The organism is Achromobacter sp. KK8, from assembly GCF_054188005.1.
In genome coordinates this window covers 2,246,823-2,302,801 of the sequence record NZ_CM135178.1, presented here as the reverse complement: position 1 = coordinate 2,302,801, position 55,979 = coordinate 2,246,823, and the positions used below count along the sequence as shown (strand labels likewise).

51 protein-coding genes and 1 tRNA gene (1 of these 52 only partly in view) are annotated in these 55,979 nt (G+C 67.2%); 22 read left to right on the top strand and 30 right to left on the bottom strand.

Features of this window, described 5'->3' with window-relative positions; genetic code table 11:
• The 3 genes in view from sctD to ACVN9Z_RS10630 are tightly spaced (at most 26 nt apart) and all read left to right on the top strand, a layout consistent with a single transcriptional unit that may run on beyond the window.
• Positions 1-1,039 carry the 3' portion of a type III secretion system inner membrane ring subunit SctD gene (gene sctD, locus ACVN9Z_RS10640; protein ID WP_053496905.1) on the top strand. It extends 323 nt beyond the left edge of the window, so only the last 1,039 of its 1,362 coding nucleotides appear in the window; its start codon lies beyond the left edge, outside the window; the stop codon is at positions 1,037-1,039.
• 26 nt (positions 1,040-1,065) lie between these two features.
• Entirely contained in the window at positions 1,066-1,338 is a 273-nt protein-coding gene (locus ACVN9Z_RS10635) for an EscE/YscE/SsaE family type III secretion system needle protein co-chaperone (RefSeq protein ID WP_020925230.1), read from the top strand.
• A 10-nt stretch (positions 1,339-1,348) separates the two neighbouring features.
• Complete coding sequence (locus tag ACVN9Z_RS10630) at positions 1,349-1,615, top strand: EscF/YscF/HrpA family type III secretion system needle major subunit (protein WP_020925231.1); 267 nt, start codon at positions 1,349-1,351, stop codon at positions 1,613-1,615.
• Between the two features lie 32 nt (positions 1,616-1,647).
• On the opposite strand, the gene ACVN9Z_RS10625 is transcribed toward ACVN9Z_RS10630, so the two are convergent.
• Complete coding sequence (locus ACVN9Z_RS10625; RefSeq protein WP_020925232.1) at positions 1,648-2,154, bottom strand: CesT family type III secretion system chaperone; 507 nt, start codon at positions 2,152-2,154, stop codon at positions 1,648-1,650.
• Positions 2,155-2,249: 95 nt separating this feature from the next.
• Here ACVN9Z_RS10625 and ACVN9Z_RS10620 point away from each other — a divergent pair, with 95 nt between their 5' ends.
• Together ACVN9Z_RS10620 and ACVN9Z_RS10615 are read left to right on the top strand one after the other, a co-directional pair.
• Positions 2,250-3,167, top strand: a complete 918-nt coding sequence (locus ACVN9Z_RS10620) for a hypothetical protein (RefSeq protein ID WP_458213379.1) — start codon at positions 2,250-2,252, stop codon at positions 3,165-3,167.
• Positions 3,164-4,951: a patatin-like phospholipase family protein gene (locus tag ACVN9Z_RS10615; protein ID WP_458213378.1), complete on the top strand. Its 1,788-nt coding sequence runs from the start codon at positions 3,164-3,166 to the stop codon at positions 4,949-4,951. Before ACVN9Z_RS10620 ends, ACVN9Z_RS10615 begins: the two co-directional genes overlap by 4 nt.
• A gap of 70 nt (positions 4,952-5,021) precedes the next feature.
• Here ACVN9Z_RS10615 and ACVN9Z_RS10610 read toward each other — a convergent pair whose 3' ends face one another.
• Both ACVN9Z_RS10610 and ACVN9Z_RS10605 read right to left on the bottom strand, forming a co-directional pair.
• Positions 5,022-6,500, bottom strand: a complete 1,479-nt coding sequence (locus ACVN9Z_RS10610) for a glutamate-cysteine ligase family protein (protein ID WP_054472456.1) — start codon at positions 6,498-6,500, stop codon at positions 5,022-5,024.
• Positions 6,501-6,644: 144 nt separating this feature from the next.
• Complete coding sequence (locus ACVN9Z_RS10605) at positions 6,645-7,550, bottom strand: LysR substrate-binding domain-containing protein (protein WP_020925236.1); 906 nt, start codon at positions 7,548-7,550, stop codon at positions 6,645-6,647.
• Positions 7,551-7,692: 142 nt separating this feature from the next.
• Between ACVN9Z_RS10605 and ACVN9Z_RS10600 the strand changes: the two genes are divergently transcribed.
• Positions 7,693-8,685 carry a Bug family tripartite tricarboxylate transporter substrate binding protein gene (locus tag ACVN9Z_RS10600; RefSeq protein ID WP_020925237.1) on the top strand — a complete coding sequence of 331 codons (993 nt, stop codon included), beginning with the start codon at positions 7,693-7,695 and terminating at the stop codon, positions 8,683-8,685.
• A 17-nt stretch (positions 8,686-8,702) separates the two neighbouring features.
• Entirely contained in the window at positions 8,703-9,974 is a 1,272-nt protein-coding gene (locus ACVN9Z_RS10595) for a hypothetical protein (RefSeq protein ID WP_053496912.1), read from the top strand.
• Positions 9,975-10,022: 48 nt separating this feature from the next.
• Here the strand turns inward: ACVN9Z_RS10595 and ACVN9Z_RS10590 are convergent, their stop codons facing one another.
• The 3 genes from ACVN9Z_RS10590 to ACVN9Z_RS10580 all read right to left on the bottom strand — a co-directional run bounded on the left by ACVN9Z_RS10590 (position 10,023) and on the right by ACVN9Z_RS10580 (position 12,295).
• Positions 10,023-10,673 (bottom strand): DsbA family oxidoreductase, encoded by a 651-nt coding sequence (locus ACVN9Z_RS10590; RefSeq protein ID WP_054448746.1) that lies wholly within the window; start codon positions 10,671-10,673, stop codon positions 10,023-10,025.
• 169 nt (positions 10,674-10,842) lie between these two features.
• Positions 10,843-11,601, bottom strand: a complete 759-nt coding sequence (locus ACVN9Z_RS10585) for a putative nucleotide-diphospho-sugar transferase (protein WP_458213377.1) — start codon at positions 11,599-11,601, stop codon at positions 10,843-10,845.
• Between the two features lie 313 nt (positions 11,602-11,914).
• Positions 11,915-12,295, bottom strand: a complete 381-nt coding sequence (locus ACVN9Z_RS10580; RefSeq protein WP_026382496.1) for a tautomerase family protein — start codon at positions 12,293-12,295, stop codon at positions 11,915-11,917.
• Between the two features lie 83 nt (positions 12,296-12,378).
• On the opposite strand from ACVN9Z_RS10580, the gene ACVN9Z_RS10575 reads away from it, so the two are divergent.
• A complete protein-coding gene (locus tag ACVN9Z_RS10575) occupies positions 12,379-13,236 on the top strand; it encodes a LysR family transcriptional regulator (protein ID WP_006388666.1) in 858 nt (285 codons plus the stop codon).
• A gap of 99 nt (positions 13,237-13,335) precedes the next feature.
• Here ACVN9Z_RS10575 and ACVN9Z_RS10570 read toward each other — a convergent pair.
• The 4 genes from ACVN9Z_RS10570 to ACVN9Z_RS10555 all read right to left on the bottom strand — a co-directional run bounded on the left by ACVN9Z_RS10570 (position 13,336) and on the right by ACVN9Z_RS10555 (position 18,340).
• Positions 13,336-13,426, bottom strand: a tRNA-Ser gene (locus ACVN9Z_RS10570).
• A gap of 178 nt (positions 13,427-13,604) precedes the next feature.
• A complete protein-coding gene (locus ACVN9Z_RS10565; protein ID WP_020925243.1) occupies positions 13,605-15,155 on the bottom strand; it encodes a SpoVR family protein in 1,551 nt (516 codons plus the stop codon).
• Positions 15,152-16,411, bottom strand: a complete 1,260-nt coding sequence (locus ACVN9Z_RS10560; RefSeq protein ID WP_006388664.1) for a YeaH/YhbH family protein — start codon at positions 16,409-16,411, stop codon at positions 15,152-15,154. Before ACVN9Z_RS10560 ends, ACVN9Z_RS10565 begins: the two co-directional genes overlap by 4 nt.
• Positions 16,412-16,423: 12 nt before the next feature.
• On the bottom strand, positions 16,424-18,340 hold the full coding sequence (locus tag ACVN9Z_RS10555; protein WP_370445607.1) for a PrkA family serine protein kinase: 1,917 nt from the start codon (positions 18,338-18,340) through the stop codon (positions 16,424-16,426).
• Positions 18,341-19,214: 874 nt separating this feature from the next.
• Here ACVN9Z_RS10555 and ACVN9Z_RS10550 point away from each other — a divergent pair.
• Complete coding sequence (locus ACVN9Z_RS10550) at positions 19,215-20,411, top strand: DUF3142 domain-containing protein (RefSeq protein ID WP_458213376.1); 1,197 nt, start codon at positions 19,215-19,217, stop codon at positions 20,409-20,411.
• The gene (locus ACVN9Z_RS10545; RefSeq protein ID WP_458213375.1) at positions 20,398-22,854 is read left to right on the top strand and encodes a hypothetical protein; all 2,457 of its coding nucleotides are present in this window, start codon (positions 20,398-20,400) and stop codon (positions 22,852-22,854) included. The genes ACVN9Z_RS10550 and ACVN9Z_RS10545 overlap by 14 nt, the downstream gene beginning before the upstream one ends.
• On the opposite strand, the gene ribD is transcribed toward ACVN9Z_RS10545, so the two are convergent.
• Positions 22,851-23,972: a bifunctional diaminohydroxyphosphoribosylaminopyrimidine deaminase/5-amino-6-(5-phosphoribosylamino)uracil reductase RibD gene (gene ribD, locus ACVN9Z_RS10540; RefSeq protein WP_458213511.1), complete on the bottom strand. Its 1,122-nt coding sequence runs from the start codon at positions 23,970-23,972 to the stop codon at positions 22,851-22,853. The genes ACVN9Z_RS10545 and ribD overlap by 4 nt on opposite strands.
• A 240-nt stretch (positions 23,973-24,212) precedes the next feature.
• Between ribD and ACVN9Z_RS10535 the strand changes: the two genes are divergently transcribed.
• Together ACVN9Z_RS10535 and ACVN9Z_RS10530 are read left to right on the top strand one after the other, a co-directional pair.
• Entirely contained in the window at positions 24,213-24,782 is a 570-nt protein-coding gene (locus ACVN9Z_RS10535) for a cysteine hydrolase family protein (RefSeq protein ID WP_458213374.1), read from the top strand.
• 12 nt (positions 24,783-24,794) lie between these two features.
• On the top strand, positions 24,795-25,754 hold the full coding sequence (locus ACVN9Z_RS10530) for a GlxA family transcriptional regulator (RefSeq protein WP_024067703.1): 960 nt from the start codon (positions 24,795-24,797) through the stop codon (positions 25,752-25,754).
• A gap of 47 nt (positions 25,755-25,801) precedes the next feature.
• Here ACVN9Z_RS10530 and nrdR read toward each other — a convergent pair whose 3' ends face one another.
• Positions 25,802-26,281, bottom strand: a complete 480-nt coding sequence (gene nrdR / locus ACVN9Z_RS10525) for a transcriptional regulator NrdR (RefSeq protein WP_006388651.1) — start codon at positions 26,279-26,281, stop codon at positions 25,802-25,804.
• Positions 26,282-26,487: 206 nt separating this feature from the next.
• The gene (gene glyA / locus ACVN9Z_RS10520; protein ID WP_006388650.1) at positions 26,488-27,738 is read right to left on the bottom strand and encodes a serine hydroxymethyltransferase; all 1,251 of its coding nucleotides are present in this window, start codon (positions 27,736-27,738) and stop codon (positions 26,488-26,490) included.
• Between the two features lie 205 nt (positions 27,739-27,943).
• Here glyA and ACVN9Z_RS10515 point away from each other — a divergent pair, with 205 nt between their 5' ends.
• On the top strand, positions 27,944-28,582 hold the full coding sequence (locus ACVN9Z_RS10515; protein WP_054514724.1) for a LysE family translocator: 639 nt from the start codon (positions 27,944-27,946) through the stop codon (positions 28,580-28,582).
• Between the two features lie 79 nt (positions 28,583-28,661).
• Here the strand turns inward: ACVN9Z_RS10515 and ACVN9Z_RS10510 are convergent, their stop codons facing one another.
• Both ACVN9Z_RS10510 and tyrS read right to left on the bottom strand, forming a co-directional pair.
• Positions 28,662-29,318, bottom strand: a complete 657-nt coding sequence (locus tag ACVN9Z_RS10510) for a YbhB/YbcL family Raf kinase inhibitor-like protein (protein ID WP_006388648.1) — start codon at positions 29,316-29,318, stop codon at positions 28,662-28,664.
• A gap of 72 nt (positions 29,319-29,390) precedes the next feature.
• On the bottom strand, positions 29,391-30,620 hold the full coding sequence (gene tyrS, locus ACVN9Z_RS10505) for a tyrosine--tRNA ligase (protein ID WP_458213373.1): 1,230 nt from the start codon (positions 30,618-30,620) through the stop codon (positions 29,391-29,393).
• Between the two features lie 257 nt (positions 30,621-30,877).
• Here tyrS and ACVN9Z_RS10500 point away from each other — a divergent pair, with 257 nt between their 5' ends.
• Positions 30,878-32,287, top strand: a complete 1,410-nt coding sequence (locus tag ACVN9Z_RS10500) for a M23 family metallopeptidase (protein ID WP_006388646.1) — start codon at positions 30,878-30,880, stop codon at positions 32,285-32,287.
• A gap of 79 nt (positions 32,288-32,366) precedes the next feature.
• Positions 32,367-33,476: an anhydro-N-acetylmuramic acid kinase gene (locus ACVN9Z_RS10495; protein WP_024067699.1), complete on the top strand. Its 1,110-nt coding sequence runs from the start codon at positions 32,367-32,369 to the stop codon at positions 33,474-33,476.
• A gap of 103 nt (positions 33,477-33,579) precedes the next feature.
• On the opposite strand, the gene erpA is transcribed toward ACVN9Z_RS10495, so the two are convergent.
• From erpA to pmbA, 12 genes are all read right to left on the bottom strand, one after another.
• Positions 33,580-33,951, bottom strand: a complete 372-nt coding sequence (gene erpA, locus ACVN9Z_RS10490) for an iron-sulfur cluster insertion protein ErpA (protein WP_006388644.1) — start codon at positions 33,949-33,951, stop codon at positions 33,580-33,582.
• Between the two features lie 85 nt (positions 33,952-34,036).
• Positions 34,037-34,783 (bottom strand): DUF6776 family protein, encoded by a 747-nt coding sequence (locus ACVN9Z_RS10485; protein ID WP_006388643.1) that lies wholly within the window; start codon positions 34,781-34,783, stop codon positions 34,037-34,039.
• Positions 34,784-34,823: 40 nt separating this feature from the next.
• On the bottom strand, positions 34,824-35,888 hold the full coding sequence (gene argC / locus ACVN9Z_RS10480; protein ID WP_458213372.1) for an N-acetyl-gamma-glutamyl-phosphate reductase: 1,065 nt from the start codon (positions 35,886-35,888) through the stop codon (positions 34,824-34,826).
• Between the two features lie 173 nt (positions 35,889-36,061).
• The gene (gene rpsI, locus ACVN9Z_RS10475; protein WP_006388641.1) at positions 36,062-36,454 is read right to left on the bottom strand and encodes a 30S ribosomal protein S9; all 393 of its coding nucleotides are present in this window, start codon (positions 36,452-36,454) and stop codon (positions 36,062-36,064) included.
• Positions 36,455-36,463: 9 nt separating this feature from the next.
• Positions 36,464-36,892 (bottom strand): 50S ribosomal protein L13, encoded by a 429-nt coding sequence (gene rplM / locus ACVN9Z_RS10470; protein WP_006217309.1) that lies wholly within the window; start codon positions 36,890-36,892, stop codon positions 36,464-36,466.
• 394 nt (positions 36,893-37,286) lie between these two features.
• Entirely contained in the window at positions 37,287-38,000 is a 714-nt protein-coding gene (locus ACVN9Z_RS10465) for an ABC transporter ATP-binding protein (RefSeq protein ID WP_006388640.1), read from the bottom strand.
• Entirely contained in the window at positions 37,997-38,785 is a 789-nt protein-coding gene (locus ACVN9Z_RS10460) for an ABC transporter ATP-binding protein (protein ID WP_006388639.1), read from the bottom strand. The genes ACVN9Z_RS10465 and ACVN9Z_RS10460 overlap by 4 nt, the downstream gene beginning before the upstream one ends.
• Positions 38,778-39,644: a branched-chain amino acid ABC transporter permease gene (locus ACVN9Z_RS10455; RefSeq protein ID WP_006388638.1), complete on the bottom strand. Its 867-nt coding sequence runs from the start codon at positions 39,642-39,644 to the stop codon at positions 38,778-38,780. Before ACVN9Z_RS10455 ends, ACVN9Z_RS10460 begins: the two co-directional genes overlap by 8 nt.
• 2 nt (positions 39,645-39,646) lie before the next feature.
• Positions 39,647-40,528 (bottom strand): branched-chain amino acid ABC transporter permease, encoded by an 882-nt coding sequence (locus tag ACVN9Z_RS10450; RefSeq protein WP_006388637.1) that lies wholly within the window; start codon positions 40,526-40,528, stop codon positions 39,647-39,649.
• Positions 40,529-40,777: 249 nt separating this feature from the next.
• Positions 40,778-41,932, bottom strand: a complete 1,155-nt coding sequence (locus ACVN9Z_RS10445; RefSeq protein WP_020925257.1) for an ABC transporter substrate-binding protein — start codon at positions 41,930-41,932, stop codon at positions 40,778-40,780.
• A gap of 257 nt (positions 41,933-42,189) precedes the next feature.
• Positions 42,190-43,404, bottom strand: a complete 1,215-nt coding sequence (locus ACVN9Z_RS10440) for a TRAP transporter substrate-binding protein (protein ID WP_458213371.1) — start codon at positions 43,402-43,404, stop codon at positions 42,190-42,192.
• Positions 43,405-43,537: 133 nt separating this feature from the next.
• Positions 43,538-44,902: a metalloprotease PmbA gene (pmbA, locus tag ACVN9Z_RS10435; RefSeq protein ID WP_006388634.1), complete on the bottom strand. Its 1,365-nt coding sequence runs from the start codon at positions 44,900-44,902 to the stop codon at positions 43,538-43,540.
• 58 nt (positions 44,903-44,960) lie between these two features.
• Here pmbA and yjgA point away from each other — a divergent pair, with 58 nt between their 5' ends.
• The 6 genes from yjgA (at position 44,961) to ACVN9Z_RS10405 (ending at position 49,879) form a co-directional block, all read left to right on the top strand.
• The gene (yjgA, locus tag ACVN9Z_RS10430; protein WP_020925259.1) at positions 44,961-45,509 is read left to right on the top strand and encodes a ribosome biogenesis factor YjgA; all 549 of its coding nucleotides are present in this window, start codon (positions 44,961-44,963) and stop codon (positions 45,507-45,509) included.
• A gap of 15 nt (positions 45,510-45,524) precedes the next feature.
• The gene (locus ACVN9Z_RS10425) at positions 45,525-46,202 is read left to right on the top strand and encodes an alpha/beta hydrolase (protein WP_006388632.1); all 678 of its coding nucleotides are present in this window, start codon (positions 45,525-45,527) and stop codon (positions 46,200-46,202) included.
• A gap of 315 nt (positions 46,203-46,517) precedes the next feature.
• Complete coding sequence (locus tag ACVN9Z_RS10420) at positions 46,518-47,525, top strand: ABC transporter substrate-binding protein (protein ID WP_070542919.1); 1,008 nt, start codon at positions 46,518-46,520, stop codon at positions 47,523-47,525.
• Positions 47,525-48,337, top strand: coding sequence for an ABC transporter ATP-binding protein (locus ACVN9Z_RS10415; RefSeq protein ID WP_070542922.1), 813 nt, complete (start codon positions 47,525-47,527; stop codon positions 48,335-48,337). The genes ACVN9Z_RS10420 and ACVN9Z_RS10415 overlap by 1 nt, the downstream gene beginning before the upstream one ends.
• A 3-nt stretch (positions 48,338-48,340) precedes the next feature.
• Positions 48,341-49,177, top strand: coding sequence for an ABC transporter permease (locus ACVN9Z_RS10410; protein WP_054448734.1), 837 nt, complete (start codon positions 48,341-48,343; stop codon positions 49,175-49,177).
• Between the two features lie 9 nt (positions 49,178-49,186).
• A complete protein-coding gene (locus ACVN9Z_RS10405; RefSeq protein WP_049071161.1) occupies positions 49,187-49,879 on the top strand; it encodes a cysteine hydrolase family protein in 693 nt (230 codons plus the stop codon).
• A 47-nt stretch (positions 49,880-49,926) separates the two neighbouring features.
• Here ACVN9Z_RS10405 and ACVN9Z_RS10400 read toward each other — a convergent pair whose 3' ends face one another.
• Positions 49,927-52,368 (bottom strand): bifunctional acetate--CoA ligase family protein/GNAT family N-acetyltransferase, encoded by a 2,442-nt coding sequence (locus ACVN9Z_RS10400; protein WP_110059827.1) that lies wholly within the window; start codon positions 52,366-52,368, stop codon positions 49,927-49,929.
• A gap of 120 nt (positions 52,369-52,488) precedes the next feature.
• Between ACVN9Z_RS10400 and gltX the strand changes: the two genes are divergently transcribed.
• Complete coding sequence (gene gltX, locus ACVN9Z_RS10395; RefSeq protein ID WP_006388626.1) at positions 52,489-53,895, top strand: glutamate--tRNA ligase; 1,407 nt, start codon at positions 52,489-52,491, stop codon at positions 53,893-53,895.
• Between the two features lie 72 nt (positions 53,896-53,967).
• Here the strand turns inward: gltX and ACVN9Z_RS10390 are convergent, their stop codons facing one another.
• Both ACVN9Z_RS10390 and ACVN9Z_RS10385 read right to left on the bottom strand, forming a co-directional pair.
• Entirely contained in the window at positions 53,968-55,161 is a 1,194-nt protein-coding gene (locus tag ACVN9Z_RS10390; RefSeq protein ID WP_006388625.1) for an MFS transporter, read from the bottom strand.
• A 129-nt stretch (positions 55,162-55,290) separates the two neighbouring features.
• On the bottom strand, positions 55,291-55,797 hold the full coding sequence (locus ACVN9Z_RS10385; protein WP_006388624.1) for a hypothetical protein: 507 nt from the start codon (positions 55,795-55,797) through the stop codon (positions 55,291-55,293).
• Positions 55,798-55,979: the final 182 nt, after the last annotated feature.

The following is a 55,979-nucleotide window of genomic DNA, read 5'->3' as shown; positions in this document are numbered from 1 at the left end:
GGCCGGCGGCGCAGTGGTGGTGGCCGCCGCCGACGATGCGGCCGCGCCGTCCGTCGCGCCCGCGGCGGCGGCGCCCAACCCGGACGAAGAACGTCTGCTGGAGCGGCGCCTGCCGCTGCCGCCGATACAAGGCCGACGTCGCAAACGCGACTCCTGGCCGGTGCTGCTCGGGCTGGCGGCCGTGGTGCTGACCGTCGTCGTCGCCATTTTCCTGGCATGGATGCCGCAATCCACCGCCAGCCGCGCGCCGCAGGTCGATCCGCGCCTGGCCGCGGCGGAAAAATCCGTGGGGCAGATATCCGCGGTCTTCGAACGCATGGGACTGGCCTCGCGGCTGCATGTCTCGATGGCGCGCGACGGCGTGGTGACGGTATCGGGCTGGGTGCGCAACGCCGCCGAGCAGGACGCCGTGGCGGCGGCGCTGTCGCAGATCTGGCCGATGCCGGCCATGCGCATCAGCAACGAGGACGCCGCGGTGCGCACCGCAAGCACGGCGCTGCGCGCCTTCAACGTGCGCTATGAGCCGCGCTACGAGGGCGACGGCCGCCTCATTGTCGCCGGCATCGCCAGCAGCGCGCGAGAGCGCGCCTCGGCGCTGGACGCGCTGCGGGCGCAGCTGCCCGGCATGACCGTGCTGGGCAACGATATCGCGCTGACCCAGCAGGTAAGCGACACGCTTTCCAGCCGGCTGGTGGATGCCGGCCTTTCCGGCGTCACCCTGACCTGGAAACCCGATCACCTCGAAATCGCCGCCGGCGCGCTCGACGACGATCAGCAGGCGCGCCTGCAGGAGACGCTCGACGACTTCAACAAAAGCCATCTCGGCGTCGCCAGGCTGGCCGCCGCCAGCGCCACTGCGGCGGCCGACAGCGTGCCCTTCGTGATCCGCAGCGTGGTGGGCGGCGCCCAACCCTTTGTCGTGCTCGAAGACGGCAGCAAGCTGCTGGTGGGCGGCGTCTACCGCAAGTACCGTCTGGTGGCCGTGGAAAACACCCGCATCATCTTCGAAGGCCCGCGCACGGCCATCGTGACGCGCTGACCCCCTGAACCGCCCATTTCGCAACCATGAACGCACCGACCGCCCTGACCGAACTGGAACAACGCCTTGCCGCGCCCGGCGGCGCCGAGCTGCGCGCCACGTTGTCGCAACGGCTCGCCACGCTCGAACAGGCCGCCCGCGAGCGTCTGGACTCGGGCCTGGTGCCCGTCGCTTTCCAGCAATGCCAGGCGGTGGCGCAGGCCGCCGCCGCGGCGCGCGAGGTGCTGGCCGGCATGACGCTTGATTCAACGGCGCGCACGGCCGCGCCGCCTTCCCCCTTCTCTCGCTCGACCCGCTAGGAGACGCACCATGGCACTGAACGGATTGACCGGCTCGTCCGGCCTGAATTTCAACAGCGTGAACAACACGATCTACGACAGCATCCGCTCGCAGGAAAGCAACCTGCAGACGACCCTGTCGACCATGCGCACCAACGCCGACGGCAGCGTGTCCCAGGCGGACATGCTGAAGATGCAGCAGCAAGTGCAGCAATGGACCATGCTGATCGAAATCCAGAGCACGATCACCAAGCAGATCGCCGACTCGCTCAAGGGCGTGATCCAGAAAGCCAGCTGACCCGTCCGGCCGGCGCATGCCGGCCGCCGGCGCTATACCGACTGCCGCATGAATGTGGGGGTGCGCCGCGGCGCGTCCGGTTCGGCGCGCGCGCCGCGTTTTTCCCAGGCCTCGACCTGGTTGAGCAGCGCATCGATCGCCGCCAGCAGCGCCTGGGCGTTGCATTGTTCGCGCGGCACGCCCAGTTGCAGATGCATGCGGCCGTCCGGCGCCGCGCACGCCACCACGCCGCCGCCCGCCTGCAGGAAGTTGCCCTGCGCGGCCAACAGCGCCTGCGCCCCGTCCATCTTGCCGCCGCCCACCGCGCATGACAGCAGGATCTGGCCGCGCGCGCCGTGCGCCAGCAGTTGCACCAAGTGGCGGCCATCGAACGCCAGCTGGCACAGCCCGCCCTCGGCCGGCGCCAAGGCGGGAATGCCCAGCGCCTGGCCAAGTTCGGAAAGCGCCTGGGCGAAGTGGGAGTCTGACACGATGATGGAGGGCGATACCGGCGTCGTCTTGCGCGGTTGGCCGTAGGCACGAAATTGAAGAGCCGCCATTATGGCACCCGCATCGCGCGAATCCCAGCCCCGACTGGGAACCCGGAGAGGGTCCGCGGTTACTCAGGGAGTGATTTCCACTCGGCGAGCTCTTCATGGCGCAAAACTCCCTCTTCGACATCGCGCAAGCGGCCGCGCAATACACGCACGCGCATTTCCATTCCAACGACACGCAACAGCCCGCGCAGTGGGCCGCGCCGGTGGACGACCACCATCAGGTGGGCATGGCCCGCAATGCCTATGACGGCAGCGTAGTCCTCACGGCCTGGCGCCACGCCTTCAACGACGCCCCCGGCTTTGACGATCCGCAAGGCGAAGCGCTGCTGCGTCGCGGCTTCGATACACGGCTGGGCGCAGGCCTGATCGGCGGCATTTCCCCTGAACTCGGCCCGAGTCTCAGCATTGCGCTGTATTCGCCTTGCGATGCCCAGGCGCTGCATGACACCGCCGATGCGCTGCTGCGCGAACTCGATCGCCTCGAGCGACCGCTCGCGCACGACCCCTCCTCCGCATCGGCGCTGCCACGCGGGCCGCAAGGCGATGCGCGCCAGGCCGAGCACGACCTGGCGCGCCTGGCCCGGGCTTGCGGACTGGACGCCCTGCCCATCGGCGCGCGCCAGTTCGATCTGCTGTTCGACGACCTGCCCGGCCGCATCACGCTGCACCCATCCAACCGGTTGCTGCTGGCCGACTTCTTCCTGCACGACGCCGCCGCCCTGCAAGGCGCCCTGCGCCGCGCGGTCATCAAGAGCGCGCTGCTGATCAACCAGAACGCGTTGCGCGGCCACGCCTACGTGGTCGGCCTGGACAGCCGCCAGTTCATCACCGCGACCGGCCGTATCGCGCTCACAAGCCTGGACGACGACACGTGGCCGCGCTGGCTGCAATACCAGGTGGCACAGGCGAGCGACACGCGCGCCCTGGTCCGCAACCTGGCGCTGGAAGACGCGCAGATCGCATACGGCACGGCGGCCGCCGTGGCCGGCACGACCACACCGGGAGCCCTGGCATGAACGGAATTTCCAGCGCCATCCAGAACAGCGCCGCCGCCTCCGTCTGGCAGCCGCCCGCGCAACAACCCGCATCACTGCTGGGCCAGCTGAAAGGCCTGTTCGTCACCCCCGACAGCAACGCCGCGCATGTGGACTCGGCCAGGCAGTCCTTCGAGCAGTACTTCCTGCGCGAGACCAGCGCGCTTGCCGACATGATGGGCGCCAAGGGCATCGAGGGCTTTGCCAGCGACGTGCAGACCCGTTTCGATTCCATCGTCCAGCGCACCTTCGACGCCCTTGCGCGCAAGGACGACGGCTCCGTCGTCGGCAAGGATTTCGCCAACGCCATGAAGTCCGCCGGCAAGCAGGCCGTCATGGCCCTGGACCGGCTCAAGGTCGACGCCGCCCGCGCCGAACTGCTGTCCAATCTGGGCCCGGTCGATACCCGCCCGCAGATCATTCCACGCGGCGACAAGTTCGTGGTCATCCGTCCCGCGCCCCAGCTGGAGAACATGGTGCTGCGAGGCGGCGGCGCCAAGGGGATCGGCTACAGCGCCGGGCTGGACCAGCTGGAGAAGGCCGGCATGCTGGCGGGTGTCAAGCACCTGGCGGGCTCCTCGGCGGGCGCGCTGACCGCCACCTGCCTGGCGGCCGGCCTGAGCGCGGCGCAATTCGAGAAAGGCCCGGCCGACGCATTGTTTCGCCCCGGCATGCTGGATGCGCTCAAGGGTGGCGCCGACGCCGCGCGCATCTATCCCGGCGTGCGGATGGAAGGCGGCCTGGCGCCCGCCTTCGCGTCGCTGAAGGTGATCGATCAGACCACGGCCCAAAGCGTGCGCAGCTATCTGACGGAACACTGGAACACCCCGGCATTCCAGGACAGACTGGTGGCCCTGGCGGACCAGGGGCGGCTGGACGACAGGCAACTCGCCCGTCTTTCCCTTTTGCAGCAAACGCCCGATTTCGATCAGCCGCACGAGGACAACATGGTCACGTTCGGCGACCTGAAATTGCTGAACCAGCTGGCGCCTGACAAATTCAAACAGTTGACGCTGACCGGCTGGGGCAAGACCCCGCCCGGCGAAACGTACTTCGACGCCGACACCCATCCGGACATGCCGGTGGCGTATGCCGCGCGCATCTCGATGGCGTTCCCGATCGCATTCAAGGCCGTGTCGATCGAAACCGCGGAGGGCGGCAGGAAGGTCTATGCCGATGGCGGCATCGGCAGCAACATGCCTTCCGAGGTGTTCACCCGGCCCGTCAACGCCCGCGGCGTTCGCGTCCCGCTGGCCGGCCCGGAGATGGCGCAGGCCCGCGCCCGTACCCTGCTGCTGACCTTCGACGAGAACGGCAAGGCCTACCAGATCATGCACGGCGGACCGCCGCAGCGGCCGGCGCCGGGCGCGCTGGGCAAGATCACCTCGTTTTTCGTCAATCTGGTCACTGGCCATCCCAACCAGGCGGACGCGGATCTCGCCGACCAGCGCAAGGTGTGGGCGGCCGGTCCCAATGCGCTGCCGGTGTTCCATGGCGGCATTGGCACGCTGACCTCGAACATCAGCGACCAGACCCAGCACCAGGCCCATATGCTGTCGGCCTGGAAATCGCTGGAGCAGATCGACGCCCGCACCCAGCAAGCCTACTCGATGGAATGCGGCAGCCTGGAGGAACTGGCCGGGCTGTTGACCGACGATGAAAAGCAGGCGTTGCGCACGGGCGCCGCGCCGGATGGCTTGCAGCGTCAGTTGCTGGCGCTGCTGGACCGGGCGCCGGGACCGGACCCCATGCTGCTGCGCGTCTGAAGCGCGCCGTCCGCAAGCTGCGGGCGGCCCGTGCAGGGCCTGCCCCGCCGTCTGCCGCTGCCACTGCCGTTTACAGCGGCACCACGGCCCGCGCGCGGCAGATCGCCGCCAACCGGTTGGGGTCGCCTTCCAGCTCGCGCCACAGACGCAGCATGCGGTCGGCGCCGGTGCTGCACGCGTCCACCGCATAGCGGGCATAGGCCAGCCAAGGGCGCTCGTGCCGCGCCAACCCGCCCTCGGCCACCGCCAGCACCTCGCCCGCCAAGGCCCGCACGGCGGGATCGTGCAGCGCGTCGCGCATGGCATCGGCGCGCATCGCGCGCAATCGCAACCAACCCCACGAACGCAGCAGGTCTTCCGCCTGCGACAGGTTGCGCATCAGGCCCAGCTGCAACGCGGAGGGCGCCATCACCAGCGTGGCCGCCACCGACGCCCCCGCCTCCCGCAGCAACTGCGCGTCGGCAAACCCGGCGCCCGGCGCCCGGCCTTCGATATAACCGATGGCGCCCAGGCCCGCGTACAGGTCCTCGATACCGCCCGGCCGCCGCCAGGCCTCGCGCAGCGCTTCCAGCGGCGGCGGCGTTGCCAGCCGGTAGCGCCAGCGCGCATCCAGGAAATGCGCGAACTGCGAATACTCGAAATGGCCACCCTGCGGCGTCATGGTCACCGTTTCACCGGTGTCCGAACGCCGGCCCGGCCAGCCATCCGACGCCAGGAAGGCCGACAGCGACGGCGCGCCGTGCAGATACACACCAGCGGCGGACTTGTAGCCCTCGTCCACGGCCAAGGGCAGGCAACGGCTCGCCGTGCCGGGCGCGAACATCCAGCGGAAGTAATCACCCAGGTCCACGAACGGCCTTTCGGGCAGCCGCTGCAGGTAGTAATCACCGGCATAGCGCGAATGGCGGAACATGCGGTCCCAAACGGTCAGCCGGTTTTCCTTCAGGCCGGTCACGCGCCCCTGCGCGAGCGGACTGTTGGCGAAGATCGCGATGCTGGCCGGCGCCAGCGCCAGCACCACGTTCAGCGCGCGCGCCGCCTGCGACACGTCCACCGAGGTGCAGGGACTGTTCTGGGCCTTGGCGTCGATGCCCACGCGGTGCAGCCATTCGCGGTGGCCGACCAGTTCGTGATAGATCGGCCGCGGCACGTGCACCGCCGCGTACCACTGCGGATCCAGCGTGCAATCCGGATGTTCCGACGCATTCAACAGCACCGCGCCTTCCGCTTGCAGCGCGGCGCAGGCATCGCGCAGCTCGCGCGTGATGCGCCGCGCCAGTTCGGCCAATCCGCCTTCCTGCTCGGACACCGGGGCGAACGCGGTTTCCAGCAGGTTGAAGCCGTTGTCCAGCCCGCTCTCGCCCGCCGCCACCGAAACGCCGACCGCCCGCTCGCCAATGCGCGCCAGGTCCGGCGCTTCGCCGCGCGCGGCCTTGATCGCGGCGAGCGCTTCGAAGTAGCCGGCCACCGGGTGGCTGGCGCCGGTATCGTGCCGCGCCACCGCCATTTCCATCTCCAACCCCAGCGTGCGTCCGGCGAGCGGCGTCATCGCGCCGCTCCGCCCGGGCGGATGGCGGCGGGGCGATGCCGGACTCGAGGGATGGCGGCGGACATGGGGCGAATTCTCCAGGGACAATGGACGCAGTGCAGACTTAGTAACACGAATTGCGCGGACGTTCCGCCAGGCCCCGGATCAGGCGACGTCTGCCATGGCCCGGAAGCGTTGCGTCAGGATGTCGACAAACGCTTCCGTCACCACCGACGGCGCCGTCTGCGCGGGATAAGCCATGCAGACGCGCACCGGCAGGCTCGGCGTGAACGGCCTTATCGCCAGTTGCTGCGCGAACACGTCGGCAATGTACGGATTGACGATGCCCAGGCCGGTGCCGGCAGCGGCCAGCGCGCAGATCGTCGAGGAATAGGTGGTCTCGATTTCGGACACCGGCTGCACCTGGTGCGCCAGCATGGCGCCGCGCAGCTGCAGGTAGACGTCGTCGTCCGCGTTCAACACCAGCAACCGGCGCTCGTTCAGGTCGGCGATGCCGATGGCGGGCAGCGCGGCCAACGGATGGTCGGGCCGCATCACGCAGACCGCCGCGCTCTCGTGCAGGCTGTGCAGCGCCAGGTGCGCGCCGTCCAGCGGCACCGTCGTCACCACCACGTCGTAGGTGCCATGCAGCAGGCCTTCGCGCAGGTACTGGCTGCCCACGGTCTGCATGTTGATGTGCACGTCGGGATAGCGCTGCGCGAATTCCTCGACCGCGCCCGGCAGCATGCCCAGGCCCAGCGCCGGCGTGCAGGCCAGCCGCAGCACGCCGCTGCCGCTGCGGCGCATGGCGGCCACGCGATCCTCGATGCGCTCCAGGCCCACGAAGTGCCGCTTGACGGTGTCGAACAGGTCCTTGGCCTCGCGTGTCGGACGCAGGCGGCCACGCTCCATGTCGAACAGCTTCAGGCCGCTGGCCTGCTGCGCCTGCGCCAGCAGGCGGCTGATCGACGGCTGGGTGGTGCGCAGCATCTGCGCGGCACCCGTGGTGGTGCCGGCCAGCATTACCGCGTGGAAGGCTTCGATCTGACGGAAATTCAGCGGTCGGCTCATGGCGTCACAGGGTATTGCAAACCTGCATAGCCTATGCCGAAAAAAGAATTTTTTCAAATACTCTCGCCACTCCTACACTCGTGGCTCCCAGGGTGTGGTCACTCGCGCCCCTCTTGAAATCCAACTGCTGTGGGGAATTACCATGTTTTCATGCCGTCCCTGGCGCCGCCGCGTCCTGCAAGCCCTTTGCCTGACCCTCGCCGGCGCGGCCCTGCCGTTCACCGTGCAGGCCCAAGCCAATTATCCCGACCGACCGTTACGGATCATCGTACCGTTCACGGCCGGCGGCAGTTCGGACATCCAGGGGCGCCTGCTCGCCGAACACCTGGGCAAGCTCTATGGCCAGTCCGTCGTGGTCGAGAACCGGCCCGGCGCCGGCGGCCATATCGGCGGCAAATACGTGGCCGATTCCGGGCCCGATGGCTACACCCTGCTGCTCGGCTCCATCGGCCTGCACGCCACCTACGGCGTCTACAAAACCCTGAACTACCGCCCCGCCGACGACCTGAAGCTCATCACCATCGTCGCCGAGATGCCGCACGTTGTGGTGGCCAATCCAGCGCTGGAGGCCACCACCCTTGCCGAGCTTACCGCGCAGGCCAAGGCCAAGCCGGAAACGCTGCACTTCGGCTCGGCCGGCGTGGGCTCTTCGGTACACATGGTAGGCGAACTCTACAAGACCGCCTCCCAGGCCCCGATCGTACACATACCGTACCGCGGCAGCTCGGCCGCCCTCAACGACCTGCTCGGCGGCCAGATCCAGCTGCTGTTCGAGAACGTGCCCACCACCATCGGCTACATCCAGTCCGGCAAGCTCAAGGCGCTGGCCATCACCGGCGCCACGCGTTCGGCCGCGCTGCCCGACGTTCCCACCGCCGCCGAGGCCGGCCTGCCAGGCCTGACGGTCACCTCCTGGACCACGCTGGCCGCCGGCAAGGACGTGCCCGACGCGCTGATCGAGAAGATCAGCGCCGACCTGCGCCGCGTCTACGCCGACCCCGCGTTCCGCGCCGGGCTCGAACGCCTGGGCATGACCCCGGTGGGCAACACCCCGGCCGAGGCGCGCGCCTTCGTCGAACGCGAACGCGCCCGCTGGAACAAGGTCATCGAGGCCGAACACATCAGCGCCGGTTGAACTTCTTTTCCCGACCCATGACTCGCATGACCACACCCATCGCCTGCCGCCGCCTGGGCGCCGCGCCGCATCACCATTTCTTCGGCTACTACAACAAGACCGTCTGGCACCGTGACGGCCGCTATCTGCTGGCCAATCGCACCGCGTTCAAGGATGCCGTGCTCACCCCGCAACTGCAGGCCGAAGTGGGCTACTTCGACCTGTGCGACGGCGGACGCTACCACGCCGTCGGCGCCACCACCGCCTGGAACTGGCAGATGGGCTGCCAACTGCAATGGCTGGACGGCAAGGCCGAACCGCAGCTGATCTACAACTGCCGCCGCGACGACGAAAGCGGTTTCTATCCCGGCCTGCGCTCGGCGGTGCACGATCTCGCCACCGGCGAAACCCACTACCTGCCGCTGCCGATCTACGTCGCGGCACCCAACAGCCGCTACGCGCTGTGCGTGGACTACCGGCGGCTCTACATCACGCACCAGACCATCGGCTACAGCGAACACGCGCCGGGCCCGGTGGCCAACGCCCCGGCGGACGACGGCATCCACGCCCTGGACCTGGACAGCGGCGACCACCGCCTGCTGGTCAGCTATGCCGAACTGCGCAACTTCCACCCGCGCGCCTCGATGGAGCGCGCCATCCACTGGGTCAGCCACATCGAGATCAACCCGTCATCGACCCGCATCCTGTTCCTGCATCGCTGGACCGAACGGGTCGAGGACGAAACCTGCTTCCTGCACCGCCTCATCACGATGAATCCGGACGGCAGCGACATGCGCCTGCTGGAATGCTCCGACCATCCCTTGCCGCAGCTGGCCGCCGACTTCGATCCGAACGCGGTCGGCACCTTCGACTACGAGAAGTCGGAATACCAGATCTCGCACCCGCTGTGGCGCGACGACCGCTCGATCATCGTGTGGGGGCCGCACGCCGGCAGTATCCACTACCACCTGTACGAGGATGCCGACGGCGGCCAGGTGCAAGTGGTCGGCGACGGCATCCTCACCGAGAACGGCCACATGACTTTTTCGCCGGTGGACACCCGCTGGCTGCTGAGCGATACCTATCCCGATCCCGTCACGCACGAACGCATCCTGTTCCTGTACGACATGCGCACGGGACAACGCCACGATCTCGGCAGCTTCTACGCCGATCCCGCGCTGTCCAAGGAAAACCGCTGCGACCTGCATCCGCGCTGGAGCCGCGACGGCACCCAGGTCTGCATCGATTCCGTGCACGAAGGCGAGCGGCAGATGTACGTGCTGGACGTGGGCCCGATCGTGCGGGCTTGAAGGCGGTCGACGGAATGCGGCGGCCGGGCTGCCCGCGAGGGCGCCGCCTCAGCCCTCGCGCGCCACCTGGCGCAGCGCCTGTTCGAACACGTCGGCCGGCTGGCCGCCGGACACCAGGTACTTGCCGTTGAGGATCACCGACGGCACGGACGTGATGCCCCGGTCGCGCCAGTCGGCCTCTTCCTTGCGCACCTCGTCGGCATAGCGCCCGGACGCCAGCACCTCGCGCGCCTGCGCTTCATCCAGTCCCGCGTCGGCCGCGGCCCGCGCCAGCACCTGGGCATCGCTGGTGTCGTGGTTCTCGTAGTGATAGACCTCCAGCAGACGCTTCTTCAGCGCGGTCTGGCCGGCCTGGCCCTGCAATCCGGCCCAATGCAACAGGCGATGGGCATCGAAGGTATTGAACGAGCGATTGTCATCCTCCATGCGCATGCGCATGCCGACGGCTGCCGCGCGTTCGCTGATCGCCTTGCGATTGGCCTGCACCTGATCGCGGCTGTAGCCGTATTTCGCCATCAGCCGTTCGATGGTGTTCTGCCCGCCCTTGGGCATGTCGGGATTGAGTTCGAACGGCCGGAAATGCAGTTCGACGTCGGCCTCGCCCGCCACCCGCTCCATCGCGGCCAGCAGGCCGCCCAGGCCCACCGCGCACCAGGGGCAGGCAACATCGGACACGAAATCGATAGTGATCTTGGGCATGGCAATCTCCGGGAACAGGCGATTAGCGTAGAACATTGCCGCGCGCCGCCATGCAAAAGCCCTGGGCCTGCCAGGGATTCAGGGCAAATCCGGCTGCCGGCGCCAGGCGGACAGGCAGGTCGAATGCTTGCTGGACCACATCATCTATGCCGTGGCCTGACGCGCCCCTTCATTCGAACAGGATCCGCTCGATCGCGCGCACCCGGTCCCGCCGGCGCCTGACCGCGCGGACCGGCCTGCCGAACACGCGCTTGCGTTGCGTGGCTTCCCGGCTGGCCTGCAGATGCTCGACGTAGATCTCGTCGCACGGCGCATTGTCGGTCTTGTCGAAGATCCAGCAATAGGCAACGGGCAACCGCGCCAGCCGATAGCGCGGTTCGGCGCGGGCGGCGTCGCTGTCAAGCAGCCGTTCGAGCACCAATTGATCCCATTCATCCGGATTCTCCGCGCAAGCCTGCGCCCAGGCTTGCAACAACGCGGTGGCGCCAGGCGTATGGTTGATGAACAGCGTGCCGCTCAGCAGATGCCCCTGCGGCTCGTAGTAGGCGGCGATATCGCAGTCCAGCGCGGCCAGCGCCGGCCATGGGTCGCGATGAAACACCGCGTCCACGTCGACGTACAACATGGGGCCCGCGTGCTTGCGGCGCATGGCAACCAGCACCGACGGCTTCATGGACGCATTGCGCACCCAGGACCCGGTGGATTCGATCGGCTCGGCGTCGACGGCCAGTCCCAATCTTTGCGCCGATCGCAGCAGACGGTTCTTTTCCGTCTCGTAGATGCTGTCGCGCGTGAAGAACGCGACCACCACGCCGGTGGCGGCACCGCCACGCCGGTCCGGCGCTCCCGTATCCCGCGGAAAGCTCGGCACCACGCGCGTCTGCTCCGCGGACCACCCGAACCACTTGCGTCGAAACCAATCGAACATGCTGCGCCACGCTTTTCAAGATGAGGTAAAGCGGGCGTACCGGCAGCATCGGATCGACAGCGCGGCGGCAGGCTCGCACAACGCGGCATCCCGCCGCCGCGCGGCGCGTTTGCCGGGCCGCGCAAGCGGGCGCGGGATGACGCGCAGGCGGAGTGTATGAATCGCCGCATTTGGCGTCCATGTATTTGCAATCAGTCGAAATGCAAAGCGCCATGCTGAAACACGCGCCCCGCGGACTTCCCTGGGAAACCCGGCCACCGGGTCAACACAACTTTCAACTGGCTTTCCAGATTACGGCCTGTCGCGGGCCAGGTCAGGCGTACTGCGCCAGGCCGCGTCCCAGCGACCAGTTTTCTTTCACGACCTCGACGAGACTGACGAACACGTCCTCGGACCGGATGCCGGGATTGTCGCCGAGCAATGCCGCGATCCGCTGGAACAACGCCTTCTTCTGCTCCACGCCGCGCGTGTTGTTCGCCGTGATCTGAATGAACACGAGATCGTCGCTGCGGGCGACATCGAGGTAAGTCGCACCGTAGCGAAAGTTCGCGGCCTCGTGCTCGGTCAGGAACATGAACTGGTCGTCTTCGGGAACATCGAATGTCTCGCGCATCGCGCGATAAACGCCATCGAAGATCGCCTGCCTGTAAGCCTCCGTCTTTCCGGTACGCAACGAGATATGAGCGAGCGGCATCGTGGATTCCTCCATGGTTGTCAGCCTTCATGTTATCTATTCTGATAACGTATGGACCTTTATTTCAACGATAAATTATTGAAATGACTGAGCGTGCCCTCGACCTGGAAGCCGTCCGAGCCTTCATCCGCATTGCGGAACTCGGGAGTTTCACCCGCGCCGCCGAAGCCTTGCAGACCACGCAGGCGGCGGTCAGCCTGCGGCTCAAGCGGCTCGAAGACAGGCTGGGATTCAGGCTTGTCGAACGCACGCCCCGCAGCGTGGAACTTTCTGCACAGGGCGCGACCTTTCTCGAACATGCGCGCGAACTCATGCAGGCCCATGACCGGGCGGTCTCGGTTGTCGCGCAAACGCGGCGGCGTCTCGCCATCGGCATCAGCGACCATGTCGCCGGCCCGGAACTGCCCGCCTTGATTGCCCGCATGAACGCGCAGGACCCGCAACTGCTGATCGAAATCCGGATTGGATCGTCAGCGGAGCTGCTTCAGAGTTTCGACCGCAGGGAACTCGACACGGTGATCGTCCGCTTCCACGCGGGCCGCGGCGATGGAGACCTCCTCGCCGAAGAGAAGTTTGGCTGGTTCGCCATGCCGGGCTGGCAACATCGCGCGGGAACGCCCCTGCCGCTGGCCACGATGGCCGAACCTTGCGGCGTGCGCGCCATGGCTGGACAGCTGCTCGACGAGGCAGGCATACCCTGGACGGAAGTATTCGTGGGCGGCGGCGTGATGGCGGTCGCGGCCGCCGTGATGGCCGGGCTCGGCGTTGCCGCGCTCTCCGCGCGCATGGTGCCGTTCGGGGCGGTCGACGTCGGCCCCAGGCTGGGGTTGCCGGAATTGCCGCGCCTGCCCATTCTGCTTCATACCAGAGTCAGGGACAGCCGGGCGCGCGACGCGCTTGCCGCGCTCTCGGCCGCCTTTCGCAGCGTGGCGCGAAACTGAGGCAGGCAAACAACAGCGGGCAACAAAAAACCCGCAGAACCAATGTTCATGCGGGTTTGCGACATTGCCGGCAAGGCCGGGCAAGGCTTGGGGAAATCTTGGCGGACAGAGGGGGATTCGAACCCCCGATACGCTTTTGACGTATACACGCTTTCCAGGCGTGCGCCTTCAACCACTCGGCCACCTGTCCTGATCTGGATACGCATTCCTGAAAATGCGAATCCGCGATTCTAGCAGATCGGCAGGAAAGCTGCATTGGCGGAACGGGGTAAAGAAAAAGGGGACGTTATTGCGTCCCCTTTTGCCGCAGGCTCCGCTGCGCGCCCCGCGGCCGCCATCCCGCGCTCGTCCGGAGCTGCCATGCACGCTCAGGCGTTCGGCGGATCCTGTTCGCGGTACGAGCTGACCGTGCCGTCCGGCTCGGTTTCCTCCAGCCGCACCCGGAAGCCCCACAGCCGCGCCAGGTGCTTCATGACCTGCTCCGCGTCCTCGGCCGCCAGCGGCCGGCCGCGGCTTCGCAGATGCCGCAGCACCAGCGAGCGATCGGTGTCGCGGTTGAAGCGCGTGACCTGGATGTCCGGCACCTGGTTGTCGCGGTTGTGCTGCGCGGCCAGCAGGCGGCGGATGTCGCGGTAACCCTCGTCGTCGTGGATCGCGGCGACCTCCAGCTTGGGATTGGCCTGGTGGTCCGAGATCGCAAAGAAGCGGAACTCGCGGATCAGGCGCGGCGACAGGTACTGTGAGATGAACGACTCGTCCTTGAAGTTGCGCATGGCGAAGTCCAGCGTCTTGAGCCAGTCGCCGCCGGCGATGTCGGGGAACCAGCGGCGGTCCTCGTCGGTGGGCTTTTCGCAGATGCGGCGAATATCCGACATCATCGCAAAACCCAGCGCGTACGGGTTGATGCCGCCGTAGCCGCGCTCGTCGAAACCGCGCTGGCTGACCACGTTGGTGTGGCTCTGCAGGAACTCCATCATGAAGCCGTCATTGACCAGCCCCTTCTCGTGCAGCCGGTTCAGGATGGTGTAGTGCCAGAACGTGGCCCAGCCCTCGTTCATGACCTTGGTCTGGGTCTGCGGATAGAAATACTGGGCGATCTTGCGCACGATGCGCACGAGCTCCTTCTGCCACGGCGCCAGCTTGGGCGAATACTTCTCGATGAAGTACAGCAGGTTCTCTTCCGGCTCGGGCGGGAACACCGACGCGGCGACCCGCTCGTCCTTGTCGGCCTCCAGCCGCGGCAGCGTGCGCCACAGGTCGTTGTATTGCAGGCGCGCGTGTTCCTGGCGTTCGGCCTGGCGCGCGGCCTCTTCCTTGTACGAGATCGGCGTCGGCCGCTTGTAGCGGTCCACGCCATGGTGCGACAGCGCATGGCAGGAATCCAGCAGCGCCTCCACCGCATCGATGCCGTAGCGGTCCTCGCAATCCATCACGTACTTGCGGGCGAACACCAGGTAGTCCAGCACGCCGTCGGCGTCGGTCCACTGGCGGAACAGGTAGTTGCCCTTGAAGAAGGAGTTGTGGCCATAGCAGGCGTGCGCGATCACCAGCGCCTGCATCGTCATGGAGTTCTCTTCCATGAGATACGCAATGCAGGGGTTGGAATTGATCACGATCTCGTAGGCCAGGCCCTGCATGCCGCGCCGGTAGAACTGCTCGTTGCGGATGAACTCCTTGCCGTACGACCAGTGCGGATAACCGATGGGCAGGCCCGCCGACGCATACGCGTCCAGCATCTGCTCCGAGGTGATCACCTCGATCTGGTTCGGATAGGTGTCCAGCCCGTACTCGCGCGCGACCCGCGAGATCGCTTCGTCATAGGACTGGATCAGTTCGAACGTCCATTCGGAACCTTGCGACAACGGCCGGGGGCTGTCGGCCGATTCCGGCTCCACCAGTGCGCCCAGGATGGCATTCATGCGGTTTCCTTCTTGAACAGGTCATGGAACACGGGATAGATCTCCCCGCGCTCGCAAATCCGCCGCATCACGAAATGCGGCTCCAGCTTCTGTTCATACTCCGCCCACAGGCTGCTCTTGCGCGCCTCCTGCGAGTCGGGAACCTCGATATAGGCAAAGTAGCGCGTGGCTGGCAACAGGTGCTCGGCCAGGAAGCGCGCGCTCTTGCCCGCGTCGGCGCCGAACGAGTCGCCGTCGCTGGCCTGCGCCGCGTACACATTCCAGGCGGTGGGCGGATAGCGCTTCTCGACGATCTCGCGCATCAGTTCCAGCGCCGACAGCACGATGGTGCCGCCGCTCTTGGGATCGTAGAAAAATGTCTGCTCGTCCACTTCCTCGGCGTTGTCGGTGTGGCGGATGAAGACCAGGTCCACATGCTCGTACTTGCGCGACAGGAACAGATACAGCAGCGTGAAAAAGCGCTTGGCCAGATCCTTCTTGCCCTCGTCCATCGAGCCGGACACGTCCATCAGGCAGAACATGACCGCGCGCGCCATCGGGATCGATACCGACACGCGATTGCGGTAGCGCAGGTCCAGGTCGTCCAGGAACGGCACGCGGGCCAGGCGCTCGCGGCAGTCCTCGACATCCTGTTCCAGGGCCTTGATCTGGTCCGCGGGCGCGCCCGCCGCCTTGGCCTTGGCCAGGCGCTCCTCCGCGTCCTCGAGGTCGGCCCGCGCCTTCACGCTCAACGCCACCCGCCGCGCCAGCGACGACTTCAGCGTGCGGCTGATGCTGAGCATGCTGGGCGAGCCGGTGGTGGTGTAGCCTGCGCGTTGCCATTTCTTCTGGCTGACCTCGCCCAGCGTGTTGCGGGCCAGGTGAGGCAGTTCCAGGTCTTCGAAGAACAGGTTGAGGAATTCCGCCCGCGACAGGCTGAAGGTGAACTGATCGACCGACTCGCCTTCGCCGGGCTCGGAACCGCCCTGGCCTTCTCCTCCCTGGGGCCGGTCGAACGTATCGCCCTTGGCGAACTCGCGGTTGCCCGGATGCACCATTTCCCGGTCGCCGCCCGCGCCGTGCCGGAACGTCGGCTCGGAAATATCGCGGGCGGGCAGATTGATCTCGCCGCCCTGATCCATGTCCTGGATCGAGCGGTCGCGGATCATCCCGTGGACCGCCTTGCGGATCTGGTCCTTGTAACGCCGCAGAAAGCGCTCCCGGTTAACGGCGCTCTTGTTGCGCCCGTTAAGACGGCGATCGATCAGTGAATTCATGATTCACCTCGCTCAGGAAGACTTCCTCACACGGAGATACCACTCGCACAGCAGCCTGACCTGCTTTTCCGTGTAGCCCTTCTCCACCATCCGGTCGACGAAGCTCTGGTGCTTGGTCTTGTCCTCGGCCGACGCCTTGGCGTTGAACGAGATCACCGGCAGCAGGTCTTCCGTGTTCGAGAACATCTTCTTCTCGATCACTTCGCGCAGCTTTTCATAGCTGGTCCAGGTCGGGTTGCGGCCGTTGTTGTTGGCGCGCGCCCGCAGCACGAAGTTCACGATCTCGTTGCGGAAGTCCTTCGGATTGGCGATGCCGGCCGGCTTCTCGATCTTCTCCAGTTCGTCGTTCAGGGCGCTGCGGTCGAAGCTCTCGCCGGTTTCCGGGTCGCGGAATTCCTCGTCCTGGATCCAGCAGTCGGCGAACGTGACGTAGCGATCGAAGATGTTCTGCCCATACTCCGAGTACGACTCGAGGTACGCCGTCTGGATCTCCTTGCCGATGAACTCGGCATAGCGCGGCGCCAGGAAGCCCTTGATGAACTCCAGGTAGCGCCGGCGGATTTCCTCCGGATAGTCCTCGCGCCCGATGCGTTGTTCGAGCACGTACATCAGGTGCACCGGATTGGCCGCCACCTCGGTCTGGTCGTAGTTGAAGACGCTGGACAGGATCTTGTACGCGAAGCGCGTCGAGACCCCGTTCATGCCTTCGTCGGTGCCGGCGTAGTCCTTGTACTCCTGCAGCGCCTTGGCCTTCGGGTCGACGTCCTTCAGGCTTTCGCCGTCATAGACGCGCAGCTTCGAGTAGATGCTGGAATTCTCCGGCTCCTTCAGCCGCGTCAGCACCGAGAACTGCGCCATCATGTCCAGCGTCCCCGGCGCGCATGGCGCCGTCGACAGCGAGCTGTGATGCAGCAGCTTTTCGTAGATGCGGACTTCTTCCGACACCTGCAGGCAGTAAGGCACCTTGACGATATAGATACGGTCGAGGAACGCCTCGTTGTGCTTGTTGTTGCGGAAGGTCTGCCACTCCGATTCGTTCGAGTGCGCCAGGATGCAACCGTTGAACGGGATCGCCGAGAAACCCTCGGTGCCCTTGAAGTTGCCTTCCTGCGTCGCCGTCAAGAGCGGATGCAGCATCTTGATCGGCGCCTTGAACATTTCCACGAACTCGAGCAGGCCCTGGTTGGCCAGGCACAAGCCGCCGGAATAGCTGTAGGCGTCCGGGTCGTCCTGCGAATGGCGGTCGAGCTTGCGGATGTCGACCTTGCCGACCAGCGACGAGATGTCCTGGTTGTTCTCGTCACCCGGCTCGGTCTTGGCGATCGCCACCTGGCGCAGCACCGACGGGTTCAGGCGCACCACGCGGAATTGCGAGATGTCGCCGTCGAACTCCTTCAGGCGCTTGACCGCCCACGGCGACATGATGCCCGTGAGATAGCGGCGCGGAATGCCGTATTCCTTTTCGAGCGTGTCGCCGAAGCGTTCCGGATGGAACAGGCCGAGCGGCGACTCGTTCACCGGCGAGCCCTTGAGCGCGTAGATGGGGTGGACTTCCATCAGCACCTTCAGGCGTTCGGCGATGGACGACTTGCCGCCGCCCACCGGCCCGAGCAGATAGAGGATTTGCTTGCGCTCTTCCAGTCCCTGCGCGGCGTGCTTGAAGAACGCCACGATCTGCCCGATGACGTCCTCCATGCCGTAGAACTCCTGGAACGCCGGATAGCGTCGGATGGTCCGGTTGGAAAACAAACGGGAAAGACGTGGGTCGTTGCGCGTATCCACGATTTCAGGTTCGCCAATCGCCGCCAGCATGCGCTCAGCGGGGCTGGCATATGCCATCGGGTCACGCTTGGCGAGGTTCAGATATTCCTCGAGGGAAAGTTCCGACTCCTGCTCTCTTGCATACTGCGACTTGAAGCCTTCGACGATGTTTTGCACGGAAACCTCCTACAACACGCGAAAAAGCCATGACGTCCCTACGTGTCCCCATTGTGTGCCTCAGTGCTTCAGCGTGACTAGGGTCAACGCGCTATAAGCAATTTCGGCACGGTCGTATGTTGCTTTCGCCACACATCAACCAAGAGCACGATCGGGCCCTTTCCGTTTAGGCTGCGCCCTTCGGACACAAGTTCCGTCAGGGATTGCAACCAACGTGAATAAGTTCACTCGTACGCCTTCAGCATATTGCTGTAGAACGGGCGCAGGATGCAGCCACGCATGAAATGGTCAGCAATGATTTGAAGGGATGAGATATCCCGGTGGATTCTTATGATCCGGACAACAGGTCCGGTGCGTTCGCTATGCGATGGCAGCGAACGGTCTGAACGGCGCAAAGCGACTACGTTCAGCAAGTATCGGTCCGGTGTGTGAAAGCGCCGGTACGCGACACTGGAATCCGTGGTGACGAGGGCGCGTGGCGGGTTATGGATCGGGCCATGAGCGCGTAGCGCCAAGTCATGGCCTAGCTTAAGCCCAATTGACGGTTTTGTGGCAATTCATTTGAGGCGTCACGGTAAAAAAATACCAATCGACAACCCTTGGAGCGGCGTCGGGAAATCGCTCTCAAACTTGCTGCGATCACGCCGCAAGCCGCGCGGGCAAACGCTATCGACCCGATCGCGCTGCGCTATCGCGGCATCGATTGGCAGCCAAGACATGAGAGTGCTAATACCCCTGGCGGCGTCAAGGATAGAATCACGCAACCGCCGCAGCCGCCGCGCGCCGCTTTTTCAAACACCGTCCGCACATCATGTTGCCACGCCCGCGCCCTGTCCCGGACCGGCCGCGCATCGCCCGCGCGTCAATGCGCTGTTGGCGTCTGGCGGTTCTGTGCGGACTGCTGCTGCTGGCAGCCTGCGAACGCAGCGCCCCTCCCTTGCCCAACGATGCCTACGTCTGGCAGCGGCGCTGGACGCCCGCGCTGAACCACGCACTGGCTGACAGCGCCGACATGCTGCGCGCGTGGCGCGTGCTGGCGGCCGAACTGCGCGCCGACGGCGCCTGGTTCGAGGCAACGCCCGACCTGGCCGCGCTGGCGGCAACCGGGCGTCCCGTCGTGCTGGTGCTGCGGCTCGACGGTCGCGTCGGCGCCCTGAGCGAGGCCGACATCGACGCGCGCGCGGCCGCCTTGCTCTCGGCCTGGCGCGGCGCCGGCATCACGCTGGCCGGCCTGGAGATCGACTACGACTGCCCCACGGCGCGATTACCGGCCTACAGCGCGCTGCTGGCCAAGCTCAAGGCCCGCCTGCCGCAGGACTTGCGGCTGTCCATCACCGCCCTGCCCACCTGGCTGGAAAGCGCCGCGCTGACCGAATTGCTGGCGGTGCCGGACGAAACCGTGCTGCAGGTCCACGCCGTATTGAATCCGGCGCAAGGGTCGCTGTTCGACGCCAGGCGCGCGCGCGCCTGGCTCGCTGCCTACGCCGACCGCACCGCAAAGCCCTGGCGGGCGGCGCTGCCAGCCTACGGCAGCCGCGTCGCGTGGGACGAACAAGGCCAGATCGTCGCCGTCGAAAGCGAACGGCCTGCGTTGATACCGGGCGGCCGTTCGGCGGAACTGCTGGTCGCGCCCGACACCATCGCGGCCTTTGTCGCCACGCTCGACCGCGATCGGCCGGCCGGGCTGGCGGGCATCGCCTGGTTCCGCCTGCCGACCCAGGCGGACACGCGCGCCTGGAGCCTGCCGACCTGGCGCGCGGTGCTGGCGCGCCACCCCCTGACGCCGGCGCTCGCGGTCGCGGCCGCTGCGCCAGGGCCGGGCGGGGCGCGCGACGTGTTGCTGTCCAACCGTGGCAACACCGATGCGCCGCTGCCCTTCATCGTCAGGCTGGACGCCCGCTGCCGCGCCGCCGACGGCATCAACGGCTATACCCTTGAATATGATCGGCAGGGCGGGTATCTTCGGCGCGCGCGGGATGGCCTGCTGCGCGCCGGCGCCGAACGCGCCATAGGATGGATCCGCTGTGACGCCGCAACCCCGAGCTTCCATGTACAACCGTAAATCGCTGATCGCCGCCTTGCTGCTGGCCGGCGCGGGCATCGTCATTGCCTGCGGTCCCGACTTCCCGCCACAGCTGCTGGACGACCGCGCCGGCACGCTGCAGGGCACGCCCGCCAATTCGTTCGCCTACGAGGCGATGCGCCTGGTCCCCGCCACGGACTCGCTGCGCGCCAATGAATCACCACTGCTACCGGACGGCAGCTACCGCTCCGACGCCATCCCGGAAGCCTACGACCCCGCGCTCACCCCGGCACAGCTCGACCAGCTGCGGTTGATGCGCACCCGTCCGGACGGCGAGCAGGCGTACGCCGCGGGCGCCGGCCTGCCTGAAGCGGTCCGCCTCTATGCCGCGGCCGCGGTCGACTACCACACAGCGCCGCAGGCCCCGCACGAGCAGCGCTGGGAACGGGCGCGCCAGCGCCTGCGGGCAATCCTGGCGCTGCCCGCCGAGCAGGCGGCGACGCGCAGCGTCTGGGCCGCCTACATGCTGGCCGAAACCGGGAACCCGGGCACGGCGGCGCAGGACTATGCGCGCGTGCGCGAGATGGCGCTGCAAGGCGCGCCCGATCCGCTCGGCCTGGCCGTTGCCAGCTACGGCCAGCAGGCGCGGCTGTCGCTGACCGGCAGCCTGGGACAATGCGCGTATGAAGACGTGGTCAATGCAACGCCCTGCCTGGACGCCATCGCCCCGGCCAACCTGCATCAGGCGGTGCGCCTGTACGCCGCCCAGGCCGCCCGCGACTCGATCAGCGGGCGCGAATCGCTGCGCCTGATCGCCGACTGGGCGCTGGCCTCGGCGGCGCGAGCCGGCCGCCTGATCGACGACCCGGTGGGCCAACGCCTGCTGGTGGCGTATGGCCTGGCCCGTATCGGCGATATCGTCGACGGCAAGCCGGACAGCGCCCGCGACCCGTTCGCCAACTTCGAACAGACCGGCCGCCTGAGCCTGGCCGATGCCGCCGGCGGCGCGCCCAACGTCGCGCCCAACCCGGCGCTGCAATCGCTCGTGGCCGCGTTGCAGACCCAGGACCCGCAACGCATCGCCGATGCCGATCGGGTCGCGGCGCTGGCCTATCGCGTGGGCCGCTACGATCTCGCCCAGACCCTGGCCGGTCGGCTCGACACGGCATTGGCCTGGTGGGTGCGCGCCAAACTGGCCATCCGCCGCGGTGACAACGAACTCGCCGCCCAGGCCTATGCCCGCGCGATCGCGGCATTCCCGCGGGCCGATGGCAGTCTCGAACCTGGATCGGCCTCCCTGCTCAAGGCCGAACAAGGCGTGCTGTCGCTGTCGCGCGGCCAGTACGTGGAAGCGCTGGACCAGCTGTACCGCGCCGCCGCGGGTCGCGACGGCGCCAACCCGGACGATGAAGGCTGGCCCCTGTCGCCCTACTGGAACGACGCCGCCTACGTGGCCGAACGCGTGCTCACGACCGAGGAGCTCAAGGCCTATGTCGACCGCCTGCCGCCGGACGCGCCGGCGCCTGCGCGTCCGGCCGGCTTCAGCCGCTATACGCCCGAACAGTTCTATCAATGGAGCCGCCTGAACCCCCCGCCCGCGCATGACCGCCTGCGCCAGCTGCTGGCGCGGCGCCTGGTGCGCGAGGGCCGCGTGGCCGAGGCCCTGCCCTACTTTCCGGCCGACTCCGATCCGCGCTTTGCCAGCGGGGGCTACGACGACGGCGCATGGAAGATCCAGGAGTCCGACGTGCGCCAGCGCGCCGCCCGGTACGGCGACGCCCTGCGGACGGCGGGCAGCGCCTGGGGCCGCACCGCCCGTGCCCAGGCCTGGTACCAGGCGGCAACACTGGCGCGCCGCGACGGCATCCGCATCATGGGCTATGAACAGGGCCCGGACTACGCCGTCTATGACGGCAACTATTCAGCCGGCGCGGGTCGCGACGCCAACCCGTGGTGGCGCGAAGCCCGCGCCGACGCCGGCATGCCGCTGGATACCCCGTTGCAGCGCGCCGAGGCCGACCTGCCGGGCCCCTATGTGACACAGGAAGAACGCAAGCGCTATGCCGCCAGCGAGGCGCGCCCCAACGTGCGCTACCACTACCGCCAGATCGCCGCCGACTACGCGATGAAGGCGGCCGACGAACTGCCCAGCCGCTCGCAGGCCTTCGCCGCCGTGCTGTGCCGCGGCGCGCGTTACGTCATCGACGACACGCCGGAACGCGCCTCCGCCATCTATCTGCGCTACGTGGACCAGGGCGCCCGGGTGCCCTTCAGCGACACCTTCGGCCGCGAATGCCCTGAACCGGACTTCCAATCGGCCGCGCGCTTTCACTACATCCAGGCATGGAAAGCCTGGGAGCGCGCGCGCCAGCAGCATCCCGGCCTGTTGCTGGCCGGCGGCCTGCTTGCGCTGGCGGCGCTCGGCGCCGCGCTGTGGGCCTGGCGCAGCGCCACCCCGGCGGCCCGCGGCGGCAAGCGCTAGGGCGTCTGAACGGCGGGCAATTCGACCCGCCGCAACAGTCCGCGCCAATGCTCCGGCACCCGGGCGCGCACGCGCAGGTCTGCCGCCACCCGCTGCGCCTCGATGAATTCGTAGCGCGGGGCGGCGTCCAGCCGCTCCAGCGGCGGCAGCCTGACCACGCCGGCGGCGTCGCCCAGCAACATCGGCGCCATATATATCAGCAGTTCGTCGACGCAGCCGGCCGCCACCAGCGCGCCGCTCAAACCGGCGCCGGCCTCGACGTGGACTTCATTGAACTGCTGCGCGGCCAGCCAGCGCATCATCGCCGGCAGGTCCACGCGGTCGGGCTCGGCGGCGGGCATCGACACCACGCGGACGTTCCTGGCTTCCAGCCGCGCCTGCTTGGCGGCGTCGACCCGCGCCGTGAACACGATGACCTCGCCGCCGTCGAACAGGCGCGCGTCCTCGGGAATCTCGAAGCGCCCGTCGACCACCGCCCGGCGCGGCTGGCGCGGCGTCTGCACGCTGCGCACGGTCAGTTGCGGATCGTCCTTGAGCACGGTGCCGATGCCGGTCAGCACCACGCAGCTGCGCGCGCGCCACAGATGCCCGTCGGCGCGCGCCTCGGGGCCGGTGATCCATTGCGACAGGCCGTTATGCAGGGCACTGCGGCCATCCAGCGACGTCGCCATCTTGAGCCAGGTCCACGGCAGCCCGCGGCTCATGCGCGAAATGAAACCGGCGTTCAGGGCCAGCGCCTCTTCGCGGCAGATGCCGGTGGTGACGGCGATACCGGCCTGGCGCAGGCGCGCCAGCCCCTTGCCATTGACCAGCGGGTTGGGATCGCCGATCGCCACCACCACCCGCGCCGGCGCAGCCGCCAGCAAGGCGTCCACGCAGGGCGGCGTGCGGCCGAAATGACTGCACGGCTCCAGCGTGACGTAGACGGTGGCGCCCGCCACCGATTCGCCGCGCGCCTGCGCGTCGCGCAGCGCGCACACTTCGGCATGCGGGCCGCCGGGAGGCTGGGTGGCGCCCTCGCCCAGCACGCGGCCATCGCGCACGATGACGCAGCCCACCCGGGGGTTGGGCGCGGTCGAGTACATGACGGTCTGCGCCAGGGCCAGGGCGCGCCGCATCCAGGACAGGTCGTCGGATTCGCTGGGGTTCTTCATCATGCACGGATTGTATGTCCGCGGCGGATCGCCGGCACGCCGCGCTTGCCGTCCCGCGCCGGCGCGCTATGATCGTTCAAGCGGCCCGGCAGTCATGTCCGTTTTGGGCCGATGCTGGTCTCGGGACGGCCTCGCCCCGCCGCCGGGGCAGGCCCACAATACGCCACGTATCTCTCGAAATCCCAAGGCACGGAGCCCGCCGCCATGAAACAAGCATTGATCGTCATCGACGTCCAGGATTCCTTCCGCCAGCGTCCGTTTTGGGACGAGTCGGAATATCCGGCATTCATCTCGCAACTCCAGGGCCTGATCGACGCCGCCCGTGCCCGCGACATCCCGGTGCTGCAGGTGTTTCACACCAGCGCCGCCAACGATCCAGCCAACCCATTCTCGCTGGCCTCCGGCCATGTCAAGACATTGAAGGAACTGCGCATCGAGCCCGACGCCGTGTTCCACAAGACCGTGCATTCCTCCCTCTACGCCAAGGACGCCGACGGCGCCACGCTGCGGGACTGGCTGCGCAAGCACGGCATCGAGGGCGTCATCGTCAGCGGCATCCGCACCGAACAGTGCTGCGAGACCACCACCCGCCACGCCAGCGACGACGGCTTCAAGGTGGTGTTCCCGACCGACGCCACGCTGACTTTCGCCATGCAAAGTCCGTCGGGCAAGCACTACACGCCCGCCGAGATCCGCGACGCCACCGAACTGGTGCTGCAGGGCCGCTTCGCCCGCATCGCCCGCGCCGCCGACGTCTTCGCCGACGCGCAATAAGGACGCGCCGCCATGATTCCCGTGTACTTCGTGTTGCCGCGGGGAATCGTGCTGCTCGACGTGGCCGGGCCGGCCGAGGCGTTCCGGGTTGCCAACAAGCTGTGCCCGGACGCCTTCGCGCAGCATTTCTGCGGCCCCTCGACCGAAGTGGAAAGCGGCATTCCCGGCCTGCACCTGGCGCGGATCCAGCCCCTGCCCCAGAAGCTGCCGCCCGAGGCGCTGGTGATCGTGTCCGGGGTGGTGGGCAAGCACATCCGCCTGGACGAGCCCGAGGCCCGCGTCATCATCGACTGGCTGGCGGCGCGCCATCCGGTCGACGGCTTCACGCTGATGACCGTCTGCGCCGGCGCCCTGTTCGCCGCCGCGGCCGGCCTGACGCGCCAGCGCGAATGCACCACGCACCACAGCTGCCTGGCGCAATTGGCCGACATGGATCCGTCCGCCCGGCTGCACGACAACCGCATCTTCGTCGAAGACGGCAACCTGGTCAGCAGCGCCGGCATCACCGCCGGCATCGACCTGGCGCTGCACATGGTGTCGCGCCACTGCGGCCCGCGCGTGGCCAGTGAAGTGGCGCGCGACATGGTGGTCTACCAGCGCCGCGCCGGCACCGACTCGGCCCTGTCGCCCTGGCTGGAACACCGCAACCACATGCATCCCGGTGTGCACCGAGTCCAGGACGCGGTGGTGCGCAACCCGGCGGCGCCGTGGTCGGCGCAGTCGCTGGCCGAGCAGGCCCACACCAGTTCGCGCCACCTGACGCGGCTGTTCCGCGAGCACGCCGGCTGCACGCCGATGGACTACCTGTATCAGATACGCGTGGCGCTGGCGCGCGACATGCTGCGTGAAACCCGCTTGAACCTGGAGATGGTGGCGGAGAAATCCGGATTCGGCTCGGCCCAGCACCTGCGCCGCGTGTGGCGCCGATTCCAGCCGCAGACGCCCAGCATGGCGCGGACACCCGCGCTGTAGCGCGCCTTGCGAGTCAATCCGCGACCCTCAGGCGCCGCGCGGCGCCCTCATTCCTTGCGCAGCTTGGCGGGCAGCACCGGCCCCTGCATCTCGCGGATCGCCTCGACGAATTCGCCGATGTCCTCGAAGCTCTTGTACACCGACGCAAAGCGCACGTAGGCCACCTTGTCGAGCTTGCGCAGCTCGTTCATGACCAGTTCGCCGATATGCCCGGAAGCCACTTCGCGCAGCCCGCTGGCCAGGAGTTGTTCCTCGATGCGTGCGACGGCGGCGTCCACGTCCTCGGTGCTGACCGGGCGCTTGCGCAGCGCCAGGCTCAGGCTGGCGCGCAGCTTGGCGGGATCGTAGTCGCTGCGGCTGCCGTTGCGCTTGACCACGGACGGCATCGCCAGCTCCACCCGCTCGTAGGTGGTGAAGCGCTTGTCACAGGACTGGCAGCGGCGCCGGCGACGGATGGCGTCGCCCTCTTCCGAGACACGGCTGTCGACGACCTGCGTTTCGGAGTTGCCGCAAAATGGACACCGCATGTGTGATCCCTGAAAACACGGAAAGCAATAATTCGCCCATATTGTAACGAGGCGACAGTCGATCCGTGGCGACTATGACAAATTCGTCCCTATTATTTTTGCCATGATGACCGCCGGCGCGCAAGCGCCATTGGCCCGAAAACAAAAGGACGGCCCCTTGCGGAGCCGTCCTCGTCATGTGCCGGCGGGAAAGATCCGCCGCCGCATCACTTCTTGCCGTACACCGGCAGGCGCGAGGTCAGCTCATTGACCTTGGCGCGCACGGCGGCGATGTTGGCTTCGTCACGCGGGTTGTCCAGCACGTCGGCGATCAGGTTGGCGGTCAGCTCGGCCTCGGCTTCGGTGAAGCCGCGGGTGGTCATGGCCGGCGTGCCCAGGCGGATGCCGCTGGTCACGAAGGGCTTTTCCGGATCGTTCGGGATGGCGTTCTTGTTGACGGTGATATGAGCCTGGCCCAGCACGGCTTCGGCTTCCTTGCCCGTGATGCCCTTGGCACGCAGGTCCACCAGCATGACGTGGCTTTCGGTGCGGCCCGAAACGATGCGCAGGCCGCGCTTGACCAGCGTGTCGGCCAGCACCTTGGCGTTCTTGACCACTTGTTGCGCGTAGGTCTTGAATTCGGGTTCCAGCGCTTCCTTGAAGGCCACGGCCTTGCCGGCGATGACGTGCATCAGCGGACCGCCCTGGATGCCGGGGAAGATGGCCGAGTTGATGATCTTCTCGTATTCGGCCTTCATCATGATGACGCCGCCGCGCGGGCCGCGCAGCGACTTGTGCGTGGTCGAGGTGACGAAGTCGGCGTGCGGCACCGGGTTGGGGTACGCGCCGCCGGCGACCAGGCCGGCGTAGTGGGCGATGTCGACCATGAACAGCGCGCCGTTGTCGTGGGCGATGCGGGCCATGCGCTCGAAGTCGATGTGCAGGGCGTAGGCCGAGGCGCCGGCGACGATCAGCTTGGGCTTGTGCTCCTTGGCCAGCTGCTCGACCTGGGCGTAGTTCAGGACTTCGTTTTCGTCCAGGCCGTACGAGATGAAGTTGTACAGCTTGCCCGAGGCGTTGACCGACGCGCCGTGCGTCAGGTGGCCGCCTTCGGCCAGGCTCATGCCCAGCACCGTGTCGCCCGGCTTCAGGACGGCCATGTACACGCCCTGGTTGGCCTGCGAACCCGAGTTGGGCTGCACGTTGGCGGCTTCGGCGCCGAAGATCTGCTTCAGGCGGTCGATGGCCAGCTGCTCGACCACGTCGACGTATTCGCAACCGCCGTAGTAGCGCTTGCCCGGGTAGCCTTCGGCGTACTTGTTCGTGAGCTGCGTGCCCTGGGCTTCCATGACGGCCGGGCTGGCGTAGTTCTCCGAAGCGATCAGCTCGATGTGCTGCTCTTGGCGAACGTCTTCCTTCTGGACGGCGGCCCAGACGTCCGGGTCAGCCTTGGAGAGGGTGAGGTTGCGGTCAAACATGACGGGGGGTTCCTGAGGCGGTAAGAGAGGAGAAAACTGCGCCCGGGTGGGTAAACCCGGATAATGACGAATAGTTTACCGCGTACCGCCGCTTTCCCTGTCGCCAAAATGCCCCGAATGGCGGCAAAATTCCCGCCAAGGGCGCGAAATTTCCGCGATCCATCCGTGGCAGGAAAACCCTCTCAATCCGACTTGAGAAACTTTCATGCAAACCCAGACTTTGCTCGCCTACACCCTGGTCGCCGCCGTCAGCGTCGTCACCCCCGGCCCCGCCAGCATCCTGGCCATGCGCAATGGCGCCGCCGGCGGCCTGCGTGCCGTGCTGCCGTCGTCGCTAGGCAATATCACAGGCCTGTTCCTGCTGTCCGGCGCCGCCATGCTGGGCCTGGGCGTGGTGCTGCAATCGTCCGCCCTGCTGTTCGCCATCCTCAAGATCGCCGGCGCCGCCTACCTGATCTACCTGGGCCTGCGCCACCTGCTGGGCCGCAGCAGCGTGGCCGCGCCGCCGCCGGACAGCCAGGGCCGCCCGCCGCGCGGCGCGCTGGCGCTGTACCTGGAGGCCACCCTCGTGGCCGGCCTGAATCCCAAGCCCATCCTGTTCTTCACCGCGCTGTTCCCGCAGTTCCTGAACGCGGCCAATCCGCTGCTGCCGCAGTTCTTCATCCTGACCGGCATCTTCATGGGCCTGTCGCTGCCATCGCTGCTGGCCTACGGCCTGCTGGCGCGCCGCGCCCGCCGCCTGTTCCAGCAGCCACGCGCGCTGCGCTGGATCAACCGGGCAGTGGGCTCGGTATTCGTCGCCTTCGGCGTGGCGCTGCTGCGCCTGAAACGCGCCGGCGCCTGAAGGCGCCGCGCATCCGGCGGATGGCCGGGAAATAAAAAAGGGCCGCATTGATGCGGCCCTTTTTACTGATCGCGAGGAATCAGGACGCCGAGGTCGCCCCGATCTGCTTGGGCGCCAGCTTCGGGTTGAGCGTATAGGTGCCGGTCAGCGACGCCTGCGCCAGCACGTGCTTCTGGATGGCGCGCAGCGCGTCCTCGCCGGTGAACGAACCCTGCAGGTTCAGCGTATGGACGTCCAGCGCGTACAGCGTGAACACGTAGCGGTGCACCAGTGCGTCGTTCCAGGGCGGGCACGGGCCGTCATAGCCGAAATAGTCGCCGCTCATGTCGTGGTCGTTGGCGAACCAGGACGAGTACGAATTGATGCCCTGACGGGCATCCAGCGGCGCCAGCGGGCCGCCCTTGCCACGCGGCGTGATGCCGCTGGAAAAGGCGCCTTCGTCGATTTCGCGCATGTCGGCCGCCAGGTCGACCAGCACCCAATGGAAGAAATCGACCCGCGGCAGGTCGGCCGGCACTTCACGGCCCTCCTGGTTGACGTCGTCGGGCTTGGAGGGAACGTCCGGGTCGTGGCAGATCAAGGCGAACGACTGCGTACCCGCCGGGACGTCGTCCCAGGAAAACTGCGGGTTGTAGTTGTCAGCCAGCGCGACGTGCGATTGCGCATCGATCTTGCCGAAGGCGTAGCGCTCCGGAATCGACTCGTTATCGGAAAAAGACAAACTCGAAAGTTTCATGTCGTGCTCCTTGAAGTGCTGCGAAGGCATCCCAGCCTTGAACGTCCCTCCAGCGTATCAAAATCTTCGCGATTATGGGTTCAACTTAACACGCGCGAACTTGCGCTTGCCCACCTGGACCACGTAAGTCCCCGCAGGCAGTTGCAACGATTTGTCTTCGACCCGGTCGCCATTGACGCGCACCCCGCCCTGCTCGACGTTGCGCTGCGCCTCGGAACCCGAAGCCACCAGGCCAGCCTCGCGCAGCAGCTTGAGGATGCCGACCGGCGCGCCGCCGATGCTGACCTCGGGCATGTCCTCCGGAATCGCGCCGTCGCGGAAACGCGCCTCGAACGCGGCCAGGGCGTCCTCGGCCGCCTTGGCCGAATGGAAACGGGTGATGATTTCCTGCGCCAGCATGACCTTGGCGTCGCGCGGATTGCGGCCGCCGTCGATCTCCTGGCGCAGCGCGGCGATGTCTTCCAGCGAGCGGAACGACAGCAGCTCGAAGTAGCGCCACATCAGCGTGTCGGAAATCGACATCAGCTTGCCGAACATCGAATCGGGCGACTCCGAAATGCCGATGTAGTTGCCCTTGGACTTGGACATCTTCTCGACGCCGTCGGTACCGACCAGCAGCGGCATCGTCAGGATGCACTGCGGCTCCTGTCCATACTCCTTCTGCAGCTCGCGGCCGACCAGCAGGTTGAACTTCTGATCGGTGCCCCCCAGCTCCAGATCGGACTTCAGCGCCACCGAGTCGTAACCCTGCATCAGCGGGTACAGGAATTCATGCACCGAGATCGGGATGCCGCCCTTGAAGCGCTTGGTGAAATCCTCGCGTTCCATCATGCGCGCCACGGTGTAGCGCGACGCCAGCTGGATCATGCCGCGCGCGCCCAGCGGGTCGCACCACTCCGAGTTGTAACGGATCTCGGTGCGCGCCGGATCCAGCACCAGGCTGGCCTGCGCATAGTAGGTCTTGGCGTTGGCCTCGATCTGCTCGCGCGTGAGCGGCGGGCGGGTGCTGTTGCGGCCGCTGGGGTCGCCGATGGTCGAGGTGAAGTCGCCGATCAGGAAAATGACCTCATGGCCCAGGTCCTGCAACTGGCGCATCTTGTTGAGCACCACGGTATGGCCCAGGTGGATGTCCGGCGCGGTCGGGTCCAGCCCCAGCTTGATGCGCAGCGGCACGCCGGTGGCGCGGCTGCGGGCCAGCTTGCGGGCGAATTCGGCTTCGACCAGCAACTCATCGCATCCGCGCTTGGCAATACGCAGATCGGCTTCGACTTCGGGGGTGGTGGGGGCTTCGGAGGGTGACATTTTTGGGGGGCCGCAACGGCTTCAGCCGATAAAAAGGTGTAAAAAGTGACGAAAACTATCGAAAATTCTAGCCGAATCAGCTAGGATACCGCCCTAATCATACGCAACTGTCATATATACGCAGTTGTGCTCCGGTTACCACCCGTTGTTCACAAGATGCGCCCCGCGCCAGCCCTTGCCCCGGAAAACGTGGCGCGCGGGGGCCGTTCGTGTCACGCACCCTGCGAGCTCATGCCACCTGAGAGGGTATCTTCACGATGAATCGTGGCCTCCACGACCTGGCGAGTAGCATCAAACGCAAAGTTGCCGCCGTATTTGCGCCCGTCGAGCCCAAGCCGCATCGCTCGGGACTTTTCCGCCGCACTCTCCTCGTCACCGCCATGGGTCTGTTTGCCGGCGCCGCCGCCTTGGGCATGGTGCAGCAACCCGACCGCAGCGAACTCCCCCCGTCCCGCGTCATCCAGAGCATCCTGCCGCTGACCACCGAACAGGTCGAAGTCAGCACGCCCAGCGCCGCGCCCTACATCAGCGAAACCCGCATCCGCGCGGGCGACACGCTGGCCGCCGTGCTGCAGCGCCTGGAGCTGGATTCCCCGGACCTGCAGACCTTCCTGACCCACGACGCCAGCGCGCGCAGCATCTACAAGCTGTACCCGGGCCGGTCGGTGCAGGCCGCGACCGACGCCGAAGGCAACCTGATCTGGCTGCGCTACATCCACACGCCGGGCAACGAGGCCGACGGCCAGGTCGTCACCCGCATGCTGCACGTGGCGCGCACCGACGCCGGCTACAAGGCCGAGGAAATCACCGAAAGCACCGATCGCCAGACCCGCGTCGCCGTGGGCACGATCCGGTCCTCGCTGTTCGGCGCCACCGATGCCGCCGGCATCCCCGATTCGGTCACCATGCAGATGGCCGACATCCTCAGCGCCAAGATCGACTTCCTGCGCGACCTGCGCCAGGGCGACCAGTTCCGCGTGGTCTACGAAGTGCGCTCGCACGACGGCCGCTACGCCGGCGCCGGCCGCGTGCTGGCCCTGGAATTCATCAACGGCGGCAAGACCTACTCCGCCGTCTGGTTCAGCGCCGACAACAAGACCGGCTCGTACTACGACTTCGACGGCACCAGCCTGCGCGGCGCGTTCCTGCGCACCGCCCTGAAGTTCAGCCGCATCAGCTCGACGTTCGGCATGCGCATGCACCCGATCCACAAGACCTGGACGGGGCACAAGGGCGTGGACTATGCCGCGCCGTCAGGCACGCCGATCCACTCCACGGCCGACGGCACGGTGGAATTCGCCGGCTGGCAGAACGGCTACGGCAACGTGGTCATCGTCAAGCACCACGGCAAGTACTCGACGCTCTACGCGCACCAGAGCCGCATCGCCGAAGGCATCACCAAGGGCAGCAAGATCTCGCAAGGGCAACTGATCGGCTACGTCGGCGCCACCGGCTGGGCCACCGGTCCGCACCTGCACTACGAGTTCCGCGTCGACAACCAGCCGATCGACCCGTTGTCGGTCGACCTGCCCGTCGCCCGCGCCCTGGAACCGGCCGAAATCCGCGCCTTCAATCAGGCCGTGGCGCCGTACAAGCAGCAGATCCAGCTGCTCACCGAATTCCAGCAGACCCTGCCCGACGCGCTGACCAACGTGGCCAGCCGCTGAGCCGGACCTGCATCTCGCATCCGCAAGGCGGCCCGCGCATCTCGATGCCGGGCCGCTTTTTTTACAGGCGGCTTTTGACATGACGACACCCCAGCATTTCATCGGCCTGATGTCCGGCACCAGCGTGGACGGCGTCGACGGTGTCCTGGCGCGACTGCGCGACGGCCAGCCGCCGCAGGTGCTGGCCAGCGCCAGCCTGTCGATGCCCGCCGCGCTGCGGGCCGAGTTCCTGGCCCTGAACCTTGCCGGCGACGACGAACTGGCCCGCGCCGCGCTCGCCGCCAACGAACTGGCCCGCCTGTATGCGCAGGTGGTGGCGGACCTGCTGGCCGGCGCCAAGCTGCAAGCGCGGGACGTTGCCGCCATCGGCGCCCATGGCCAGACGGTACGCCACCGCCCCGACAGCGGCTACACCGTGCAGCTCAATGCGCCCGCCCTGCTGGCGGAGCTGACCGGCATCGACGTGGTGGCGGACTTCCGCAGCCGCGACGTGGCCGCCGGCGGCCAGGGCGCGCCGCTGGTGCCGCCCTTCCACGCCGCCGTGTTCGGCGCGCCGCAAGGCCGCGCGGTGCTGAACCTGGGCGGCATCGCCAACGTCACGCTGCTGGCGCCGGACCAGCCGCCACGCGGCTTCGACACGGGCCCGGCCAATGTCTTCCTGGACGGCTGGTGCCAGCGGCACCTGGGCCAATCCTATGACGCCGACGGCCGCTGGGCCGCCAGCGGCCAGGTGCTGGCGCCGCTCCTGGAGCAACTGATCGCGAGCGAACCGTGGTTCGCGCTGCCGCCGCCCAAATCGACCGGCCGCGACCTGTTCAACATGCGCTGGCTGGACGACCGGCTGGCCGCCTACGATGGTCCCAGGCCGGCGCCGCAGGACGTGCAGGCCACCCTGCAACGCCTGACGGCCCGCACCGTCGCCAACGCCATCGACGCCGCCGGCACGGACGTGCGCGAGCTCTATGTCTGCGGCGGCGGCGCCTGCAACCCCGGACTGATGCGTGAGTTGGCGTATTGCCTGCAGCGCCCGGTGCATGCCACCGACGCGCTGGGCGTCCCGGCGCAACAGGTGGAGGCGCTGGCGTTCGCCTGGCTGGCCCAGGCCTTCCTGGCGCGCCGCCCCGCCGGCCTGCCCGGCGTCACCGGTGCGCGTGGCGCGCGCATCCTGGGCGCCTTGTATCCCGCCTGACGCGCGCCGCCCGCACGACAAAAAGCCCCTCGGAAAACCGAAGGGCTTTTTTTGTGGCCGAGCGGGCGTTGCGCCGCCATCGCGGCGCAACGCCGCTACCGGCTTACACCGAGAACGACGAGCCGCAGCCGCAGGTGGTGCTGGCGTTGGGATTGCGGATGACGAACTGGGCGCCTTCCAGGTCTTCCTTGTAGTCGATCTCGGCGCCAACCAGGTACTGGAAGCTCATGGGGTCGACCAGCAACTGCACGCCGGCCTTGTCCAGCACGGTGTCGTCTTCGTTGACGACTTCGTCGAACGTGAAACCGTACTGGAAACCCGAACAGCCGCCGCCCTGCACGAACACGCGCAGCTTCAGCTCGGGGTTGCCTTCCTCGGCCAGCAGGTCCTTGACCTTGGCGGCAGCCGAGTCGGTGAACACCAGGGGAGCAGGCGGGGCAGCCTGCAGGTCGACGGTTTCGGTCACTGCATTCATGATTCACTCCTGGCCGCTGGGGCCGTATTCCGATGAGCGGCTGCGCCGCTCGCATGTAGTCACTATAGCGCAGCGCCGCCCGGACTCAAAGTTCGAGCTTGACGCTGCGGGAGGCGCGGACCACATCGCCCTCCAGGACACTGATGGTGACGCTTTCGGGGACAAATCCCTCGGGCACGGCCAGGACGCCCTGGCTGCGCTGGTACTGGTCGAACTGCAAGGCCAGCGACGCCGCGGTGGTGGTTTCGCCGGTGGCGGGCACGGGACCGCTTTCGGCCTTGACCTGCATCGGCGCCAGGTCCACGGTGACGGTTTCGCCCTTGAGCGTGCCGACGGCCTGGAACCGCAGCGTGCCGGCGAACGGGGCGGCGCCATTGCGGCCGCTGCGCATCAGCAGCACCTTGTAGCGCAGCCCGCCGCCTTCGCGGTCGATCTGGGCGCCGCGGATGTCCACGGTGCCTTCGGGCCCCGGGGGCAGCAGTTGTTCATAGAACGCCAGCTGGTCGCGCACGCGGCCGATCTCGGCCTGCGCGGCGTGCAGCTGGGTTTCGAGTTCCTGGCGCGCCGAGCGCTCGATCACCAGCTCGCCGTCGGCGGTATCGAGCTGGCCGCGCAGGTAGCGCAATTGCACCGCCTGTTGGCGCATGGCTTCGTCGCGCGTCTCGACCTGCGCCGCGCTGAGCACGACGGCGTCCTTGGGTTGGTAGACGCCGCGCGCGTAGTAATAGCCCGCCGCCGCGCCCGCCAGCACACCGGCCAGCACGCCGGCGGCGACCCGCAGGCCGAGGCCGGCACGGGAAGTTCGAGGCGTCGCGGAGGAATCGTTGGACATGGGGAGCGGGCCGGCGGCAAACCGCCAGCCCGGCCGGACATCAGGGCAGGATCGCGACCTGGTCCAGGCCGACGGTCTCGGGGAAACCGAACATCAGGTTCATGTTCTGCACCGCCTGGCCGGCCGCGCCCTTCACCAGGTTGTCCTGCACCACCATGATGATGAGCTGGTCGCCACCGCCCGGGCGCGACAGTGCGATGCGCAGGTTGTTGGAAGCGCGCACCGAGCGCGTCTCGGGCAGACTGCCGGCGGGCATGACGTCGACGAACGGCTCGTCGGCGTAGCGCTGCTCGAACAGGGCCTGGAAGTCGGTGTCGCGCGCCTCGGGCTTGATGCGGGCGTAGATGGTCGAGTACATGCCACGGATCATCGGCACCAGGTGCGGCACGAAGGTCAGGCCGACCTTGCCCGCGGCGATCTTCTCGAGCTGGGCGACGATTTCGGGATGGTGGCGGTGGCCGGCCACGCCGTAGGCCTTGAAGTTGTCGGATGCCTCGGAGAACAGCGAGCCGACTTCGGCCTTGCGGCCGGCCCCGGAAACACCCGACTTGCAGTCGGCGATCAGGGTCTGCGCATCGACCAGTTGCTTGCCGCCTTCGAGCAGCGGGGCCAGGCCCAGCAGCACGGTGGTCGGGTAGCAGCCCGGGTTGCCGATGACGCGCGCCTTGGCGATGGCTTCGCGGTTCAGCTCGACCAGGCCGTACTGGGATTCAGCCAGGATGTCCGGGCAGGTATGGGGAATCTTGTACCAGCGTTCGAAGGTGGGCACGTCCTGCAGGCGGAAGTCCGCGGCCAGGTCGATGACCTTGGTGCCGGCGGCGATCAGTTCCTGGGCCTGGGCCATGGCCACGCCGTGGGGCGTGGCGAAGAACACCACGTCGCAGTCGGTCAGCGTGGCCTTTTCCGGCGAGGAAAAGGCGATCTGCACGCGGCCGCGCAGGTTCGGGTACATGTCGGCCACCGGCAGCCCGTCTTCCTTGCGGGACGTGATGGCGGTCAATTCCACATGGGGATGCTGCGACAGCAAGCGCAGCAGTTCGACGCCGGTGTAACCGGTGCCGCCGACGATACCAACCTTGATACGGGAGTTCGATGCTTGGGCCATGATGTGTGCTCTTCGTAGAACGAGGCTCGATTGTATCGCTCGGACAACCGGCCTTGCCGCCGCGCATGAAAGCGCGCGGCAACCGCTGTCCGACCGGACGATGCCCGCGGAGTTCCGCGAGCCTTGGTACATGTAAAAAAAAGCCCGCACGAGGCGGGCTTTTTTCGCAGCGATTAACGCTTGCTGAACTGCTTGCGACGGCGCGCCTTGCGGAAGCCGACCTTCTTGCGTTCGACTTCGCGGGCATCGCGGGTCACGAAACCAGCTTGCGACAGCGCGGGCTTCAGGGTCGCGTCGTAGTCGATCAGGGCACGCGTGATGCCGTGACGGACTGCGCCGGCCTGGCCGGTTTCACCGCCGCCGTGCACGTTGACCTTGATGTCGAACGATTCCAGGTGGCCGGTCAGTTCCAGCGGCTGGCGCACGACCATGCGGCCGGTTTCACGGGCGAAGAATTCGTCGACGGGCTTGCCGTTGACGACGATCTTGCCGGTGCCCTTCTTGATGAAAACGCGAGCCACCGAAGTTTTGCGACGGCCGGTTCCGTAGTTCCAGTTACCGATCATGGCGTTTCCTTAGATATCCAGCGTCTTGGGCTGCTGGGCGGTGTGCGGGTGCTCGGCACCGGCATAGACCTTCAGCTTCTTGATCATGGCGTAGCCCAGAGGACCCTTGGGCAGCATGCCCTTGACGGCCTTCTGGATGGCGCGACCGGGAAAACGCTCTTGCATCTTCTCGAAGTTCGTTTCGCGGATACCGCCCGGGTACGTGGTGTGGCGGAAGTACTTCTTGTCCTTCGCCTTGGTACCGGTAACGACGATATCGGAAGCGTTGATGATGACGATGTAATCGCCGGTATCAACGTGCGGCGTGAATTCAGGTTTGTGCTTGCCACGCAGACGACGTGCGACTTCGCTGGCCACACGACCGAGGACTTTGCCCTTGGCGTCGATCACAAACCAGTCACGTTGGACTTCATGCGGCTTGGCCACAAAGGTCTTCATGATGGTTCCTAGATATGAAAAATGGTCTCTGACTGGACGATCCAGCCAGGCTTCTTCCCTCAACTAGACAATGGAGCCGGCATCTTTCCAGCAACTGGGTTTCAGTGCCGGGTTTCAACCGATCGGGTTTCAGCCCATCGGGTTTCAGCCCATCCGTTGTCCCTATCGACGTCCCGCCTAAGCGTTATTACCCGCCCGTGCAATGGTCAAAATGAGGGAAAGCCTGAAATTCTACCACGGATGCTCAAAAAATGGGCAGCCGCAATCGAATCCAGGTGGATGGACAGCCGTTCCCCAGGGAAACGACTGTCGCATTTTTAAAGGGGACGCAAGTGCATGCCGCCGGGAACCCCGCCAGCGCTCCAGCGCCCCCTTCCCCGTTCCACCGCGCGGATCAGGCGCCCAGGTAGGCTTCCAGCACCCGCGGATGGCCCAGCAGCCCGCGGCCGGTGCCCGACAGCGCCATGGCGCCGTTCTCCAGCACGTAGCCGTGCTGGGCGATCTTGAGCGCCTGGCGCACGTTCTGCTCCACCAGGAACAGGGTCAGGCCGTCGGCGTTGATCGCCCGCAGCGAGCGGAAGATTTCCTGCACCACGATCGGCGCCAGGCCCATCGACGGTTCGTCCAGCAGCAACAGGCGCGGCTTGGCCATCAGGGCGCGGCCGATCGCCAGCATCTGCTGTTCGCCGCCGGAGAGATTGCCGGCGATGCCGGTAATCCGCTCTTTCAGGCGCGGGAACAGGTTGAAGACGTATTCCAGGTCCGAATCGATGTTCTTCAGGCCGCGGCGGTAGGCGCCCAGCTCGAGGTTTTCCAACACGGTCATGGTGGTGAGGATGGCCCGGCCTTCCGGCACCTGGACGATGCCGCGCGCCACCAGCTGGTGCGGCGCCAGGTTGGTGACGTCCTCGCCTTCGAACAGGATCTTGCCGCGCGCCTTGGGCAGCAGGCCCGACAGCGCCAGCAGCGTGGTCGACTTGCCGGCGCCGTTGGCGCCGACCAGGGCGGTGATTTCCTTGGCTTCCAGGTCCAGGTCGATGCCGCGGACGGCTTCGATGTGGCCGTAGTTGACCTCGAGTCCGCGGACTTCCAGCATTGCGCTGCTCATTGTGCGGCCTCCGCGTTTTCGGTGTCGTCGTCGTCCTCGCGGCCCAGGTAGGCCTCGATGACCTGCTCGTTGTTGCGGATCTCTTCAGGCCCGCCGCAAGCGATGATCTTGCCGAAGTTCAGCACCGCGATGCGTTCGCACAGCCCCATCACGAAGCGCATGTCGTGCTCGATCATGAGGATGGTGTAGCCGCGGTCGCGGATCGCCAGGATCTCGCGCATCAGCTCGGCGCGCTCGCCGGTGTTCATGCCTGCGACCGGTTCGTCCAGCAGCAGCAGCTTGGGCTCGGTGGCCAGCGCGCGCGCCAGCTCCAGGCGGCGCTGCTCGCCGTACGATAGGTTGTCGGCCAGGTCGTTGGCCTTGTGGTCCAGGCGCATCCACGTCAGCAGCTCGTGGGCGCGCTCGCGGGCGCGCTTTTCGTGCTCGCGGTAGCCCGGCAGGCCCAGCAGCAGGCTGGGGAAGCCGTAGTTCATGTGGCGGTAGGCGCCCACCACCACGTTCTCCAGCAGCGTCATCTCCTTGAAGAGACGGATGTTCTGGAAGGTGCGGGCGATGCCCATGCGGGTGATGGCGTGCGGCTTGCGACGCAGCAGGCTTTCGCCATTGAAGGCGATGCCGCCGCCGCTGGGCGGCAGCAGGCCGGTGATCAGGTTGAACACCGTGGTCTTGCCGGCGCCGTTGGGACCGATCAGGCCGAAGATCGCGCCTTCGGGCACCGACAGGCTGACGTCATGCAGCACGTGCAGGCCGCCGAAGCTCTTGGAAACGGAGGTCAGCTCAAGCATGGCGCTTGCCTCCTTGACGCATCCAGCGCTTGAAGCGCGCCGGATCCCAGATGCCTTGCGGCAGGAAAAGCACAATCACCACCAGGATCACTCCGTTGATGACCAGGCGGAAATCCGCGAACCCGCGCAGCAGCTCGGGCAGCACGGTGATGATGAAGCTGCCCAGCACCGGACCGGCCAGACCGCCGATACCGCCCAGGATGGCCATCGTCAGGATTTCAACGCCACGGTCGAAGCCGTATTCGTTGGGGCCGATGAAGAAGGTCAGGTGCGCATTCAGCGCGCCGGCCAGGCCGGCGATCATCGCGCCCGCCACGAAGGCCAGCATCTTGTTGGCGCGCACGTCGATGCCCATCAGGCCGGCCGCGGTCTCGTCGCCGCGGATGGCCTCGAAGGCGCGTCCGATCTTCGAGGCGCGCACGCGCCACAGCACGAACAGCACGATGACGACCGCCAGGATGACGTGCCACCACTGCGTCAGCTGCGGAATGCCGTTAAGGCCCAGCGCGCCGCCGGTGATCGACTCGGTGTTCAGCACCGTCACCCGCACCACTTCGCCGAAACCCAGCGTGGCCATGGCGAGATAGACCCCTGACAGCCGCAAGGTCGGCAAGCCGATCAGCGCCGCCACCAGGGCCGGCGCCGCCATGCCGCCGGCCAGCGCGACCGGGAACGAGACGTCGTAGTTCATGGTGAGCAACGCCGCCGCGTAGGCGCCGATGCCCATGAAGGCCGCATTGGCCATGGCCAGCATGCCGCAGGCAAGCGTCAGCCAGATGGAGAGGGCCAGCAGGGCGTTGGTGCCGAGCGTCAGCACCAGGTTGCCATAGATGGCCCAGAAGTTTTCGAATCCGCTCATACTCAAGCCTTGCGTTGAACCACTTTGCCGAACAGACCTTGCGGGCGCACCAGCAGGATCAGGAACAGCAGGCCGAATGCCACCGCGTCGCGCATGGTGGAGCCGATATAGGCCACCGACAGCACTTCAGCGAAGCCCAGGAACAGCCCGCCCAGCATGGCGCCACGAATGTCGCCCATGCCGCCAAGGATGATGACCGCGATGCCCTTGTGCAGCATCGGCTGGCCCATCAGCGGGAACAGCGCGTTCGAGTACAGGCCGATCAGCACGCCCGCGACCCCGCCCAGGGCGGCGGCGGCGAACGAGGTGGTGATGAAGAGCTTTTCGACGTTGATGCCCAGCAGCCAGGCGGCCTTGGGCGATTCGGCAATGGCGCGCAGGGCGCGGCCGAACTGCGTGCGACGCATCACGAACATCAGCAGGGCCATCAGCGCGAACGACAGGAAGATGATGCCCAGTTCGATCACGGTCAGGTGCAGGCCGGCGATCTCGATCACTTCCTCGGGCACGGTGCCGTGCGGGAAGCGCAGGTTGCTGGCGCCGAAGATGCCTTGCGCGCCATTGTTCAGGATGATGCCCACGCCGATCGTGGCGATCATGGGGATCAGGTGGGGGGCATTACGCTTGCGCAGCGGCTTGAGCACCAGGTAGTCGATGATGACCCCGGTGAAGCCGGCGACGAAAAATGCCACCATCAGCGCCGCCCACAGGGGCAGGCCGAAATGCTGCACCACGGAGAGCGCCGCGTAGGCCCCCACCATGAAGACGGCGCCATGCGCGAGGTTGATCACCCCGAGCACGCCGAATACCAGCGTGAAGCCCAGCGCGAACAGTGCGTACACACAGCCCAGCGACAAGGCGTTAACGAATTGTTGTTCCAACATGATGGGACATATTCCAAATCAAAAAAGAGCCCCCACGCCGCGCCCCCTGCGTGGACTTGCCGCTCGCCAGGCACGGCTTCGGGACCCGGGGCAGGCCTGTGTAAGGCCTTCCACGCCGCGCATTGCGTGGACCTGCCGCCCTGAGAGAGCCGTTCTATTCCTGGGGAGTCCTACGATAAAAAGCGCCTTGCGGACGACAGCTGGCCGCCGTCCGCAAGGCGCATCCCCCCGCGCGGGGATGCCGACTGCTTACTTCTCGATGACGTACTTGCCGTCCTTGGTCACGCTGACGATCGGCGCCTGGTCGGCGTCGTAGCCGGCGGGCTTGCCGGCGCGGTCGGTGGCCTGGCGGAACTTGAAGGCGCCGGTGGCGCCGGTCCATTGCACCGAGGGCAGCGCGTCGCGCAGGGCGGCGCGGTCCTTGGCCAGTTCGCCGGAGATCTTGGTGTTCTTCAGGGCCTGGGCGACGATGTACATGGCGTCGTACGACTGCGCGGCGAACTGGTCGGGCGCGCCGTTGAACTTGGCCTTGTAGGCGTCGATGAACTTGACGTTCTCGGGGGCCTTGTTCTCGATCGACCACGGGCTGCCGATCCACAGGTTGTTCGACGCGCCGCCGGGGGCCAGGTCGAAGATCTTGACCGAGTTCATGCCGTTGCCGCCGATGACGGGCACGTTCAGGCCCAGCTGGCGGGCCTGCACCATGATCGGGGCGCCTTCGGCCAACAGCGCCGACAGCACGATGGCGTCGGGGTTGGTGCCCTTGATCTTGGTCAGCTGGGCCTTGAAGTCGACGTCGCCCTTGGCGAACGTTTCGGTCGTGGTGACCGGGATCTTCTGGTCTTCCAGGGCCTTCTTGAAGTTGTCGTAGCCGCTCTTGGTGAAGACGTCGTCGTTGCCGTACAGCACCGCCACGTTCTTCAGGCCGGTCTTGGCCTTGACGGTGGAGATGGTGGCGGGCAGCACGTCGGCTTCGGTGACCGAGTTGCGGAACACGTAGTTGCCGATGGAGGTGATGCCGTCGGCGGTGTTGGAGGTGCCGAAGGCGACCGTCTTGGCGGCCTGGGCGATCGGGTCGGCGGCCTGGGCCGAGTTCGACAGCGTCGGGCCGAACACCATCAGGACGTTGTCCTTGAAGATCAGCTTCTTGAAGACGTTGATGGCTTCTTCTTTCTTGCCTTGCTCGTCCTCGACCACCAGCACGATCTTGTTGCCATTGATCCCGCCCGCGGCGTTGATCTCGTCAGCGGCCAGTTGGAAACCGTTGCGGATCGACACGCCGTACTGAGCGGCGCCGCCCGACAGGGCCTCGGCCACGCCCAGCTTGATGTCGGCCGCATGGGCAGCCGGGACGATACCGGCGGCGATCAGCGCGGCCAGCAGCTTCTTGGTCTTGGATTGCATGGTTGATACCACCTTAAAGTCTGTCTCGGAATGTTGGTTATCCAGGCCGGGATGTTCCCGCCGGATTGACGTCCAATGGCGCCTGAAGGCGTCACGTTTGCGCGTCAAGACCCGGGATATTACTCCTTTGTATCAGGCCGAAACTCGAATGCCGTTCAACAAAAGGAGCAAAACCGCCCATTTTTTTGTAAAAAACACGGGGTTATCAGCGAAAACCCCACCTCCAACCGAATGCCATTCGGCATCCGGACCTGCCATCAACTGCGAGCGGACAGCGCCACGCCCAGGTACTGGTCGTAGGCGCCCTCGGTCAAGCGGAGCCAGGGCATCGCGTTGTCGCGAAAACCCATGTAGTTGTCGTGGATCGCCTTGAATTTCGGGTCCTTCTCGCCCAGGTCCTTGTAGACCTGCTGGGTCGCCTCGAACGCGGCATCCATGACCGAGCGCGGCAAGGCGCGCACCTGCGCGCCGGCCGCGACCAGTTGGGCCAGCGCGGCCGGATTGCGGGCGGCGTAGGCCGCCGTGGTGCGCGCATGCGCGGCCAGGGCGGCGGCTTCGATCACCGCCTGGTAGTGCTTGGGCAGCTTGGCCCAGGCCTCTTCATTGATATAGAGCGACAGCTGTTCGCTGGCGGCCCACCAGCTGGGGCCGTAATAGAACCTGGCAGCCTTGTTCAGGCCGAGCTTGCCGTCGTCGTAGGCGCCGGCGCCGGCCACGGCGTCCGGGCCCGCCTTGGCGGCGGCCTCGGCGGGCTTGGCGGCCTCGGTCGGCTTGCTGCCCTCCGCCGGCTTGGCGTCCTTGGGATCCTTGGCGGCTTCTGCCGGCTTGGCCTCCTTGGCGGCCTCGGCGCCCTTCCCGTCATTGGCCTGCGCGGCCGCGCCGGTCTGCTGCGGCTGCACGCCCAGATGCGCCAGCACCTGCGCCGCCAGGCCGTCGACGCGCATCCTCAGGTCTTTCAAATCGGTCGCGCGCTTGATCTCGCGGTTGGACCACAGGCCCATCTGCGAACCGGTGTTGCCGAGCGGAAAGTTGATGATCTTCTGCGCCTTGAACAGTTCGCGCATCAGGCGCAGGCCGTCGCCTTCGAGCATCCAGGCATTCATCTGGCCCGCGTCCAGCCCGAACGGCACCGCCGAATCGAAGCAGAAGGCGGGGTTTTTGGCGAAGTAGATGCCTGATGACACGTGGGCGCATTCGACCGTGGCGGCGCCGACCGCGTCCATCAGTTGCGCCGCGGGCGCGACCTCGCCTTCGGCCAGTTGCTTGATGCTGAACTTGCCGCCGGTGGCATCGGAGACGAATTTGCGGAAAATCTCGCCAGCGCCGAAGCGCAGGTCCAGCGCCGCCGGAAAGCCGGACGCCAGGCGCCAGCTGATCGAGGGGGAATCCTGCGCCAGGGCGGGAGCGCTGACCGCCGCCCCCGCCGCCACGGCGCCCAGGCCGGCCTGCTTCAAGAATGAACGTCGTTGCATCTCTTTGCTCCTCTACAGCGATACCAGTTTGAGCAATACCCGCCGGATATTACACGTTGCCATCGCCGCTGACGGCTAGAGGAATTCCCGAGCGGTCAAGGATTGCAAAGAGCGTTGTGACGCGGTTCCCGGGTCAGGTGCCGGCGATCGCCATCTGTTCGATCAGGATCGAACCGGTGGTCTTGGTGCCGCGCGAGATGGTGTCGGCGCCCACCGCGACGATCTGGCGGAACATGTCCGACAGGTTGCCGGCGATGGTGACTTCCTGCACCGCATGCTGGATCTGGCCGTTCTCGACCCAATAGCCGAACGCGCCGCGCGAATAGTCGCCGGTGACGTAGTTCACGCCCTGTCCGATCAGCTCGGTGACCAGGAAGCCCGTGCCCATCTTCTTGAGCATCGCCTCGAAATCGTCGCCACGGCGCGTCAGCGTGGAGCTGAAGACCAGGTTGTGCGAACCGCCCGCGTTACCGGTGGTCTGCATGCCGAGCTTGCGCGCGGTGTAGGAGGACAGGAAATAGCCTTCCAGCACGCCGGCCGAGACCACGTTGCGCTTGCGGGTGCGCACGCCTTCGTCGTCGAACGGCGAACTGCCCATGGCGCCGCGGATGTGCGGGTCTTCGGTCAGATTGATGTGTTCGGGGAAGATCGGCTTGCCCAGGGCGTCGAGCAGGAAGCTGGCCTTGCGGTACAGCGCGCCGCCGTTGGCGGCCTGCGTCAGGGCGCCGACCAGGCCGAGCGCCAGCGGCGCCTCGAACAGGACCGGGAACTTGCCGGTGCGGATGCGGCGCGCCGACAGGCGCGACAGCGTGCGCTCGGCGGCGTAGCGGCCGACGGCCTCGGGCGTGGCCAGCTTGGCCGGATCGCGCTCGGAGGTGTACCAGTAGTCGCGCTGCATGCCGTTGCCGCGGCCGGCGATGGGCGCCACCGACAGGCTGTGGCGCGAATACGGGTAGCCGCCCAGGAAGCCACGGGTGTTGCCCATGACGAACTGGCCTTCGTAGGTGCCGACCGTGGCGCCGTCGGTATTGGTGATGCGGGCATCGACCTCGCGCGCGGCGCGTTCGGCGCGCAGCGCCAGCTCGGCGGCTTCCTCGGTGGAAACCGTCCAGGCGCGGTGCAGGTCGAGGTCGGGGAATTCGGTGGCCAACTGGTCGGCGTCGGGCAGGCCGGCGGCCGGATCGGCGGCGGTGTGGCGGGCGATGTGCCAGGCGGCCTCGACCGTCTGGCGCAGCGCGGCTTCGGAGAAGTCGGAGGTCGAGGCGGAACCGCGGCTCTGGCCGGCGTAGACCGTCAGGTCGAGCGAGCGGTCACGGGTCTGTTCGACGGTCTCGATGTCGTTCTTGCGCACCGATACCGACAGGCCCAGGCTTTCGGAGACTTCGGCCGCGGCGTCCGAGGCGCCGATCTGGCGCGCGTAGGCCAGGGTTTGCTCGACGAGTTCGGAAAAACGCGCGTGATTGGCCGCCAGCGGCAAGGAGGAGGAGGATTTGACCATTGCTGTCCAATTTGCAGAGACGGTTATCATAGCCAAGTCTGTCATTGCGCAGTTTTCCATGAATTCCCACATCGAAGAAGAATCCTCCGACGGCTACGACGAGAACGGCTACGATCGTCCCAGCAAGTCCCAGGTCAAGCGTGAAATGCACGCGCTGCTGGACCTGGGCAAGCAGCTGATCGAACTGTCCCCCGAACGCCTCAAGCAGTTGCCCCTGGCCGAACGCCTCTACGAGGCGATCCGCGAGGCGCAGCGCACCACCAGCCGCGAAGGCCGCCGCCGCCAGACCCACTTCGTGGGCAAGCTGATGCGCGACGCCCCCGCCGACGAGATCCGCGCCCAGCTCGACGTGTGGGAAAACGGCTCGCGCGAGGAAACCGCGGCCATGCACCGCCTGGAAACCCTGCGCGACCGCCTGCTCGACGACGACGACGCGCTGACCAAGCTGCTGAACGACAATCCGCAAGCGGATGTGCAGCAGCTACGCGCGGTGATTCGCGCCGCCCGCAAGGAAAAGGCAGCCAACGCCGTCCTGCTGCAAGGCCAGGAACCGCAGAAGAAGCACTATCGCGCCCTGTTCCAGGCCCTCAAGACCCTCACCCACTGATTGCGCCCGCCGTCCATGAACGCCCCCACCGACCTGCTCGATTGCATCGAGATCGAAACCGCCTCCAATCCCACGCACGCCGTGATCTGGCTGCACGGCCTGGGCGCCGACGGCAACGACTTCGCGCCCATCGTGCCGGAACTGGACCTGCCGGCCGGCCTGGGCGTGCGCTTCGTATTTCCCAACGCTCCCGTGCAGCGCGTCACCATCAACAATGGCATGGCGATGCGTTCCTGGTACGACATCCTGGTGATGGATCTGGTGCGGGTGGAAGACGCCAAGGGCATCCGCGCCTCGGAGGCCGCGATCCACAAGCTGATCGCGCGCGAGAACGCGCGCGGCATCCCGACCTCGAACATCGTGCTGGCGGGCTTCTCGCAGGGCTGCGCCATGACCCTGCACACCGGCCTGCGTCTGCAGGACAAGCTGGCCGGCATGATGGGCCTGTCGGGCTACCTGCCGCTGCTGGACAGCGCCGAGGCCGAGCGCGCTCCCGCCAACCAGCGCACTCCCATCTTCCTGGCCCACGGCCTGTATGACCCGGTGGTGTCGCTGCCGCGCGCCGAGGCCTCGCGGGCCGAACTGGAACGGCTGGGCTACGACGTGCGCTGGCACACCTACCCCATGCCGCATTCGGTCTGCGCCGAGGAAGTGGCCGACATCTCGCGCTTTCTGAACCAGGTGCTGGTGTAACTCCGGCGGCGCGCGCCGCGCCGCCACCCTCCCCCGGGTCCGGATTCTCCGGGCCGTTCGCACGGGGATTCCCTGCTTTGTATACCAAGTGGTATTCCAGCCCCGAATTTTCCGGGGCGCGGCTTCGCTCGTCCATAGAGAAAAACGACAATACTAAAACGCTTGCTGCTCGCCTAGGTTGAATATAGTATTCAATCCAAGCCGTATCGGCCCGATCGCAATCGCCTCGGGCTTCCCTGTTGTTGCAGTCGATCCATCCCATTGGCCGTGTCGCGCCGGGTTTCGGCGAGGCATTCAGACGCAGGAGAAAGTCCCGTGAAGCCCTTGCCATTGCCTCGCCTGGCAGCGGCGGCGCTGCTTGCCGCCGTCCTCGCCCCGTTCGCCAGCCACGGCGAAGCCCTCAATCCCCCGGTAAAGGTGCGCTACGAAGAGGTGGTGCGCTCGATCCTGTACGCGCCCAAGTACGTCGCGCTGTCGCAGGGCTACTTCAAGGATGCCGGGCTGGACGTGTCCATGAAGACCTCGCAGGGCACCGACAAGGGCATGACCGCCCTGCTCTCGGGCAGCGCCGACATCGTGCTGATCGGCCCCGAGGCCTCGATCTACGTGCAGAACAGCGAATCGCCGGTCAAGCCGAAGATCTTCGCCGGGTTGACCGCCACCGACGGCTTCTTCCTGCTGGCGCGCAAGCCGGTCGAGAAGTTCGACTGGAGCATGCTCAAGGGCAAGGAGGTGATCGGCTTTCGGCCCGGGTCGAACCCCATCGTGTTCCTGGAGACCGCGCTGCGCAAGCACGGCCTGGACCCGCAGAAGGACGTCAAGCTGCTCAACAACATTGGCATCCCCGCCCGCGCCGGCGCCTGGATGGCGGGCCAGGGCGAGTACGGCATCTTCCTGGAACCCGAGGCCGGCGAACTGGTGCGCAACGGCAAGGGCTACATCGTGGCCTCGGTCGGCCATGAGGTCGGCCAGGTGGACTACACGGTCTTCACCGCCACCGACAAGTACATCCGCGACAACCCCAAGGTGATCCAGGCCTGGACCAACGTGGTGGCGCGCGCGGAAAAGTACGTGAAGGACACGCCCGCGGCCACGCTGGCGCCGCAGATCATGAGCTACTTCCCCGGCATGGATGCGGCCGCGGTGACCGACGCGATCGAGCGCTACAAGCAGTACCAGATCTGGAAGACCACGCCGCTGGTGACGGCCGAGGCCATGAACCAGCTGCAGGACATGCTGGTCGCCAGCGCGGTGATGAAGGACGGCGCCCGGGTCAAATACGAGGATGTGGTGGTGGCGGACTTCGCCAGGAAGGTGCCGTGATGAGCGCCGTCGTCCACAACCTCAAGCCGGACCCGGCCACCGCCAAGATCGAACTGCGCGATGTCTGCCTGAGCTACTTCACGCCGGAAGGCGAGACCGAAGCGCTGTCGCAGGTGTCGTTCGCGCTGGCGCCGGGCGAATTCGTCAGCCTGATCGGCCAGAGCGGCTGTGGCAAGAGCACGCTGCTGTCGCTGATCGCCGGCCTGCACGCGCCGACCTCGGGCACGGTGATGATCGACGGCCAGGCGGTCACCGAACCCAATCCGCGCATCGGCTACATGCTGCAGCAGGATTATCTTTTCGAGTGGCGCACCATTCTGGACAACGTCATGCTGGGCGCCGAGATCCAGGGCCGGCGCGATGCGCGCAGCGAGGCGCGGGCCGTGCACCTGCTGGAAAAGTGCGGACTGGGCGCGTTCCTGTCGCACACGCCGCGCCAGTTGTCGGGCGGCATGCGCCAGCGCGCCGCGCTGGCGCGCACGCTGGTGACCGAGCCCGACGTGATCCTGCTGGACGAGCCATTCTCGGCGCTCGATTCGCAGACCCGGCTGGCGATCTCCGACGAGGTCGTCGACATCCTGCGGCGCGAGGGCAAGACGGTGGTGCTGGTGACGCACGACATCGGCGAGGCCATCGCCATGACCGACCGCGTCATCGTGCTGTCGCGCCGGCCCGGCCGGCTCAAGAGCCAGTACCGCATCCACTACGGCGACAGCGCGCGCCCCACGCCGTTCCAGGCCCGCTCGCGGCCGGAATTCAATGCCTACTTCAAACAGCTCTGGGACGAGCTGGACGTCCATGTGGAGGGTTGAGCCGTGAACGCACCGATCGCCAACACCGTGCCGCTGCGCGCCGTGCCCGCGCCCAGCCAGAAGTACCTGGACTACCTGCGGCGCGACCGCGCCCGCCGGCGCCACATCCGCATCGCCCAGGCGCTGCTGCTGGTGGTGTTCCTGTGCGCCTGGGAGATCCTGCCGCGCATGCACATCCTGAACCCGCTGCTGACCAGCTATCCGAGCGCGCTGTGGCCGACCTTCCTGGAACTGTGGAACCAGGGCAACCTGGCGCGCCACATCGCCACCACGCTGTCGGCCACGCTGGTGGGCTTCACGCTCAGCATGGTGATCGGCATCATCGTCGCCGCCGCGCTGTGGTGGTCGGACTTCCTGTACAAGGTGCTGGATCCGTTCCTGGTGGTGGCCAATGCCATGCCCAAGATCGCCTTCGTGCCGATCTTCTACCTGTGGCTGGGGTCGGACTACGCGGTCTACGGCATGGCCGTGGCAATCGCCGTGTTCGTGACCATCATGGTGGTGTACGCCGGTTTTCGCGCCATCGACCTGAACAAGGTCAAGCTGGCCCGCACCTTCGGGGCCAGCCGCTGGCAGGTGCTGACCAAGGTGGTGCTACCCGGCAGCGTGCCGACCCTGATCGCCGCGGTGAAGATGAACATCGGCCTGGCGCTGGTGGGCGTCATCGTCGGCGAATTCCAGTCGGCCGACTCGGGCCTGGGCTTTCTCATCATGAACGGCAGCCAGGTCTTCAAGCTGAACATCGTCATGACCGCCATCGCCATGCTGGCGCTGATCTCCAGCGTCATGTACCTGGTGGTGTACCGCATCGAAGCCGCCGTGGCGCGGCGTTACGGATAAGGAACCGCCATGCAGATTCCGCAATGGGTGCAGGACCGCGTCATCGCCCGCCAGGGCTGCCTGCATCCCTACGACAGCCTGCCCGGCGCCCGCACCGCGGTGGTGGTGATCGACATGCAGCAGTACTTCACGCTGCCCGGCTACCAGGGCGAATGCGCCGCGGCGCGCGACATCATCGCGCCGGTCAACCGCCTGTGCGACGCGGTGCGCGCGGCCGGCGGCACGGTGGTCTGGGTGCAGACCGCGTCCGACAACGCCGACGCCTTCTGGTCGCACCACCATGGCGTGATGCTGACGCCCGAGCGCAGCGCCCGGCGCCTGGAAACCCTGCGCCGCGATGCGCCGGGTTTCGCGCTGCATCCGGACCTGCGGCCGGCCGACAGCGACCTGCGCGTCACCAAGCGCTTCTACAGCGCCATGGCCACGGGCTCGTCGGAACTGGAGCCGCTGCTGCGCGGACGCGGCGTGGACACGCTGCTGATCGCCGGCACGGTCACCAACGTCTGTTGCGAATCGACCGCGCGCGACGCGATGATGCGCGACTTCCGCACCATCATGGTGGACGACGCGCTGGCCGCGGTGACGCCGGCCGAACACGAAAACGCCCTGCATGGCTGGCTGCTGTTCTTCGGCGACGTGCTGTCGGTGGATGAAGTGGCGACGCGGCTGCGGCCGGCGCAGGCCGCGCGCAAGACGGCCTGAAGCCGGCATGGCCACGGCCGGGCGCGGGCACGCGCCGGCCGCGGCGCTCAGCGCAGGTTGAGCCAGACCCGCCGCATGGTCGGGTCTTCCGGATCCGGATCGTTGGTGAAGCCCAGGCTGGTCATCAGCGCCAGCATCGGCCGGTTGGTCGACAGCACCAGGCCGTCGATGTATTCCAGCCCCTGCTCGCGCGCCGCGTCGATCAGCGCGGTCATCAACTGGCGGCCCAGGCCGCGCCGCTGCCAGTCGTCGCCGATCACCAGCGCGTATTCCGCGCCGCGCCCGTCGGGGTTGCGCAGGTAGTGCGCAAACCCCACCAGCACTTCGTGCGGATGGCCGCGGTTGGCCGGGTTGGGCACCTGGGTGGCGGCCACCAGCGCCAGCTCGCGGTGGTAGTCGACCTGGGTGTAGCGCGACACCATGCGCGGCGTCAGCTCGCGCATCATCGACACGAAGCGCATGTAGCGCGAGCGTTCCGACAGGCCGCGGATGAAATCCTGCAGCGGCTGGCCGTCCTCGGGGCGGATCGGCCGCAGCACCCACGGAATGCCATCGGCGAAGCGGCGCACCTGCACCAGGCGCGCCGGGTACGGGTGAATCGCCATGTGCGGATAGCCGGCGGTCTGGGGCGTTTCGCAGCCCGGCTTCTCGGCCAGCGTCATGCGCAGGCCGCCGGCGCGCAGATGGGTCTCGCCGGCATACAGCGGGTCGATGTCGAGCGTTTCGATGTCCGGCAGCTCCGACACCATCTCCGAGACCAGCACCAGCGCCTGCTGCAAGGCCTCGGCGGCCAGGTGGCCGACGCGCGGCGCCAGCACCCGGCGCCACAGCCGGCTGCGCTCGATCATCTGGCGCGCCAGGAAGCCGTTGAGCGGCGGCAGGTCGATGCCGCGGTCCGATTGCGACAACACCGCGTCCGGGCCGCCGGCGCCGAAGCGGATGACCGGCCCGAACTGCGGATCGCGCCGTACCCGGATCGCCATGGGGCGGGATTCCGGTTCGGCCGCCGCCACGTCCAGCGGCATGTCGCGCAAGGGGACATAGAACAGGGACAGCAGCGCGCGGACCTCGGAGGTATTCAGTTCGCGCCGGCAATCGGCCCGCACCCGCGCCAGGATCTCGCGCGCGGCGGCCAGGTCGGGCACGTGGGTGGCCGGCTCGGGCGGCTGGGTCTGCAACAGCAGTTGCTGGTTGTAGTGGTGCGTGGCCAGCACGCCGAAGGCGTCGGCGGCGGACTCGGGCGTGCGGAAGGCCGAGGTGCCGGCGTCGTCCAGCATGCGCCGCAGCGGCCGCATGCCGGCGTCGCCCATGAAGCAGGTGACCACGGGCTTTCTGGCCTTGGGCGCGATCAGCGCCAGCTCGCGCGCCACCGCCGGCATGTCGGCCAGCGCGTCGGGCGCCAGCAGCACCAGCACGCCGTCCACGCCGGCGTCGTCCAGCACCACGTCGAGGATGGCGCGGATGCGTTCCGGCGTCAGCGGCACGTAGGTGATGACAGGATTGGCGCTGGCCGCGTCCGGCTCCAGCATCGCCGCCAGCGCGCGCTGCGTGGCCGGCGCCAGCTCGGCGCGCAGCACCGCCGCGTCCGGGCCGATCAGGTCCATGGCCAGTTGCGGAGGCCCGCTGCCGTTGGAGATCAGCGCCACCCGCCGGCCCTTGGGCCGGCGCGTGTAGCCCAGCACCTTGACCGCCGAGAACAGCTGCACGAAGTAGCGCACCCGCACCGCGCCGGCGCGGCGCAGGGCGGCGTCGAAAATCGCATCGGCGCTGTCGGTGTCGGCGCGGCCGGCCTTGAGCACGATGACCGGCTTGACGCTGGCCGCGGCCCGCAGCGTGCTCATGAACTCGCGCGCCGGCCCGACGTCTTCCAGGTACAGCACGATGCTGTCGGTGCGCGGGTCGCTGGCCAGGTAGTCCAGCACCTTGGACAGGCCCACCACCGCCTCGTCGCCCAGCGACACGGCGGTGGAAAAACCGATGTGCACGTCCTCGGCCCAGTCCATGACGGCGGCCATGATGGAGCGCGACTGCGCCAGCAGCGCCACGCGGCCGGCGCGCGCCAGCACCGGATGCTGGCTCAGGTTCAGGCCGGCATGCGGGCGCTGGGCGCCGAACGAGCGCGGCCCCAGCAGTTCACAGCGGTTCTCCTCGGCCCAGGCGCGGCACAGCGCCAGGGTGCCGCGCGGATACGGGTCGGGCAGCTCGTGCGGCAACAGGATGACCGAGCGCGGGGCCAGCGGGGACAGCCGGCGCAGGGTCTCGGGCAGCACGGCGGGCGAAACGCAAACCAGGGCCAGGTCGGGCCGCTCGCCCGCGGCCAGGCCCTGGAGCGTGTCCGGCAGATCGGGCGCGGCGCCGGTTTCGCAGGCCACCACCGTGGTTTTCGCCTTGAGCGCGGGCGACAGGGAAGCCGCCGCCGGCAGCGGCCGATCGGCGACGATCACCAGCGAACCGGGTTCGAACATCGGGGCAAGAGCGTGTCGCAGCATGGCGGGAACAGGCACTAATCTAAAATAGCGTCCATCGTAACAAGACAACCCCGCCGTCCGCTTGATCCGGGCCAGTCCGACGCCGCATTCGCGGCGCCGCAGCCGCTATCATTGCCACCTATGACTTCCAACGCCTCCTCCCCCATCCGTACCCGCTTCGCGCCTTCGCCCACGGGCTTCCTGCACCTGGGCGGCGCCCGCACCGCGCTGTTCTCCTGGGCCTTCGCGCGCCACCACAAGGGCACCTTCGTGCTGCGCATCGAAGACACGGACGTCGAACGCTCCACGCCGGAAGCGGTGCAGGCCATCCTGGACAGCATGGACTGGCTCGGCATGCAGCCGGACGAAGGCCCGTTCTACCAGATGCAGCGCATGGACCGCTACCGCGAAGTGGTGGCGCAGATGCTGGCCGCCGGCACCGCCTACCACTGCTACAGCTCGCCCGAGGAAGTCGAGGCCATGCGCGAGGCCGCCCGCGCCCGCGGCGACAAGCCGCGTTATGACGGCACCTGGCGCCCCGAGCCCGGCAAGACCCTGCCGCCGGTGCCCGAAGGCCGCAAGCCGGTGGTGCGCTTCAAGAATCCCCAGGACGGCGCCACCGCCTGGAACGACATGGTCAAGGGCCCCATCAGCTTCGACAACACCGAGCTGGACGACCTGATCATCGCGCGCCCGGACGGCACCCCCACCTACAACTTCTGCGTGGTGGTGGACGACTGGGACATGGGCATCACCCACGTGCTGCGCGGCGATGACCACGTCAACAACACCCCGCGCCAGATCAACATCCTGCGCGCGCTGGGCGCCACCCTACCCGAATACGGCCACGTGCCCATGATCCTCGGCCCGGACGGCGAAAAGCTGTCCAAGCGCCACGGCGCGGTCAATGTCATGGAGTACGACAACGAGGGCTACCTGCCCGAGGCCATGATCAACTACCTGGCGCGCCTGGGCTGGAGCCACGGCGACGACGAACTCTTCAGCCGCGACCAGCTGGTGGAATGGTTCGACACCCGCCACCTGTCCAAGTCGGCCTCGCAGTGGGACCCGAAGAAGCTGAACTGGGTCAACGCCCACTACATCAAGCAGATGGACAACGCCGAACTGGCCGAACGCGTGGCGCCGCGCGTCGCCCATCGCGGCGGCCATCCGGAAAAGATCGACCTGCCGGGCGTGATGGGCCTGCTCAAGGACCGTGCCGAGACCCTGGAACAGCTGGCCGACGGCGCCATGCTGTTCTGCGGCGCCTTCAAGCCGGCCGCGCCGGAACTGGTCGAGCAGCACCTGACCGCCGCCGCGCGCGAGGCGTTGGCCGATTTCGCCCGGCGCGCCCAGGGCACCGACTGGACCCGCGAGGCCATCTCGGCGCTGATCAAGGCCGTGCTGGCCGATCGCGGCCTGAAAATGCCGCAACTGGCGATTCCGCTGCGCGTGGCCGTCACCGGCCAGACCCAGACGCCCGCGGTGGACGCGGTGCTGGCCCTGTTGGGCAAGGACGTCGTGCTCCAGCGCCTGGCCGCGATCTGAACGGTCATCCGGCCACGAAAAAGCCCCGTCCGGCCTGGCCGTTCGGGGCTTTTTTCATCGCGCGAGGGTGTATCAGGCGGCCTTGGGACGCGCCTTCAAGGCCCGCGAGAAGAACGCGCCCAGCAGCGGCAGCAACACGGCCGAGCCGCCGAACAGCACCGCCGCGCCGGCCTCGTCCACCACCGAACCGGCCAGCGCCACACCGGCCGCCTGCCCCATGAAGAGGCAGGACGCGAACCAGGCCACCGCCGTGCCGCGCGCCGACGGCACCATCTGGGTGGCGTTGGTCTGCAGCGTCGCGTGCAGCAGGTAGTAGCCGAAGCCCGCCAGCACGCTGGCCAGCAGGCTCCACAACCACACCGGCCCCAGCAGGTACGACAGGAACGCCACGCCCAGCACCAGCCCGCCCGCGACCGCCAGGCCACGTTCGCCCAGGCGCTTGAGGACGCGGCCCGCCACCACCGTGTACAGCAGCCCGCCCACGGCGTACACCGCCACCAGGGCGCCGGCTGCGGTCAGCGAGATATCGAAGCGTTCGTGCAGGTACGACGGCGCGAACGCCAGGGCGCCGAACACCAGCAGGCCCTCGATGAACACCGTGGCCAGCACCACCCGCGCCCAGGGCGTGCCCAGCACCAGCCGCGCCTGCGCCACGAAGCCCTGGCGCGGCGCGTTGGGGTCGACCACGCCCAATCCCAGCGCGCGCTGGCGCCGCACCTCCAGCTGCAGCAGCGTGCCCACCACGAGGTAGCCGACCACCAGCGCCGCGAAGGCCCAGCGCCAGCCCAGGGTGTCGGCGAACAGGCCGCCGGCCAGTTGTCCGGCCGCCATGCCCAGGATGGTCCCGGTCAGGAAGCGCGCCAGCGTCGCCTGGCGCCTTTCGTACGGCACGGTGTCGCCGATCCAGGCCATCGACAGCGGCACGATGCCGGCCCCCGCCGCGCCCGACAGGGCGCGGCAGAACACCAGCACGTCCAGCGACTCGGCCACGAACGCGCCGGCGCTGCCCAGCGCGCAGGCAAACGTCGCCACGCTGACCACGCGATACTTGCCGTAGCGGTCGCCCACCGGGCCGAAGAACATCTGCAATACGCCGTAGGCCACGGCGAACGCGGTCACCGCGCGCGCGGCCTGGCCAGTGGTGGCGCCGAACTCGGCGGCCAACTGCGGCAACATGGGATCACAGATACGAAAGGCGCTGGCGCTGACGAAAGCGGCCAGGGCGAGCAGCGCGATGGCGCGCGCTTCGGAAGAGAGGGCGGGCATGGAAGGCCGGCGGGGATGGAGGACGAAGTCCGCACCTTACCGCAGGCGCGCCCGCTTGGCGACGCCGGCCGGCGGATTCCGTCCGTCCGGCGCAACGTCGGGTTGCCGGCCGGGCCGGCCGGACCGGGATCAATACGGCAGGCGGTAGCCCTGCGGCATGCGGCGCGCGGTAACGACCTGGCCGCCGCTCTTGAGTTCCCGCAGCGTCAGCTTGGCCTGCTCGACTTTCTCGACACGGTAGCGGTTGACGTAGATCGGATCGGCGGCGTCGACGATCTCGCCGTTCGATTGCGTGGTCTGCATCGTGTAGACGCCGTCCACCACGCTCCAGCAACCGGTCTCGCGCAGCGCCGGGCGCGTCTTGCGGCCGATCTTCAGCTGGGTTTCGTAGGCCATGCGGCCGTCGGCGTACAGCACCGTGAGCGCCTGGAAGTCACCGCTGACGCCCTTCGGCCTGGAGTTCGAATACCAGGTGCCTATCATGGGATCGCCGCTTTTCGCCGGTACGCACGCGGCCGGCTTGGGCGGGCCCTCCGGCTGGGCCTCGGTGATGGAGGCGGGTTTCCGGGCGGCGCAGCCGGCCAGGATCAGAAGGGCGCAGGCCACGCCCGCCGAACGCAAATACACACTGCTCATGACTTCCTCAACACGTCTGTCGACGCGCCGCGCCGCTCAAACCGGCACGCCCCCGCGCAGCAAACATCACGCACTCTAAAGATGCGCTGGTGAAGAATCAACGACGATCGGTGGCGTGTGCAATTGCGCAACAGTCCTTGTCGAAAACCCCGTGTTTTAAGGCCTCAACGCGCAAAAATGCG

Bases quoted from the DNA above. Each gene is read 5' to 3' on its own strand.
- ACVN9Z_RS10635 (WP_020925230.1), top strand. From the start codon at position 1,066: ATGAACGCACCGACCGCCCTGACCGAACTGGAACAACGCCTTGCCGCG.
- ACVN9Z_RS10630 (WP_020925231.1), top strand. From the start codon at position 1,349: ATGGCACTGAACGGATTGACCGGCTCGTCCGGCCTGAATTTCAACAGC.
- ACVN9Z_RS10625 (WP_020925232.1), bottom strand. From the start codon at position 2,154: ATGGCGGCTCTTCAATTTCGTGCCTACGGCCAACCGCGCAAGACGACG.
- ACVN9Z_RS10620 (WP_458213379.1), top strand. From the start codon at position 2,250: ATGGCGCAAAACTCCCTCTTCGACATCGCGCAAGCGGCCGCGCAATAC.
- ACVN9Z_RS10615 (WP_458213378.1), top strand. From the start codon at position 3,164: ATGAACGGAATTTCCAGCGCCATCCAGAACAGCGCCGCCGCCTCCGTC.
- ACVN9Z_RS10610 (WP_054472456.1), bottom strand. From the start codon at position 6,500: ATGACGCCGCTCGCCGGACGCACGCTGGGGTTGGAGATGGAAATGGCG.
- ACVN9Z_RS10605 (WP_020925236.1), bottom strand. From the start codon at position 7,550: ATGAGCCGACCGCTGAATTTCCGTCAGATCGAAGCCTTCCACGCGGTA.
- ACVN9Z_RS10600 (WP_020925237.1), top strand. From the start codon at position 7,693: ATGTTTTCATGCCGTCCCTGGCGCCGCCGCGTCCTGCAAGCCCTTTGC.
- ACVN9Z_RS10595 (WP_053496912.1), top strand. From the start codon at position 8,703: ATGACTCGCATGACCACACCCATCGCCTGCCGCCGCCTGGGCGCCGCG.
- ACVN9Z_RS10590 (WP_054448746.1), bottom strand. From the start codon at position 10,673: ATGCCCAAGATCACTATCGATTTCGTGTCCGATGTTGCCTGCCCCTGG.
- ACVN9Z_RS10585 (WP_458213377.1), bottom strand. From the start codon at position 11,601: ATGTTCGATTGGTTTCGACGCAAGTGGTTCGGGTGGTCCGCGGAGCAG.
- ACVN9Z_RS10580 (WP_026382496.1), bottom strand. From the start codon at position 12,295: ATGCCGCTCGCTCATATCTCGTTGCGTACCGGAAAGACGGAGGCTTAC.
- ACVN9Z_RS10575 (WP_006388666.1), top strand. From the start codon at position 12,379: ATGACTGAGCGTGCCCTCGACCTGGAAGCCGTCCGAGCCTTCATCCGC.
- ACVN9Z_RS10565 (WP_020925243.1), bottom strand. From the start codon at position 15,155: ATGAATGCCATCCTGGGCGCACTGGTGGAGCCGGAATCGGCCGACAGC.
- ACVN9Z_RS10560 (WP_006388664.1), bottom strand. From the start codon at position 16,411: ATGAATTCACTGATCGATCGCCGTCTTAACGGGCGCAACAAGAGCGCC.
- ACVN9Z_RS10550 (WP_458213376.1), top strand. From the start codon at position 19,215: ATGCGCTGTTGGCGTCTGGCGGTTCTGTGCGGACTGCTGCTGCTGGCA.
- ACVN9Z_RS10545 (WP_458213375.1), top strand. From the start codon at position 20,398: ATGTACAACCGTAAATCGCTGATCGCCGCCTTGCTGCTGGCCGGCGCG.
- ribD (WP_458213511.1), bottom strand. From the start codon at position 23,972: ATGCGGCGCGCCCTGGCCCTGGCGCAGACCGTCATGTACTCGACCGCG.
- ACVN9Z_RS10535 (WP_458213374.1), top strand. From the start codon at position 24,213: ATGAAACAAGCATTGATCGTCATCGACGTCCAGGATTCCTTCCGCCAG.
- ACVN9Z_RS10530 (WP_024067703.1), top strand. From the start codon at position 24,795: ATGATTCCCGTGTACTTCGTGTTGCCGCGGGGAATCGTGCTGCTCGAC.
- nrdR (WP_006388651.1), bottom strand. From the start codon at position 26,281: ATGCGGTGTCCATTTTGCGGCAACTCCGAAACGCAGGTCGTCGACAGC.
- glyA (WP_006388650.1), bottom strand. From the start codon at position 27,738: ATGTTTGACCGCAACCTCACCCTCTCCAAGGCTGACCCGGACGTCTGG.
- ACVN9Z_RS10515 (WP_054514724.1), top strand. From the start codon at position 27,944: ATGCAAACCCAGACTTTGCTCGCCTACACCCTGGTCGCCGCCGTCAGC.
- ACVN9Z_RS10510 (WP_006388648.1), bottom strand. From the start codon at position 29,318: ATGAAACTTTCGAGTTTGTCTTTTTCCGATAACGAGTCGATTCCGGAG.
- tyrS (WP_458213373.1), bottom strand. From the start codon at position 30,620: ATGTCACCCTCCGAAGCCCCCACCACCCCCGAAGTCGAAGCCGATCTG.
- ACVN9Z_RS10500 (WP_006388646.1), top strand. From the start codon at position 30,878: ATGAATCGTGGCCTCCACGACCTGGCGAGTAGCATCAAACGCAAAGTT.
- ACVN9Z_RS10495 (WP_024067699.1), top strand. From the start codon at position 32,367: ATGACGACACCCCAGCATTTCATCGGCCTGATGTCCGGCACCAGCGTG.
- erpA (WP_006388644.1), bottom strand. From the start codon at position 33,951: ATGAATGCAGTGACCGAAACCGTCGACCTGCAGGCTGCCCCGCCTGCT.
- ACVN9Z_RS10485 (WP_006388643.1), bottom strand. From the start codon at position 34,783: ATGTCCAACGATTCCTCCGCGACGCCTCGAACTTCCCGTGCCGGCCTC.
- argC (WP_458213372.1), bottom strand. From the start codon at position 35,888: ATGGCCCAAGCATCGAACTCCCGTATCAAGGTTGGTATCGTCGGCGGC.
- rpsI (WP_006388641.1), bottom strand. From the start codon at position 36,454: ATGATCGGTAACTGGAACTACGGAACCGGCCGTCGCAAAACTTCGGTG.
- rplM (WP_006217309.1), bottom strand. From the start codon at position 36,892: ATGAAGACCTTTGTGGCCAAGCCGCATGAAGTCCAACGTGACTGGTTT.
- ACVN9Z_RS10465 (WP_006388640.1), bottom strand. From the start codon at position 38,000: ATGAGCAGCGCAATGCTGGAAGTCCGCGGACTCGAGGTCAACTACGGC.
- ACVN9Z_RS10460 (WP_006388639.1), bottom strand. From the start codon at position 38,785: ATGCTTGAGCTGACCTCCGTTTCCAAGAGCTTCGGCGGCCTGCACGTG.
- ACVN9Z_RS10455 (WP_006388638.1), bottom strand. From the start codon at position 39,644: ATGAGCGGATTCGAAAACTTCTGGGCCATCTATGGCAACCTGGTGCTG.
- ACVN9Z_RS10450 (WP_006388637.1), bottom strand. From the start codon at position 40,528: ATGTTGGAACAACAATTCGTTAACGCCTTGTCGCTGGGCTGTGTGTAC.
- ACVN9Z_RS10445 (WP_020925257.1), bottom strand. From the start codon at position 41,932: ATGCAATCCAAGACCAAGAAGCTGCTGGCCGCGCTGATCGCCGCCGGT.
- ACVN9Z_RS10440 (WP_458213371.1), bottom strand. From the start codon at position 43,404: ATGCAACGACGTTCATTCTTGAAGCAGGCCGGCCTGGGCGCCGTGGCG.
- pmbA (WP_006388634.1), bottom strand. From the start codon at position 44,902: ATGGTCAAATCCTCCTCCTCCTTGCCGCTGGCGGCCAATCACGCGCGT.
- yjgA (WP_020925259.1), top strand. From the start codon at position 44,961: ATGAATTCCCACATCGAAGAAGAATCCTCCGACGGCTACGACGAGAAC.
- ACVN9Z_RS10425 (WP_006388632.1), top strand. From the start codon at position 45,525: ATGAACGCCCCCACCGACCTGCTCGATTGCATCGAGATCGAAACCGCC.
- ACVN9Z_RS10415 (WP_070542922.1), top strand. From the start codon at position 47,525: ATGAGCGCCGTCGTCCACAACCTCAAGCCGGACCCGGCCACCGCCAAG.
- ACVN9Z_RS10405 (WP_049071161.1), top strand. From the start codon at position 49,187: ATGCAGATTCCGCAATGGGTGCAGGACCGCGTCATCGCCCGCCAGGGC.
- ACVN9Z_RS10400 (WP_110059827.1), bottom strand. From the start codon at position 52,368: ATGCTGCGACACGCTCTTGCCCCGATGTTCGAACCCGGTTCGCTGGTG.
- gltX (WP_006388626.1), top strand. From the start codon at position 52,489: ATGACTTCCAACGCCTCCTCCCCCATCCGTACCCGCTTCGCGCCTTCG.
- ACVN9Z_RS10390 (WP_006388625.1), bottom strand. From the start codon at position 55,161: ATGCCCGCCCTCTCTTCCGAAGCGCGCGCCATCGCGCTGCTCGCCCTG.
- ACVN9Z_RS10385 (WP_006388624.1), bottom strand. From the start codon at position 55,797: ATGAGCAGTGTGTATTTGCGTTCGGCGGGCGTGGCCTGCGCCCTTCTG.